Here is a 57,671-nt window from a genome sequence, read left to right on the forward strand (position 1 = left end):
ATATGTCGGACAGATTTCGGGTCAATTCCGAGCCAGTGCATTTTTTCGGCAAGACAGTCGTAATTGTAACCTGCGTCAATCATAATTGTGCTTTCGCCCTTGCGGCAGAAAAAGATGTTTGCCGCCCATTCGCGCACGCAAGCCACATTTTCGTCAATCCAGCCGGTATTGAGCGGTTTGAAAATTTCCTTTCCGCGGTACATTCTGCTCATAGACTTCCGCTGAAATTCAGTCGCTCTCTTTGACATTTTTACCCCTCCGTTTCAAATACAATATGTTTTTATGCCATTATTTTTGATTGGAAATTTGAACTCTGTAATATATTACGCCAACGGTTAGATTATACTAACCAACACCCTTTTTAAAAGCCGTCATACGACAGCCTGTTGTTATTAAAGTTATCATATCACAAAGTGCTGTATTTTTCAATAGCAGAAATGCAAAAAACGGCCGCAACTTTAGCCGCAGCCGTTTTATCAATCCTTATCGCCTTGCGAAATATTCATTTTACGCCATTTTGCGGGCGAAATTCCCATATGCTTTTTAAAGAATTTATAAAAAGTGTCGTAATTGTAAAAACCGCATTTTTCCGAAACGGTTTTCACCTCATCGTCGCTTTCGAGCAGGCATTTTTTAACCATATCAAGACGGTGTTCCTCCACATACTCGGTAAAAGTTCTGCCGGTCCGCGACTTCACAATTTTGTTAACCGTCTTACCCGTTATGCCGAATTTTTCTTCCACGTCCGCCATACAAAAATTGACCTTGTTGAAATTTGCACCGATAAATTCAAGCACCTTGCCGTATTCGTCATACTGGCTCTGGCGTTTGTTTATAAGTTCGCATATCGCGTCGATATCCGCCGCAATCATAAACGCAAGCTCGGACACCTTTATTTTAGGGTCGTATTTTGCAATTTCTCCGTCGTAGCGCACTTTATATGCAATCTCCGAGATAATTCCTATCTGCGAATAGAAAAATCTTTCTATATCGACGTTCGCGGTGCTTTTATCAGCCATAATGTCATACCACTGCCCGTAGACTATCTTTTTCGCCTCAAATGCCTGACCGCACGCGATATATTCCCTTAATTTCTCGCTCTTTGACATATCGAGATTTCTCTCTCCGTCGTTTTCCGCATTGTCCGCAAGCCTGAAAAATCCGCTGTGGTCAATGAGCCTGTTATAATCTTTGAGCCTTACGTACATATAGTAAAAATTCTCAATACCGTTGCACGGCGTTCCCATAACGGCAGTAAAATCCATACCGTTTTTCTTGACGGAAAACACAATATCGTCAAGCTTCTTGTCAAGTTCAGCCATATTCGGCAAATCGGTACAGTCAAAAATCACAACGTTTTCGCCTTTTTTCGGCGAAAGAATTTCGCTGTATTCTATATTATTTTTCGAGAGCAAAAGCTCTAAAATTTTTGCGGTTATGTTTTCGGAAAGAAACAGCACCATAACAAACGACTCAGGAAATGCCGGATATTTTTTCTTTATAAACTCACACTCCGCCTCGTCGAGCGGACGCAGAAACATAGTGAGCAAAAACGCCTTGTCCGACTTTCTTTTGTCGGTTTTCATTCTGCCGATTGCCTTATACATTTCTTCTTCGCTGTGTATGTTTTTATCGCCCATAATCTGCGAAACAAGCCTTACCGTACGGCGAACGGGCTTTTTGGTATACCAGCTTATAAAAAGCTCCATACATATGATAAACGCAAAAAGAATTATTGCATAAAACAAAATAAACCGTTTAAATCCAATCATATATTCGTCAAAATATTTGTCGGAAATTTTCACGTTGAAAATAAGGTCTATATTTTTGCACATAGCGCTTATAACGGGGGTGTTAGACTCCGCACCGCCGTTTGAATACAGCGTTTCGCCGCCGAGCGATACCGAGCAGAAAGCGTCGCGGTAGTTGCTCATACCGACTTTTCCGAAAAGCGACTCAACATTATACACAATCATAAGCACAGTTTCGGGCGGAAGTCCTATGTGCATATCCATAGGGTAAAACACGGCTATTCCCTTTATTTTGTCGCCGTTAATCTCCATATTGTCAAAATATTTCACGGTCACACCCTTGTCCGCGTCGAAAATATAATCTCTGAACCGCTTGTAATCCATATTGTCGATTTTTATGTAATTTTCAAAAAGCGGCTCAATATTGTCAAATGTATTTTGCTTATCCAGCGCAACGTTGTTGTTGCTGAAAAAGATATAAAAATAATCGTTTACCGGCATCATATTTGCCTTTGACGAAAAATCGTCGGCAAAATTTTTTAATATAATATGCTGTGCCGAGGCGTCAAAACCGTTCATATTTTTGAGCATACTGTATGTGGGGTCGTTTCTGTAATTGCCCTTCATCTTATGACACATCATAATTTCCGAGTCTATCATATCGGCAAGAAACGTCACCTGCGATTCGGTTTCTTTGTAAACTCTTGTTTTGATGGAATCGTATGTAATTTTATAAAGCGGAACGATAAGCGTTAAAATTGCCGCCGTAAGTGTTAAAAATAACGTCAGAAATTCTTTTGTCCGCTTGCTTTTCAGTTTTTCGCTTAATAATTTCACAAGCAATTCCCCTTGAAAATTTTATTTGTATATGATTACCGCAATGAGCCAGCCTGAACGCGTGTGAACAAACACGCGCGACGTATCGGCAAAGCTTTTGCTTGCCTCATATGAGGTTATTTCGTCGAAATGTCCCATATAAACCTTATCGGTGCGCCTGTTCTTGTCCACAACGATAAATCGCGTTGTTGAGCTTTGCGACGTGTTGGTCTGATAGGTATTTTCTATCACGTCGGGAGATGGGCCTATTTGAAGCACACTGTTGAGCCCTGTGGTATACGGCGCTATGTAAAGATTGTTTACATAACCGAACGTATAGCGCAGTCCGCCCTTTACATATGTATACTTATCGCCCGTTTCATCCTCCCAGCTTGTTTTGTCCTCACTGTAATCATACACTATTTCGTAAGATTTTGCAAGCCCGTAAATATTGGTTGCAAATCTTATTATGTCACCCTCTCCTATGTCGTTTTTATAGTCGAACTCGGGAATATATGCCGTAACCTCGTTTCCTCTGCAATATCCGTGAACCGCATATGTAGGGTCGCCGTCCGGCCCCGTCTTTTTGGAAATTGACGAAACAACCGTAATTTCGGTTTGATTGGTAAGCGTTGAGCCGTCGGAATTGGGAACGACCAAAACATCCGCATAAGGCGTGTCGTCATTAAATTTATACAATCCGAGAATGTTTTTTGACGCGTCCTGATTATACCAGGTAACGTTTTTAAAACTTTGACAGCCGAAAAGAGCTTTATCGTTTGTGTCGTCGTTTTCTCGCGGCACGCGCATATAATATGTATTGTTCGACAAAACATATTGCCTGCCGAAGGTTTTCATCTGATAATACCACTGATACGTTCCCTTTTCAAGCTGTGTATACAAAACATTGCCGCCGATTTTTGCGTCTTTGCTCTCGTATGCGGTGTCAATCTGCGACACCTTGTTTTCGGAATTAAGCTTAAATTTTATAAGCTGACGTTTGAGCTGACCGCCCGAAAGAGTGCAGAGTGCGGTTTTGACGTCCTCTTTTTTCTCGGGCGTTCCGTTAAACTTAACCTTGTCCGCAAGAACAGTTTCGGTGTGCGTGCGGTTTAATCCGTAAATTTTAACGTTTATGTCACGCCTGTTGTCCGCAGTGTATAAATCGTAAATATACCCTATTTCGTTAACAGCGCTGTTATCCTTGCGGAAAGCGGCAATTCTTCCTTTTGCGTCAAGCACAAATTCACCCTGTGTATCAAGCGTTATGTCCGAATTTTTGAAAAATTCGGGGTCTGTTTTGTATTCGGTGCCGTTGACGGTGATATACGTCTTTCCGTTCTTCTGAAAAATTTCTTCAACCTTGCCGTTTACCGTTTCGGCGCACAAATATCCGCACACAATGCTTTTGTCGTCCGATATTGAAAGGCTTAACAAATCGTCGGGTTCGATTGTGTTTTCGTTAACTTCTTTTCCGTACGGAAGCATTTCTATTTTAACAAAATCCTTGCCGTCGAGCAAAACCGAAACAAAATTCCCGTTTTCGTCTTTTTTATCGGTATAAATTGTCTTTTTGCTCACGTCCACACCCGTAACATTGTAGTTTTCGTATGAGTCGATAATAACAACATTGTATTTGCCGCCGTCGTACGAAACAAGAGTTATTGTGCCGAAATCTCCGTTAAATGCCGATTTGTAATCCGTGCCGACAAGCACGGAATTTTTAATAATTACCGCGTCCGATGTAAGGTGTACCCTCTTTTGCCTGTCGGTGTTTTCGGGAGTATACAAAACCGTGCCGCCGTCGTATTCGTCAAATTCCTCAAGGTCGATTGTCATAACCGTGTTGTCGGTATCCTTAAAGCAATACACGATGTTTCCGCTCTCGGTTGAAACATATGCTATAACCTTGTATCCGAGCATATCCGCAGCGTCGGCGGTTTCGGTTTTGTAGATAACGTTGTCAACGGCAACATAGTCGGCACCGCCTGTCCTCACGCCCGAAAAAGACGCATACGCATTTGCGGTCAAAACACCTTTTATGTATTTAAGCTTAAACACGCTTTCAAGCGGTGTTTCCAGCTTGTCGTCGGTATAATCGTATTCTATCCTGTCCGCGTGCAGAACATTGTAGAGCAAAACCACAAGGTCGCCCATCGAGCTTTTGTCCCTGTTCGATATGCCGTCGAAAAGCTTTATTTTATCCGCCTCGCGCAAATATCTGTCCGTGCTCCAGTTAACGGTCGGCTTATATCCGAGCGCGCGTAAAGCGGCGATTGCCGTTTCTGTGACGGTTATATTCTCTTTCGGCCGGAACGTGCCGTCGCCGAAGCCCGACAAAATATCCGCACTGCCGAGCGAAATTACCGCTTTTTCCTCATCGGTTGCACCGCTTATGTCCGAAAATTTGTTATATCCGTTCGGTGACCAGATATTAAAAAGCCTCGACAGATAAAGCGCGAATTTTTCGCGCGTCACCGTGTTGTTTTTTATAAGTTCATAGCTTTCGCCGTCCTCCAAAATGCCTAAATTTGCCAAAAGCGCATATGCCATATCGGAGGAGTCCGACGCCTCGCCCTTTTCATATGCAAACGCGGGCGTATATCCGAATATAAGGCATACCGAAAGAATAAGGGGTATTATTTTTTTAATCATATTTCATCAATCCTTTCGTCAGCCTCAAACAGAATTTTTGCCGCCTCGGCGCGCGTTATGGAGTTTTTGGGGCAGAATGTGCCGTCGGTATATCCCGATATAATGCCCAAAGCGCGCATATTTTCCACCGCGGATTTTGCATAGTCCGATATATCGGCATCGTCCGCAAATTTTTCGCCCTCGCCGTAGGTTAAATTATAATTTTTGATACATTCGTTTAAAATCACCATAGCGTCCTGACGTGTAACATTTCTGCCGACACCGAACTCATCGGACGAAATTCCGTTTATGATTTTTGCGCCGTAAGCTGTTTTGATGTACGGATAGCACCACATATCCTCTGTTACGTCATTAAACGCATTGTCCGAAATACTGTCCGCCGGGAGCTTAAACAACACAACGCAAAGCTTAACAAATTCCTCACGCGTTATGCTCTCGTTCGGCGCAAACTTATTGTTTCCGCGCCCTGCTATTATCCCCTTTTTAACAAGCGCGTCCACAGACGTTTTCGCCCATTCCGCGCCGTCCATATCGTCAAAATATGTTTCGGTTTTCTCATCTTTACCGCTTGCACTGTTCGACGGTACGGAATTAGACACCGCGCCCGACGGCGTTCCTCCGCCCCCTTTTGAACCGCTTCCCTTTGACGGACTGCTCTCGCCCGCTTGCGGAACGTTTTCCATAGCGGTTTTAAGCGACGCAAGATTTTTATATGAATTTTTCATCACCGCTCTGCAAACGGTGGGATTTAGCAGAGTTTCGGGGAAATTCGGATAAATTTTCGTTATAACCGACGATATATCGTCCGCGCCCGTGGGATAGTTTACAACCGTGAGAATAAGCGCGTCGCAAACTGCCGTGTCAAAATCGTCAAGCGACGCATAAGGCGCGAGCGATGTTATTTTCGCAGCGAAATTTTGTTTAACGGTGTCTGTTATGTATTTTTCAGCATAAACATCTTTGAGCGGAGATTTATTCAACACGTCAATATTGCCGATGTTTTCGTCAACCGACGTAAATTTTCCCTCGGCAAAGCTCTGCGCGAGCATTGCCTTTTTGTAAACATTCGCACACGCGGTTTTGTTGTTTATATCGTACGGCGCGCCCTGAATGATGTATTTTACCGCACTGCCTATTGAAACAAGGCTGTCATAGTCGCTCGAAAATTCAAGTTTTACGCGGTTATTATTTATATATTCGGTAATTTTTGCATTGTCACCGCTTTCGATAACCTCGTTAAGCCCCTGCAAAGCCGTTTTGTTGTCGATAGGTTTTGCATACGGAAAATAACCGTCATATACTTTTTCTCTCTCCTGATAAACCGAAAGTCTGTATTCTCCCGTTTCGTAACCGTTCATATCAACAGGCACGCTGAATGTCAAATCTTTTTCGGGCATAAACTGATTTGCATAGATAACTGCGCCGGGCAGAGCGTTCTCTGCGTCCGACGGCAATTTATCAAGCCCGAAAATACATACGGAAACCTTTTTGTCCGCACAGAGAGCCGTGCCGTTTATATGCGAAATACTGCTGTCGTCAAAAACGTCTATATGCGCGGCGGCAAAAGCCGTTTGCGATATGCCGAAAATGCAAACGGCGCCAAAAATCAGACGTCCGATTTTGTTCATTTCTATTCCTCCCAAAAATAAGCGTCAGGGGCTGTCTTTTTTGTGATAGGCAGCCCCTTTCGGCTTGATATGTTTAAATTATTTTGAAAATTCCTCCGCAAGCGGATAAAGTGTTGTAAAGTCTTCCCAAACGAAAACTTTTTGTGTCTGTGCATTTGTAAGTTCGGGCTTTTTCACCATTGTATATGTTTTGCTTGTGCCCTTGCCAGCGGTGATTTCCTCATAAACCACGCCTGTAAGAAGTCCGTCGGCTTTATATCCCGCGTGGATAATGTAAACCGTTTTGTCGGCGCTTGTGGTGTTCTGAATATACACACTTCCGAAACCGTCCGCCGTAATGCTCGGCTGATTTACGGCGAACACACCGTCGCCTGTTGTGAATGTGCCGTAGTCCGCACCGTTTACTGTAAGAGTATAAGTTTTGTTGCTCTCGAGCGCGTCGGACGAAAAGTCGAACGTATATGCTCCGTTCTCCTCCGATGCCGATTTTCCGCCGAGCGAAACACCGCTTGTAACATAATCTTTTGTAAACTCAAACTTAATTTTCTTTGCGTTGGTCGGAATTTTTCCGTCCGCACCAATTTTCATTTCCTTGTTTTCGCCGCTTAAAACAGTGGTTTTAATAAGACCCTCGCCGCCCGTCTTAAAAAGGCTTGTGTCAATCGCATTTTCCGCGATATCCGAAATTTTTGTTTTGTCGTTTAATTCTATCACATATTCGCCGTCCGACGCAAGATTTCCTATTGTAAATTTTCCGTTTTCGGATGCATATGTGAAATCCGTCACCGCCGTTCCGTTTAAATGAAGCTTATCGGAGGAAGTGTATTTTGTAACGGTAAAGTCGCTTTTTGCCGCGCTGTTTGTATACTGCGGTGCTGCTGCGCTCACGGGCGCGTCCTGCGCAAAGTTAACGCTCGATTTAATTTCTGCCGTTGCGGTACCGCTTGTGAGCGGCAGCACATCATCAGCCGTAATACCGTTTACCGTGGTAACGGTGATGTTATTTATAATCAAACCGCCGTCCTTAAAGAGTCTGCCCTGGAACTTCAAAACGGGGTTTTGACCGAGAACATCTTCGGTAACGTCAACCGAATATGCAGGAATTACACTGCCATCCGTTTTGTATAAACGTCTGTCGTCGGCAAACTGCGTATAGTATATTTTGCCCTCGTCGCTTTTGTATTCAAAAAGTCCGCGCAAGGTAACCTTGTCGCCTTTTTTTACAGTGTTCGCTTTGCCTTTTGCATCGGTTACTTTAACTCGTCCGCCGTCGGCACTTCTGCCGTAAACACCGTAGTGCTGAATACCTGTTATATATCCTATATTTTTACTTCCGAGATACATATTCGGCAAAAACAGCTGGCCTACATCGCCTATCCACGTCATATCCTGATTATACGTAATATCAACCGAAACAAGCATTGCGCCCTTTGTAAAATCGAATGTATCGTTAAATTTATAAGAAACGTTTCCTAAACCCGTCGTTCTGTTGCTTGCATAAAGCAAGCCGTCCGACTGTTTTGTTAATGTAACATTGGCTGCATCACCGTTTGTAAATTTTGCAGTGTCTAAATCCGCACATTCCGCCATTGCAAACTCTCTTGCCGGTTTTTCGCCCGTTGTGATGTATGTTTTTACAACATCGCCGACGGTGATTGTGTATTCCGTGCCTGTTGCAAGGTTGTTTTCACCCAAGTCTATTGTGTAAACGTTGTCAAGTTTTTGAGATGCTATGCTTATTCCGTCACCCTCGATTTTTACACCGTCCGCCCCTATAGTTTCGGCGTCTTTATACGACAGTGTAAATTCAAGTTTCTTGGTTGCGGACGGAAGTTTGCCGTTATCGAGCGTAACATACGCGCCGACCGCGTCATAAAGATGCGTTTCTCTTACGGGAGTTGTCGTTCCGCTGTGCAAAAGTCCGTACGGATTTTCAACAGTTTTGCCCGAAAAGCTTTTTACCGCGTCGGGATTTGTAAGTTTAAAAATAAAGAAATCCGTTGTTGCACTCTGTTCAAGCCAGTTTCTCAATACTATCGAGCCGGGATAGTTTTCTGTGTTCTTTGTTGTAACCGGTTTTCCGTTTAAAAGGAGCTTATCGTCAGCCGTATATCTTGTAAGGGCGTAATCGTCAGCCGTTGTTGTGTTGACCGATTTCTGATATGTAAAAGTTTTGTCGTAATTTGCATCGTCAACAATGTTCAAAGTTGCGGTTTTATTAGAAATATATGCGCCGTTATCAAGCGAAATATTGCCCTCCTGACGTATCATCAAATCGTCGATAGTCGCCGTTTTTCCGCTTCCTACATAAAATCTGAAAGTCATAGATGAACTCATAGCGTCGCCCATACCGCTCGCCCTTTTGAGTTTATACGAAAACTGTGTTCCGTCCGCTTTTAAAAGCGGTTTTGAATCTGCAAACTGGTTAACCGTAAGAATTTGATTTTCGGAGTCGTAATCAAGCAAAACCTGAATAATATGCCAAGTGTTAAGCTTATATGTTGATGTGGACGCTGTTTCTTTTAATCCATTCTCATTGCCGACAACAGTATTCTGTGCCAAATCCGCACTTGCATTGTTTTTTTCAAGACCCATTATTTTATTGCCGTCCCACAATTTCGGCATAACAACCATATCAACATCGGGACTTCCTATATGAAGTGCGCCCCAAGCCTTTGCAGCGGCCGACGCTTTAATTCTATATGAGAGAAGAATAGGTCCTTTTGTGAAATCCACCGTTCCGAGGCTTACATATCCGTATTGACCGCTCGCCGAGGTAGTCACCGTATCGGAACCGTCGGAATTATGTGTCACCGTTGCTTTGCTCGATGCTGTAAGTCCCTGCGACGCAAAATTCTCATACCAAAAGTAATTTCCGCTTGAGTCGCTTTCGCTTTGTATCGCCGCAAAAGATGTAAAAGATACAATCTGCATAATAACAAGACTTACGGACAATACCTTTAACAATAATTTTTTCATCTTTTTTACCCCCAAAATTTAATTTCTTATGTAAAGCCTTTTAAAGAGCGAACTGTTTTTGCTTGAAACAATGCCGTCGCCCAGCGCAAGATAGCCTACCCTGCCGACGCCGTCGTTTTCGTTTACAACCATCGCAAATTTAAGCTCCGTTCCGGGCTCTATGTTCACCTTTTCAACCATAAGACTGCTCCACGGGATTTTAACTTCATAATACGTGTGGAGTCCGTCTACTACAACTGCCGCCTCGCCGCCGTCGATTTTTGTGTAGTCGCCATCTCCCTTAAAGCGCGTTTTATGACGGTACAAAATAACTTCTCCGTCAGCCTCGCCGACTGCAATTTCTTCAAATTCCGAACGTGAAAGCTCGTCTTTCGGGTCGTAAACAACCGCAAACTGTATACTGTCCATCTGCCATATGTTAACGGGTGTAACGCCCGTCGAAAAATGCTTGTTGTCCAAAACGTCGGCATAAAGATAGAAATTCTCGTCGTCCCATTTTACGGCGGTGCGCGCGCTTAAATCGTCCGCGCCCTGATACACACTGCCGAGGCTCAAAAGACTGTGGAACTGGTCGCTTCGGTTAAGGTTTATAAATCCTTCTGTCCACTCGCTTCCGTCGCCGTCAATTTTTACAGGCTCTTTCGCCTTGAGCGCCGCACTGAAGTTATAGTTTCCGCTTCGGTAACTGCCCATTTTGGTTTCCTCATCTGTGACAAAGCCTATTTCTATAACCTTGTCCTCCGAAACGAGCGAAACGGGCAGCGGCAAGTCAACATTTTTTGTTTCGCCTTTTTTAACCGTAACATTTACGTTTTTTATTTTTTCCGTCCACTCTTTGGGCGTCAAAACCGTAAGATAACCGCTTATATCTTTTGTATCCGACAGGTTTGTGAGCGTGCACCTCATCGTCCAGCCGTTTTCCTGCGGTATAAGCGTGGTTGAAAGCTCCGCGTTCTCCTTATACGAAATATAAAGATTTCCGTTAAAGTAAACGTTTTCGTCATCTGACAATACAAGCCGTACGCGTTCACTGCCCTTTAGGGCATCTCCGCCGTTTATCGTCAAAAATCCTTTTTCACCGCTTATTTTATCCTCGGCGATATTAAGTGAGCTTTCTTCATAAGGAATGATTTTTGCACTGACTGTTTTTCCCGTGTAATTTACAATCGGGATTTTTATCTCCTCGCCGTAAACCGCGTTTATCTCGGTGTACGGCGGAAAAACTCCGCCAGTAACACGTGTGAACGATTTAAAATCGCCCTCGATATATTTAATGCGCTTGCTTAAATCAAAACTGTAAATTCCGTTTACACCGCTTATTTCTTCTTTGTTGCCGTAAGCGTCGTAAAGCGTAATTTTATCCGTTCCGAGGTCAAGCGTCACAAGCTCGCCGTTTTTGCGGTTTGAAAACAGCATTGCGGTCTGCTTGCCTGTCGATTTGCTTTTACTGCGGATAATCTTGCCTGTTTCGCCTATGTTTATGCAGTCTGAGAATTCCGCGTCGTGATAAAGCATATTCATATTGCTTATGATAAGGTAACCCGGTTTTGCCGCATATGAAACGGTGTACGGAAGCTCTGTATCAAACTTTCCGCGGACCATACCGAAGTTCGACTCTCTGTCTGCTCTCGGCGCATTGTCCTTATCGAGAAAACAGTAGAAATAAAACCTGTCCGAAAGCTTTTCCTGCATTATCATAGCGTAAGACTGCGCGTTATACATACCCTGGTCAATGTCGGTGTTAACCTCCTCGTAATGCGAGGAATATCCGTATTCCGTTATCCATATCGGAATGTCGCCCATACCGTAATCCTCAAACATCTTTTTTACCTTTTTGAGGTTTACCGTCGTGTTGTAGGTCAAAGGGTTTCCGTACCACTGATACGGATGCACCGACAATACGTCCATATCCGTTGCGCCTGCTTTTAAAACTTCTTCAATCCACGCATACGGCGCGCCCGACGTGTTAAGTCCCACAACGGGAATGTTCGGATTTACCGACTGTATTGCCTTTTTCGACGCAATATACATTTTTGCGTAGTCCGACGCAGGGCGGTTCTCCATATTAAAACTGTGGTTCGGACCAAGATTGTACTCGTTCCAGATTTCAAAACATTCTACCGTATCGCCCAGAAGATTTGCCATCATCGCGCAATAGTCGCTCCAGCGCCGCAGACCGTTCTCGGTATAAGGCGGTGTGCGCTCGATTTCGCTGAAATTATATGCCGCACCCATCCATGACGCCGAATGAAGGTTTGCATCAATGTTAAGTCCTGCGTTTTTGAACGCTCTGAACAGCGACTTATACCCCTCGGCTATCGCGACGTTTGTAATTTCATAATTGACCGCGCTTTTTCGCCAGTTGTAGTAATAGCACATCATTCTGACGTTTGGTATGCCTGCATTTTTGGCAAGGCGCGCAATCTGCGTATCTTTGGGGCTTAACAGTGCAATCTGCACTCCGCTTTTGGGATTTACCGTTTTGCCCTTATCCGAATGAACATACGAAAACTCGCTTGCAAGTCTGCTGTAAATTTTCTTTTCACGGCAGTATGCCTCAACGTCAACCGTGTAAATGCCGAATTTGTCAACGTTAAATGTTTTTGTGTGCCTTTCCTCCTCGGTAAGCGGAGCAAGGGTAAAACTTTCGGTCATTGTGTTTACGGTTTTTCCGTCAATATCCTTTACGGTATATACAACGTCCAAAGGATATGCGCCGTCATACTGATTTTGTATCGGGTAATTTACGTTTGAAAACGTAACGCCGAATTCTATACTTTCGCCGTCATAGAAAATGTTTCCCAAATTCTCGTCCGACGGTGAATTTTTTATTTCTATTCTGCTTGCGGTTTCAAGACGGTACACCCTTATTTCCGAAATAACCGCCTTTGAACCGCGCGAATATTTCATAGTATCGCTGTAAACGCCCACGCGCATATCAAAACCGCCGAGGGTGTCCGCAAAAGTGGGATTATCCAAAAACCAGCAGTATGTCTGCCAGAGTCCCGTTCCGCCGAAAATAAGATATTCTCCCTCTTTTGTTTTTACCTCCTTGTTGAGCGACGGTTGGGCATACTCGCCCGACGCGTCCTGATGATAAAGGGGCTGATAGTCCATTGCGGAATATTCCATAGAAAGGCTTGAAAGTTCGTCATTGTCGAAATAATCAACCTCAACCGCGTAGCTTGTGCCATCCTCGACAAGATATGCCGTATCTTTGTCTACATTTATGTTTATATAGCGTGCGCTCTCTCCCTTGTCGGGGTCGAGCGTCCAGCCCTCTTTTCCGAGCGCTCTTGAAACTTCGATTGATGTATCGTCACCCATTTGTGCCGTCATTTTATACATTTCGCACTTCTCGCCGAATTTTGCATATGCGATTAAAGTGCGCTCTATGCTTTCGTTTTGCCAGCCTCCTTTAAGGCGCGACGTATGCGCATATTCCGTTTCAACGGCATATACAAAACCGCCCGGAAACGCCGAAAAGCAAAGCAAAAGCGCAAGTGTTACCGAAATTAAACGTTTAATGGCATATCACCCCTTTACCGCGCCTATCATAACGCCTTTTACAAAGTGTTTCTGAACAAAAGGATACATAACAAGCACCGGCAGACTGCTTACAACAATAAGCGAATATTTCATCAAATCCGCCAATCCCTGTTTTGATGTCATAGAGTCAAAGTCCGTAACCATAGCGGAATCAATCTGATTTGCTATGAGTATGTTCCGAAGAACAAGCTGGAGCGGATATAGGCGCGAATCGGTGATGTATAAAAATGCGTTAAAATAAGAATTCCAATGCGCCACCGCATAATAAAGCGTTATAACCGCAAGAACGGGTCCCGACAGGGGCAAAAGGAGTTTGAAGAAATATCTGAAATCGTCGCAACCGTCTATTGTTGCCGCCTCAAAAACTTCGTACGGAATACTGCTTTCTATAAATGTGCGCGTGATGATAAGGTTGTAAACCGACAGCGCACCGGGAAGTATCATTGCAAGCGGAGTGTTTAAAATTCCAAGCTCGCTTACTATGATGTATGTGGGTATCATACCTCCCGAAAAAATCATAGTGAACGTGAAAAGGAACATCAGCGCTTTTCTGTGAGGAAGGTCGCGCCGTGACAGCGGATATGCCGCCATCATTGTGAGCGAAATGTTTATAAGCGTTCCCGCAAATGTGTAAAATATTGTGTTTCGGTAGCCTATGAGCACCTCGTTTGTCTTAAATACCGTTTTGTATCCCTCAAGGCTGAAATCGACCGGAAGAAGAAAAACTCTGCCTGCCATAACCGCCTCTTTTGACGAAAAGGACGACGAAACGATAAACACCAACGGCCAAAGCACAATTACAAAAACTATTGCCATTATTATATTTACAACTATGTAAAAAATGCGGTCGTCCGCCGAAAGCTTAACTTTTTTGTTTGTCATTGCCAAAATTCTCCTTTACCATAAACCGCTTTCGTTATACTTTCTCGCAAGCTTGTTAACCGTTACAACAAGCACAAAGTTTATAACGGAGTTGAAAAGTCCTATCGCAGTGGCATAAGAATAGTTTCCGCCTCCCGACGAAATACCCTCTTTGTAAACATAAGTTGAAATAACCTCACTGAACCTTAAGTTGACGTTATTCTGCATAAGGAATATTTTTTCAAATCCCAAATTCATAAGCTGACCTATGTTGAGTATAAGAAGTATAACAACCGTCGGCATAATGGCAGGAATGTCGATACTGAAAACACGTCTTAATCTTGACGCGCCGTCCACCTGCGCCGCCTCGTGCAAATCGGGAGACACACCCGAAAGAGCGGCGATATAGATTATGGAATCCCAGCCCATATTCTGCCATACGCCCGACCAAACGTACATATGAAGAAACGACGCGGGATTTGTCATAATGTCGGGCGCGTTCGCTCCGTTTAATATTTTGTATATGTTTCCGTAAAGTCCCACATACGGGTTGAAAAACTGGTTTAACATACCCACAAGCACGACAACCGATATAAAGTGAGGCATATATATAACCATCTGCGTTGTTTTCTTAAAATACTTGTTCTGCATTACGTTTATGCAGATTGCAAGTATTATCGGCACGGGGAAACGTGCAATCAGAGAATATATCGAAAGCACAAATGTGTTTCGTATAATTCTTAAAAACTGATACGAGTTTATAAACTTTTTAAAATATTTAACCCCTGCCCATGGCGAGCCGAAAATACCCTTTGCAACGTCAAAATCTTTGAATGCAATCTGAAGTCCTGCCATAGGGCCGTACGCAAACACTATTATGTATAAAACGGGAAGCAGTAAAAAAACATATAACTGCCAGTACTTTTTATATTTTAAAGGCGCTTTAATTTTTCTGTTTGTGCAAATATCTGTTTTCACATAAAATCTTCCTTTTGCTATTTATTTGTCCTTTCATACGCTTTTTGAGCGGTTGAAACAAGTCTTTCCACACCGATTGATTTAAGTTCTTTGATATACGAATCCCATTTTGCGTCAACGTCAAGGTCGCCGATTATAAAGCGCGTTATCATATCGTTTTTATACGAATTGATGTTCTGCTGAATTTCGTTAACCTCGTCGGTTTCCTCTTCGGTGTAAATGATTTTTGTTATATATTCTTTCGGTATTTTTTCTTTGTAGCTTTCAAGCTTGTTTGCAATTTCAGTTTCAAAGATGTTGCTTCCGTTTTCAACCGTTGAGAATGAAAGAGCATAACTTCTGTAACCGGGCGCGGCGTTCTGCCAATGTGAATTTTGCGGAGCGCCCCACGCGAGAACGGGATTGATTTTAGCCTCATATCCCATATAGTCAAACATACTTTTCTGACCTGCCGTCGGTTTGAGCCAGTCCGTTCCCTCTTTTCCGAAACGCGACCATATTGTCATTTCCTCGCTCATCATAATGTCTGCCATTCTGAATGCCGCCTCGGGATTTTTGCAGTTTTTCGTTATAAAGAAAGAGTTTACGGGGATGCTCGGCGCATATACCGCATACCCCGTGCCGTTCTCCTGTGTAAGAGGCGGAAGAATTTTATAACCGTTCTGTCTTTCGTCCGATCCGATTAAATATGTCGGCGCCATTGTTGTGAACGTTCCTACCTGTACCGCATTGGGGTTCTGCACCGTCTGACGCGACTGTGCGCCTGCCGACGTAAACGACGACGGCGACAGCAAGCCCTCTTTGCAGAGTTTGCTCATATATTTTATTGCCTCTTTGTATTCGTCCTGAACGTATGCCGCCTTGATTTTTCCGTTTTCAACATAGAGATAATCGCTCTGCGGATTGATGGGCAAAAATGCCGCGCTTAGGTAATCCAAAAACCAGCTTTCACCGCCGTTTGTCGCACCGAGCAGAGGAATTTCGTCCGCAATACCGTTGCCGTTCGGGTCTTTTTCTTTAAACGCTTTTAAAACGTTATAAAAATCGTCTGTGGTTTTGGGTGTTTCAAGTCCGAGTTTTTTAAGCCACGGCTCGTATATCCACATACGGTAGCCGAGCTCGTTCTGCATAATTTTAAGGTATTTCGGAACAACGTATATATTACCGTCAACCATTGTAATCATTTTTTCGAGATTGGGTTCTTCCTCCATAACTTTCTTTATGTAATAGGAGGAATTTTTGTAGTAATTATTGAGCGGAACTATAAATCCCTTTGACGCATAGCGCGAAATTGCACTGTCGCTTAACGGAACGTTTATAATTACGTCGGGCAAATCCGCTCCGCCTGCCGAAATCATAAGCTCAACCTTTTGCTTTGCCTCGTCCGACGACGAAGGAAGATAAGAAAACTCAATGTCGCAGTTCATTTTTTCCTTTATCGCCTGTGTGTAAAGGTTTGTGTCATAATCGGTAACAAGGGGGTCTTTCGGTATTCCGATTTTTAAGGTTATTTTGTTTTTGCAAACGGGAAATTCGCCCGGCGCATTAAGATTGGTATCGGCAACATACTCGCCTGCATTTGAAACGCTTGCATTGTCGGAATTTTTTCCGCACGCCGAAAAAGTTGTCACAATCGCGGTCATAATTGCAAGAGCCTTGTAAATTTTTCTCATAGAAATTTTCCTTTCTTTTTTATTCTTTCTTATAATAAAATTTTATCATTAAGCCGTGTTCCGGTCAATTTGAAAAAGAATACCGCGGTCGTAAAATTATAACCGCAAACCTATCTTACCGCCAGTATTACAGGCTCTCCGAGCGGTTTTAAGCCCGTCATATCCCAAAGATAAAACTTGACATATGCGTTTTGGATGCCTGAATTTATATCAAAATCAAAAGCATAGTTTCCCTCTTTGTCAACCTTTGCTTTTTCAATTTCGGTGTCATTTTCCGCATTTGATATAACCGCAATCAGCATTTCGTTTCCCGAAAGTTTTTTTGTTTTTCCTATGCCGATATATACGCTCGGTTTGACCGTTCCGTTATCATTCTTGATGTCAGCATTGCTCAAAGTTATTCCGTCGGCAAAAGTTATTTCGGTGAGATAATCGGAAAGCGTATAACTGCTTTTTGTCACGGTTTCTCCGCCGATAACGGCATTTTTGCCGATATTCGGCATAATGCCTATCACATTTTCACCTTTTGACACAACACTTCCGCCCTCGCCCGATTTTACAATAAAATTGCAAAACGGCTCGAAAACATCATCATAGCCCGTCACATCGCCGAGATATTTTATTTTTTCGTCATACGAATTTTGAGAAAATATAACAACCGCGGTTTCGCTGTCCTTTTGGTTTGCCGTTCTGCTGCCGCCGAAAATTCCCGCATTGAGCCTGTTTGTGCCTTTCAAGTCGCCGAGTGTTACGATTTTCTCATTTTTGCCGACCGTTACGCACGCCGTACCGCTGACACTGCAATCACCTTTCCAGCTCCCCGTCCAGTCGTTGTAACAACCGCCGTAAATTCTTCTTAAAATTTCGCCGTCCGTAACGCTTACATCGGTGTTTCCGATAAAATCGGCGCAGTACGAACCGCCGAACACCGACTCTGCCGTGCCTCCCTCGATGCTTATATGCGAGTTGCCTTTGTGAACGGTCTTTTCGTCGGCGCTTCCGCCGTAGATGTTCATAATGCGTCCGCCCTTTTGCGTTATGTGCGTATCACCCAGAACCTCCGCGCCTATTCCGACGCCCGAAACAACCGCGCACACACCGCCGTAAAATTCGATATACGAACCTCCGCCGACAGTTGCACCGCTGTTTTTTCCTCCGCCCGAAATCCAGCTTTTGTAATAGTTTGAATTGTCATCATTTGCGGAAAATTTTTCGTTCATTCCGTAAATCTTAATGTGCGTATCGCCCGTTACCGCCGACTGCTCGCCTCCGCCGTATATTCTTCTGTATATACCGCTTTTAACGGTTACATCGGTACTTTCTACGGTGTGGTTTATCGAATGTCCGCCGAACACGTCAATCGGGTTGTCCATTGTTAAATTCTCGCCGAACACAATTTTGTTTCCGCAGGCAAAAATTTTGTTAACTTTCGCATTGTAGTCCGAAAGGTCGGACGCAAGCGTGTTAAACGTCATATTTTCAAACGTAACCGAAAAATTAAAGTGCACCCCGACGGCTTTTGTAAAATCAAGCCCGCCGTCAATTTCGCCGTTTTCGGGATTTTTTCCGCTTATTGTGACATTTTCGGCATCGCAGTTATACCACGCACCGTTCGGAACAGACACAATATCAGAAAGAACAATCATTGCATTGTCCCCGCATACCGAAAGCGCCTTTAAAAGCGTTTTGTACGGCGCGGTTTTGCTTCCGTCCGCGCTGTCGTTTCCGTTTTGCGAAACATATATCACACGGCGCAGATTTTCGTTTGAAAAAAGCTTGTATCCGCTGTCAAACTGCGAAATCGGTATGCCAATCGCATAATTTCCGTTTTCGTCCGCGGTTGTTTGATTTATATATCCTATATCATCAAAATCGGGCAGACTGTAATTTCCATTATCTTTCACCGTCATAACGGTTATCATTTTGCCGAAATCTGTTTTTCCCGAAAATGTTATCATTCCCTCGGCATAAGCCGACGGACACAAAAGCGTCAATATAACAACCAAAGCACAAAACTTTTTCATATTTATACTCCTATTTCACTTCGTCAAAAACACGTACGTGGTCAACCACAAATTCGTCGGGCAAAACGGCATGCAAAAGCTCGTCAACGGGCTTTCCTGCCCACACGTTTCCGTGTCCGTCGTCACCGCAGTTTTCGCCGAAAGCCCTGTGATAACCGTGGCACTCGGTGCTGACGAGGATAAATTCCTCGGTGTTGCTGACGGGCATATCGGGCGCGCCCTGAAAACCGACCTTTTCGCCGTCCATATAAAACGTATATCCGTCCTTGTTCCAGTCAACGCCGTAATAGTGCCAGCCGTCCGCGGTTTCCTTAAACGGGTGCTTAAAATGTCCGGGCCATACCGAATTTTTTCCGTATCCGCCGTAGCCGTTTCCGCAAAGCATAATATTATCGGTGTGCTGTCGGTAATTTTCCATAATATCGGTTTCCACACCGCACGCCGACGCGTCGGGCGACGAACCTATTCCGGGCGCCTGAAGCCAAAACGCTGCGTGCCAGCCGGGATTTTTCGGCAGACGGCATCTTATTTCATAATAGCCGTATTTATGCATAAACTTTGCCCCTTCAAACTTGCCGAAAGGCCAGAAACCGTCGCTGTCTTTCGGTATATCGTATGTAAGCGAGCCTGTTTGAAGGTGTCCCGAAAAATAATTTCCGTCTTTTTCGATAAGCTTTATATGCAAGTTGCTCTTGCCGTCAACCTCCACGCCTTCTTTTGTGAATGTGGGCGACTTTTTGCCCCAAAAATACAGTCTGTAATTCCATTTGCTCTCGTCAAGTTTGTCGCCGTCAAATTCGTCGCTCCATACAAGAGTCCAGTTTTTCTCTTTCGGAAGATAACTCGGCGCGTGATTTTCTACTTTGTAACTTTTCATTTTTCTTCCTCCCAGTCTGCAAATTTACCGAATGCAATAATAAGCGGTGTATCCTTTACCGGCATATTTGTAAGCGTATACATACCGTTTTTGTCGCGTTTTAATATTTCATCGGGGATTTTATAAACGCTTCCGTCCATAACGTCGATAACATAAATATCGTCGTATTCCGAATAGATTTCCATAGAAACCGTGCTTTCAAACGATGTCGTCATAATATCGGACGGATACCAGTATACAAACGCTTTTCCGCCGTTCTTTTTAAATCCGCCCGTCACGCACTTGTTACGCTCAATGTCATATTTAAAAATGCGCTCCGATTTTTGCGGAACAAACATCGCGGGAATATCGCAAAGCTCGTAATCATCGGCAAAGACCGACGCGATATTTTGCAATGTGTAATACGACTTTTTCGGCGCATACTCGCCTATCGACCTGCCGTTTTCGTCAAATTCCGCGCCGAGAACACCGAAATATCCGTAATCGAGATACGAATTTACGTCGCCCACTTTTCCGCCGAGCGCCTCAATCATATCCATACACGAAAAATACGACGTGAAATGCACGTTTGTGATAAGGTCGGCTATTGTGTGGCGCGCAAGCTGTTTCGCCTGTTTTTCGGGCGTCCAACAGCCGCGCCAGAGCGCACCGTGACCGCCGCCGCGCGACTGCGAACCCGACTCGCCCTGAATAATGTCAATGTTCGGATTGTAGCTTTGCGCGAGCGCTTTAAGCGCCTTAACACGTTCAAACACCAAAGTTTCGTCCGCCGTGTATTCGTGGAACGAAATAAAATCGAGATACTCTCCCATTCCCGTTGCAAAAGCGTCGTTTATAAAGGTTATCGGGCGCAGACAAAGCGCACCGCCGATAGTTTTGGCGTTTGGATTTGCGCTTTTTATGGTTTTTGCGGTTTCGCGCGTGAAAACGCCGAGTTCCGTTCCGCTTACTCCGTGTTTCCAGCACCATTCGCCGTCAGGCTCGTTCCATATTTCAAAATACGAAACACGTCCCTCATAGTGCTTTACAACTGCACTTACGTAATTTTTCCAAGCCTGTTTTTGCTCATCGGTGAAAATCGGCGGACAACCCACCGCACCGAATATTTCCTTTGCCATACCGCCGTAAAGAGCATTGCCGTAGCATAAACAAATCCACGGCGTAAGACCGAGGTTTATAAGGCTGTCCACAACCTTGTCGAGCCACTTAAAATTATATACTCCCTTTTCGGTTTCCGTCCTCTGCCAGCCCGACTGTATGCGAACCCATTTAACGCCGAGCTTTCCGAGTTTGTCGTAAGCCTTTTCGGGGTCGAACACGTCGCGGTCGAGTTTTTCAAAGCCGATGCCTATTTTTGAGCTTTTCACCTCGAGTGACGTTTTTGGTTTTATTTTTCCTGTCTTAATAAGTCTGTCCATTTGCAAAACCTCCGTTTTTATAGGTTAATTCTAACATTCACAGTCATTTTGCGTCAATCCGAAAAATATAACCATAATAGGAAATTTATAACCGCAGACGTTCAAAAAACTCCCGTATAACGCCTCATTCCAACCGCTGCCTGCGGGGACAGTCTGGACTGGAAAGATTTAGCGCCCGAAACGATCATCGACCGTGTGACGACAAAAGTTAAGCCCGGCTCAATCGTTCTTTTCCACAACGCGGCGAAAAACACGCCTGCGGCACTGCCGAAAATTTTGGAAAAGCTTATAGCGGACGGCTACAAAATCGTTCCCGTATCCGAAATCATCTACAAAGAAAATTTCTCGGTAGACGTGAGCGGAAAACAAATTCCGAACACCGTCAGCACGGGCAGTATAGATTAAAATTTCAACTTGCGGTCACTCAAAACAATTCCGAAAAATGTTGACATTATTGTCAAACGGTGTTATAATCTGTTGTATAAAGTTGGATTTAGTTGGAGTTGATTGCAAATGTTTGCAGATGTACGAAGAAAAGAAATATGCAATATTTTAAAAGAAAAATCTGCGGTAAAAGTTACATATCTTTCCGAAAAATTCGGTGTTTCGATAGAAACAATCCGCAAAGATTTACTGTTTCTTGAAAAAAACAACGAGCTTTCGCGAGTCCACGGCGGTGCTGTACTAAAACCGTCGGCAGACCGATATATTGATTTTCCGTCGCGTATTGAAGAAAAAAAACCGCAGAAAAACGAAATTTCGCGCATTGCGTCAAAATTTGTGCAAAACGGCGACATTATCGCTATGGACTGCGGAAGCACGGCGCTTGAACTTATCGAAGTTTTAAAGGAAAAGCTGGACTCTCTCACTGTTGTCACCCACTCTCTCGACGTATTTTTGCGCGCGTGCAACTACAAAAATTTCAACGTCATTTTGTGCGGAGGATTTTTCGACCGCGCCGAAAATGCGTTCTACGGCGACTTTGCGTTAAAAATGCTCGGCGAAATAAGGGTTTCAAAAGCGTTCATATTCCCGAGCAGTATATCTCTCGGCAACGGAATTTTTGAGCATCTTCCCTACCTCTCGCAAATGCAGAGGGAAATAATAAATTCGTCCGACGAGGTTTATATACTCGCCGACAGCAGTAAATTCGGCAAAAGCTCGCTTGTTAAAACGTGCGATATAAACGAAAAATTTACATATATCAGTGATTCTTCGCTGTCGAATGAAATAAAAGAAATCTACAAATCCAACAATATCCAAATAATTACAAGCGAGGAATTTTAAAATGGAAAAAATCACGGACAAAAAACAAGTTTTGAGTGCGTCGCTTCTTTTTATGTTTCTCTACCTCATAAGCTACGTTACGCGCATTAACTACGGCGCGGTAATATCCGAAATATGCGCCGCGGAAAATATGCAGAAATCGCTCGTGTCGCTCGCGCTTACAATGAGCGCGGTAACATACGGAACCGGTCAGCTCATAAGCGGATTTTTAGGCGACAGATTAAACCCCAAAAGGCTTATTTTCGGCGGACTTTTGCTCACTGCCGCGACAAATCTTATAATACCCGTTTGCACATCGCCGTATCAAATGGCGGCAGTTTGGGCGGTAAACGGCTTTGCGCAGGCGTTTATGTGGCCTCCGCTGGTTAAAATTATGGCGACGCTTTTCACGTCGGAGGACTACAAAAAAGCGTGCGTAATCGTCACCTGGGGAAGTTCGTTCGGCACAATCGCGGTTTACGCATTGTCACCGGTCTGCATATCACTTTTCGGCTGGAGAGGCGTGTTTGTTGTGTCGGCATTTTTCGCCGTTCTTATGTCGGTTATATGGATGAAAAAGTGCCGTTTTGAAAACGGCAGCACACATTTTGTCACAAATAAAATTACCGAAACAAACGAAAAATTCGGTGTAAAATACCTTGTGCTTATGGGACTTATTATGCTTGCAATCGTGCTTCAGGGTATACTGCGCGACGGCGTGACAACTTGGATGCCGTCGTACATATCGGAAACGTTTAACCTCGACCGCCGTGCCGCAATTTTAACGGGCGTGATACTTCCGGTTTTCAGTATCGGTGCAATTCAGTTAACGTCAGTGATATACCGAAAATTTATAAAAAGCGAGCTTATGCTTGCATCGGTTGTATTTTTCGCAGGATTTATTTCCGCGCTTTTGCTCTTTTCGGTAAACGGAAAAAGTGCACCGTTTTCAATTCTGTTCTCCGCGGTTTTAACCGCTTGTATGTACGGTGTAAACATTGTTATGACGTGTATGGTACCGCCGTATTTTGCAAAATACGGCAACATATCGTTTATGTCGGGTCTTTTAAATTTTTGCACGTATATCGGCAGTGCGGCATCTGGCGCGGGACTTGCGCTTTTCTCCGAAAAATTCGGCTGGAGCGCAACCATCGTTTTGTGGGCGGTAATCGCACTTGCGGGCGGTTTAATCTGCCTTGCGGTGACAAAACCGTGGAATAAATTTAAAGAAAATTAAACATAAAAAGAGAAAACTAAGCTGATAAAAAGGACTTTGCAATGCAAAGTCCTTTTTTAAATAAATTTTAATGATTATTGCAACATATCTCTTATTTTCATTGCCGAACGGGCAAGGTCTTTCATTCCGTCGAAAACGTTGTCTTTATTATAATCTTTAAGATACTGATCCGCTTCAAGTGTGAGGTACCCGTTATACCCTATTTCTTTCAGTGCGCGCGCAGCCGCGTCAAAATCAATCTGCATAGAAAACGGAATTTGATGCGAGTCGTGACGCTTGTCGTTGTCGTGGATATGAAGTGCGCAAAGCCTTTTTCCGAGCGCTTTTATCATTTCGGGCGCACTTGTGTTAGCGCCGAGCATTTCAGCGTGACCTATATCAAGGCACGCAACGAAAAACTCGTCGTTTACCGCGTCAAGATGCGCATTAAAGCTTTCGGGAGTCATACAAGCCGCAAATTTAACACAGTCTTTTTCAGCGTCCCAGTTCCACATATTTTCCGTTGCAATTTTAACACCGCACTGCTTTGCAAACGGCAAAAGCTCGTTGAACATTTCGGTGTTTTCCTCCACCGACGCTTTGTTCATCGGGTGGATTATGCAGATTTTTCCGCCTGCCTCGGCAGTGCACTCAATCGAGCGTTTTAAATACGAACGCATTTCGGGTATATGCGTCGGAAACGGCGCGTGCGACTGGTTGCACTCTATCCCGTTGTCCTCGCCTATTTTCTTAAGCCTTCTCGCAAACGCAAGATAATTTTCACCGCACAAGGGGTGATTTGTTTTAATTATGCTCTTTCTGTCACTGCTTACGTGCACCATGTCAAACATAGAAAAATCCCACGCGTCAAAGCCTGCCTTTGCATAATATTCCACCGCTTTTTCCTCGCCGATTATCTTTGCCGCAGAGTCTATTTCGGTTGAAATTTTAAGCATCTTAAACATCTCCTTTTATCCTCAATGTTTTTAAATATTCCTTTGTTTCGGGCGAAATTCTGAAACTTTCGACTGCTTTTTGTATGGTTTTGTTGTGAACCCACCTCGGAAGTCTTTTCTCCGTTAAATATTTTATCACAAAATCATACTGCTTTGCAAGCGCAGTTGCAAAATACCACGCAGTCATCATATTTATATAATACTCGTCCGAGCGGATTTGCGAAACGGTTTTGGCATACTCCTCTTTAAAATTTTCATCGAGATAATACGACATCAAAAGCCCTGTTCCGTACCGCACAGTATATGTTTTACCGCTTTTTATCCATTCGTCAATTTTGCCGATAAGCTTATCGGTATTTTTTGCAAAAACTTTCGGTTTAAACACATCGCAGGTCGCCCAGTTGTCGATATACGGCAAAAATTCTTCGGTTTTTGCAAGCGCAGTTGCAAAATCTTTCTCGTCCATAAGCAAAAATGCGTGAAGATTGTTTTCTTCATAATATTTATGCGGAAGCGAATTTAAAAACTTTTCCGCGCCGTCCTCCTTTGCGAAATCTTTTGCAAACTTTCGCAAAACGGGTGTTCTTATGCCGATTACACAGTCGGGATTTACCGTCGGCATAAGCTTTTGATGAAATTCTTTATACTCTTTATCCTGCAAATCAAAAAGCCGTTTTTGTAAATCTGTCATTCTTACCGCCTCAATATACAAACATCAGTGCGCCGTCGTCTATATCGGGCAAATCAACATAACCGTCCGTTATTTCAAGCTCTTTTTCTTCAAACGGCGTCATAAATTTCGCCGTTTTTCCGCCGAAATTAAGCTTTATTTTGTGCGATTTTATCGTCTTTTGCGTCGGGTGATTGCTCACAAATGCAACGATTTTGTATTCTTCACATTCTATAACGTCGGCAAACAAGTTTTTGTCAAACGTTTCTACAAACGGAATAAGTCCGGTCATTTCAACGGTATCGTCAATTTCCATACCGCCCCTGAAATCATCCACGGCGCGGTTTTTGGGCGGATTTGTCCAATCCCAAAACCCGTCAGCGCACATAGCCTCAAACGTGCCGGTAATATCGTGGAAAAATACTTTTGCTCCGTTTTTTGCAAAAGCGTCTATTTTTTCGGTTTCCACATCGGACAGCATATATTTTATCGGTACATAAAGCGCCTTAACGTCCAAAACATTTTTGTCCAAGTCGGACGCGCGCACAAAGTCAACGTTAAATCCGAGCTGATAAAGCTTTTTGCATATGCTCACCGTAATATACTGCCAAATGTTCACACCGCCCATAAGGTTGTCGGTCAGTGCGTCTGCATAAGCATAGCCGTAATCGGAATGAAGCACCGCGATATGCGTTCTTTTTTTCTCGCATTTAACAATTTTATCGGAAAAACCGTTAAGATATTTCAAAAGCTTAATGTCGCGGTCAAAAGCGTCGGTTTTTGTGCCGTCGGTATGCAGAAGTCCGCACACGTCGCCCTCGAGAACACCGTCGCGCGGACAGTCGCCTCTCCACTGATAATAGCAAATTCCCTTGTGTCCCGCGCCGATTATGGCATATGTAGACTGATAAAACTTTCTCGACGGCATTTTTGTTCTCGCGTCAAGCTCTGCCGCCCACGCGTGTTTTCCGCACAGTGCCGCCGCAGACTCCGAGAGATTTATTGTATGCTTTGCGCTGAAATAATCCACACCGTCAAAGTTTGTGTAAAGCGTTATGGATATTGAATCCATACCCTCGCACACCTCAAAAAAGCTTTCACCGCGGTCAGCGTTGTTATTTCCGCTCGAACTTACCGTCATACAGGTAAACGTTTCAATATCCTTTGCGCCGTCCTTTGACGCATCGGACGATTTTATGAGAAAATCGGAAAGCGCGCGCATCGAAAACAGCCTCCAGCGCACCCATTCTTCAATTTTTTCTTTATTCTGCGGACGTTTTTTAGGCGGATAATAATTTTTCGCCTCGTCTTTTGTCAAAACACCCGTTTTGACAAGGTGTTTTCTGTATGCATCAACCGCAAGAGGGTGATAATCAAACACACCGTTTGCAGGATAATGCGGTTCGTTGTATATCTGATAAGAAATGAGTGACTTAAACTTTAAATAATGCTCCGCAAGCGCCTTTGTGCAGTCGTAATTATCCTTTAAAATACCGTCGTGAAAAAACGTCGAGTGCATAAACGACGCCCAATCCTTGCACATTTCCTCGCCGTCGTTGTTAATCATAAGATAATCTTTGTTTCCGCGGATATTCATAACGTATCCCTGAAGCCTTATGCTAATGCCAAGGTCGTTTTTTTCAGCCTCGCGCGCCATATCATCAATAAACGGCGACGAAATTTCAACATTGCCGTCTTTGCCGAGCGAAATATCCGAAAGCGCCGCCGCACGCAGAAAATGAAAGCCCGACTCGTGCATAAGGCGCAAATCTTTTTTCATTTCGCCGGTTCTGTCAGCAGTCGGCGGAACAGGATATTTTGTAGGATAAAACGACGGATAATACGACACTCCGAATCCCATAATTGCCCTTCCGTCTTTATGGAGAATACCGTTTTTAAATTCGTAAGCCACAAAAATCATTCCTTATATTATAGGATATTTATAAAGCCATGCAGTATTTTACCATACAAATTAGTAAATGTAAACCGAAATATTGACAAATAATTGAATTATTTTGACCTGTGTGATAAAATATCTATCAATAAGAGGAGTGGAAATTATGAACATAAGAACCGCAAAGATTGAAGATTTGAAAGAAATTTTGGACATTTATAATTATGAAGTTGAAAACGGCATTTCAACGCTCGATTTGCACAAAAAAACATATGACGAGCAGAAAATCTGGTTTGACGCACACAATAAGGAAAATCACCCGTTAATAGTCGCCGAGGACAACGGGATAATTTTGGGATATGCCTCGCTCTCGCCCTACCGTGACAAGGAAGCATACAAAACAACCGTCGAACTTTCGGTTTATGTTTCGCCGAACTACAGAAAAATGGGTGTTGCAACCGCGCTGATGAGCGAAATTATAAGATACGCAAAAAAAGATGACGCCACACACACCGTTGTTTCGGTGATAACATCGGGAAACGAAGCAAGCTGTGCTCTGCACGAAAAATTCGGTTTCACATTCTGCGGAACGGTCAGACGCGCGGGAAAAAAATTCGGCAGATTTTTGGATATTGACAACTACTATCTTTTTACGGACGGTGAAAAACAATGATAGGACTCGGAACCTTGCTCAATTCCGCCGCAATAGTTATCGGCGGTATAATGGGCACGCTGGGCGGAAAATTCATATCCGAACGGTACAGAGATATACTTATTAAAGCAAACGCACTGTGCATTATGTTTATAGGCATAAGCGGTGCGCTGTCAAAAATGATGACGGTAAACGGCACGTCGCTTTCAACAAACGGCACGGCAATGATGATTGTAAGCCTTGTTTTAGGCTCGCTTATCGGCGAATTTTTCGACTTTGACGGGAAAATCAGCACGTTCGGTGAATTTTTGAAAAGAAAAACAAACAGCACCGGCGACAATATGTTTGTAAACGGCTTTGTCACCTCGTCCGTTACCGTGTGCGTCGGCGCAATGGCGGTTGTCGGCGCGGTTAACGACGGCATTTCGGGCGATATTTCGGTTCTCGCCGCAAAGTCACTGCTCGATTTTATCATTATATTCATTCTTTCGGCGGCGCTCGGAAAAGGATGTATTTTTTCGGCAATCCCCGTTGCAATTTTTCAAGGCTCTGTGACGGTTTTTGCGCATTTTATAGCGCCGTACCTCACAGATACGGCGCTAAACAACCTTTCGCTCACCGGCTCAATGCTGATTTTTTGCATAGGCGCAAATTTCGTGCTCGAGAAAAAATTTAAGGCGGCAAACATGCTCCCGACAATAGTTATAGCCGTGATATGGGCATTTATTTTTTGACGGGATAATACGTATACCCTGCTTTTTCAACGGTAGATTTGATAAGATTTTCATTAAGACTGCACTTTGAAAGAATATGTGCGGTCTTATTTTTCAAATCCGCGCGCGCGTAAACGCCGTCCATACCGTTAAAAGCATTTTCGACGCGCATTTTGCAGTGCGCGCAGGTCATTCCGTCAACACCGGCATAATATTCATAAGGATAGTTTTTTGCATTTGTGTCTTTCGGCTTTATTTTTATTTCACCGCCTCCGCTTCCGCAGCAGCCGCTGCTTATTTTTTTTCGGTAGCTTATTATTGAATAAACACAAATTGCCGCAAGTACAAGACAAATAATAACGGTAGACATATAAACCTCTCCTTTTCGTTAGCTTTAACTAACCAGATTATACCCCTGTTTTATGCCCGTGTCAAGCCGGTTGGAAGATGATTTTAAAAATTTTTTATTTTTTTATCAAAAAACTATTGACAAATTAAAAATTTGCGGTATAATAATATTAGTAATCGTTATCAATAATAATTTTTAAAAATTTTAAAGGAGATGTTTTTTATGAAAAAATTTGTATGTCCCGTTTGCGGTTATGTTCACGAGGGTGACAATCCCCCGGCTAAATGTCCTCAGTGCGGTGTTGACGGCTCGAAATTCACAGTTATGGAAGAGGGCAAATTGAGTTTTGCGTGCGAGCACGTTATCGGCGTGGGCGCAAAAGATAAAATCGACGCTGAAGTTTATGAAGGTCTTAAAGCTAATTTTGAAGGCGAGTGCACCGAAGTCGGTATGTATATCGCAATGAGCAGACAGGCTGTAAGAGAGGGCTATCCCGAAGTCGGCGAGTTTTATATGAGAGCCGCTTTGGAAGAGGCAGAACACGCAGCAAAATTCGCAGAACTTCTCGGCGAGGTTGTTACACCTTCGACAAAGAAAAACCTCGAACTCCGTTCCGAAGCTGAGTGCGGTGCAACCGCAGGCAAATTCGAGCTTGCAAAAAAAGCAAAAGAGCTCGGCTATGACGCTATCCACGATACCGTTCACGAAATGGCTAAGGACGAGGCAAGACACGGAAAAGGCTTTGAGGGTATGCTGAAAAGATATTTTGGTTAAGGAGGAAAAGCTATATGAAAAAATATGTATGTCCCTGCGGATATGTTTATGATCCGGAAATCGGAGACCCGGACAGCGGCATAGCTCCCGGCACGGCTTGGGAGGACGTACCCGAGGATTGGGTTTGCCCGACCTGCGGTTTGGGAAAAGACATGTTTGAGGAAGAATAAATTTCGGGAGATAGAGCAAAAATTTGCTCTATCTCTTTTTTCGTGTTTCATGCGGTTTTTTAGCCTTTAATTGTACTTTTTCTTGTACTGTTCCGATTTTAAGTAACTTTTTCACAAAAAACAAATTATATGTAAATTATATATATCAGGTATATTGACAAAGTATATCAGCAGTGATATATTACTATGTGGGTGTGAAATATATCTGATAACTGCAGGCACATACAGAAAGGAAGCACAAAATGAAAATAGCTATTTGCGATGACGATATGAATTGCATCAATAAGATCGAAAATTATATTGAGAAAATTGACAGGAATAATGCGGAATGTGATGCGTACCAAAACGGTGAAAGGTTGGTTCAGGCCTTCAAGACGGGCGCAGAGCAGTATGATGTAATCTTTCTCGATATGGAAATGGAAAAATTAAACGGAATTGAAACGGCAAATCTCATCAGAGAAGTTGATGAACACGTGATAATCGTCTTTGTCACAAGCCACACGGAATATATGCGCGAAAGCTTTAAATGCGCACCGTTCAGATTTTTAGTCAAACCCGTTGACCCCGCGGAATTTGAAACGGTGTTTTATGACATAGGCAAAAAGTTATCCAAACAGAGAAAGGTTTTTGCATTTACGGAAAACAAAACCAAAGTACGTTTGTACTGCGACGACATAATATACTGCGAAAGTCAGGACCATTGGATTTGGCTCCACACAAAAGACAGCATATATAAAATATGCAAACCTTTGTCGGAAATTTTTGAGTTGCTTGATAAAGATTTGTTCTGCAGAGTGCACAAATCGTTTATCATTAACTTTTTATACATAAAAACCATAAAGGAAAACAACGCAGAGCTGTATCATTGCGATAGAATGATTGCCGTAAGCCGTTCTTACAAAAAGGAAGTGCTTGAAAAATATACCAATTTTCTTGAAAGGGATTTCAGAGTATGACAATTTTTAACCTTGCCGATATACTTACGGGAGTTATTGAGGCAGTTATTCTGTTTAAAATGTATGAAGCTTTTTGCGAAAAGAACAAAAAATTTTCTCCTTGGTTATATGTCATCAGTATAATTATTGTTGCGGTAATGATAAACATAAGCAACGCCTTTTTTAACTATGGTATTATTAACATAGCCGTAATGGTAATATCATTCTTGTTCCCGTTATTCCTGTTTAACGGAAAATTATCAATTAAAATAATTGTTCCGTTTATTACTATTCTATTACTTGGTCTTGTTGAGATAATGGTTCTGTTCGGAATTACTTTAGCTTTTAAAATAACAGTTTCGAACGTAGTCAACACCCCTCAATACAGACTGTTGGGAATAATAGTTTCTAAAATGCTGGCCCTTTTTATTGTAAATATTATTTATATAAAATTTAGAAAAAAGAACTTTTATACGGGAACTTCATATTGGTTATTGTTTCTGCTGATGTTTACTACCTCCACGATTGCAATCTTTCTCATTTTTAAATTATCATTTAATGTCAACAAAACTTACTTGCACAACCTCGCAATATTATGTTCGTTTGGTTTGCTTTTCAGCACATTTTCTGCACTGTATTTGTACGAGCATCTTGCAGAGCAGGCAGAAACAATACGAAACCAGGAACAGTATGAACAGCATTTAAAGACACAGTTAAAACATCTTGATGAAATATTGATTACCCAAAAACAAATAAAGAAATTTAAGCACGATTACAAAAATTTTCTGATAGGACTGCAAGCGTATTTCGATAACAACGATATAACCGGCGCAAGTAACTATATGAAAAAATTAGGGGAAAAGAAAATCGGAAACAGCAGTGTTATCGAAACGGGAAACATAGCACTTGATGCGATTTTAAGTACCAAAATAGCTATCGCAGAGAGCAAGAAAATTACCGTAAATACAAAAATTCAAATTCCCGAAGATATGCCGATTGACCCGACAGATATATGTGTAATATTCGGCAACGCTCTTGATAATGCGATAGAGGCGTGCGGCCGAATGGACACGGCAAATAAAAGAATTGACATAACAATCATCTGCAGGGACAAGGCAATTTTGTGCAAAATCGTTAATACTGCGCCGAAGTGTAAAAAATGTACTTTCGGCACATCAAAGAGCGACAAGCAAAATCACGGTTTCGGACTTGGAAATATTAAAACCGCGCTTTCAAAGTATAATGCTGAACCGACTATCGAAAGAACTGATACGGAATTTATACTGAAATTCGTAATATTTACTAAAGAACAATAATACTAAAAAAGGGCCCGAATGTAAAAATTCGGGTTTTTTTCTTTTTTTATGCAAATTTCGTCGATTAGATTGCATTTTGCGAAAAATCGACAATTTTCACTTAATATTGTGCTATAATCACAGCATCGAAAGGAGGTGCGATATGAAAAGTATATCCGGCACTATTGCTAACGCTTTGTGGAACCAAGGCATAATTCAGAAAGATGATATTGAAGCCTGTCAATATGGATTAGCCATATTTTTGTCGTCGGTGATTGAAATTGCAAGTATTTTGATTATATCTGTCTTTGTGGGTAACTTTTCCGAAACAGTATTGTTTTTTACTGCTTTTATACCATTGAGAATATATGCCGGCGGATACCACGCTGATACGAGAATAAGATGCTATTTAATATCCCTTGCGGTTTACGGCATTTTTACACTGGTAATGAACGTATTTCCTAAAAATATATACGCAATACTGATTGTGTTGTGCACAATATGTTCATTGATTGTGGTTTTAGTCAAAGCGCCTGTTATACATAAAAATAAATCCGTAAGTGAGTTTGAAGTAAAGCACTACCGAAAATTCAGTATTATGGTGTGTTCGATTGAAACATCGGTTATTTTGTTGTTAACAGCCGTTTTTCCCGACAGTCCGTATGTCGTTTCATTAGCGATTGGACAAGCTGCCGTAGTGATTTCTATGATTATGGCAGTAATTAAAGAAAAACTGGGTGTTAAAAAATATTAGATTTTATTTAAAAATCCGAAAGGAGGTGTGGTAAATGAAAAAATTCAGTGAAATTGCAAAAAAGGTAATCGTAAAGTACGGTGCAACTATCGCAGCTTGTGCTTTTGCTTTCGCGACTATCGCGGCAAACTCGTCTTGTGTAATGCCGTTTTACGAGCCGGAAGAGCCGAAGGGTTTGGAAAAATTCAAAAAATTTAACCGATAGTAAATGATGATATTACATATCACTACCGAAGGTTAAAAAATGCCAAAATTTAAAATTCCAACACTGCACAGGTACAATCAAAATACCGAAAATTCATCGCAGTGATGATATCGCACAAAAGCAAATTTGCATATTTGTACGGAAATTATTCGGAAGCAATGATTGTCTTGTAAGGTAAAATAATCTTATTACTTATTTTCAAAATGTAATAAGATTATTTTATATCAAAAAAAGAGAAACCACGCAAAAGGCTATAAGCAACCTGACAGCAACTTATCAATTTGTCGATGGAATCTCTCATACATAAGTATAATCAAAACGTACTTGCTTGTCAATACCCATTTTTAACTTTTTATTACAAATTTTTCTATCGAGGAGAATTATATTATGGTTGTAAAAAAACTTTTTTCCGGCTTTTGGTGCGCCGTGATGATATTGTCTCACTTTACATTTGCGTATGCGGCTGAAGAAACCGCATTATCGGTCACCCGGAATTATAATCTTGTAAGCGAAGATACCCAAGACTTGTACGCTGATTTCCCAATGGTTATAAGCAGTTCAATCGGAATGGATATGAGTCTTTCAATACAATTCAGGTATTTGAAAAACATATTCCCGGCGGACTATGCAGATATAACAATCACCGATTTATCAACCAATTCTGTGATAGAAAGCTATCACTTAACTTCAGACAATGATTTTATTGCATGGGGCGATGTTGAAAACGAAAAACATTTTCTGGTAACAATTACACAATCCATAGGAAACATTAAAAATATTTACACCGGATATATTGAAACAAAATTTGTTCCGGCAGACTTTCCCGTAAACATTAAATTAGGCAGTAAGGAATATTATTTTAATAAAGGTGAAGAATTTTCCTATATTGCAATGAAAAAGGTCGGTGTTAATACAGGCTGTTATCACGCCGAAGACGAAGACTGTGTTTCAACGTATAAAACTTCGGGCGTTATTGATTTGCTGGATAATGACGGCCTTATCACATTCTATTCGTATTAAGAGGGGAATTATAGTCAGTTTTCACAGCGATTAAATCTGTTTTTATGAGGGATAGGGAAATTTTTTCTCTATCCCTCATTTTAATACAAAAAACACACAAAAAGCCGTTCCTCGATAAGACAGCATTTCCTTAAAAACATATTTTTTGCGCCTTTCTGCGTTAAAAAAACTCGCAATCCGTCAGGATTACTCGCTTTTTTGCCTTGAAATCCATCAAAAAATCTTGTTTTTAAGGTGCAGGGCAGTTTTGAATATCGGATTTTACAATTCAGACAAGAAATAAACCTGCCATTATGCCCGACGCATATGGCAGGTTTTTGACGCGGTATGAATTTAAAATACGGCTTCAAAACCAGTGCTCTCTTATTGAGGAGCGGCTAAATTCAATATTTTTTTCAAAATCTATTCAAATATGCTATACTATTATCGGAATATGTGATAGAATATAGCAAAGAGGGGTTTTATATGTGGCTGGCATTTGCGGTTTTATCCGCATTTTTTGCAGGAATAACCGCGGTTTTATCAAAGGTTGTAATAAAAAACGTAAATTCAAACTTGGGAACGGCAATAAGAACGGTAATCGTATTTATTTTTTCGTGGATTATGGTTTTTGTTGCCGGCGCGCAAAACGGAGTATTCACAATGGGCACTAAAACGCCGGTGTTTTTAATTCTTTCGGGATTTGCAACCGGCGCGTCGTGGCTGTGCTATTACAAAGCTCTGCAGGACGGCCCGGCAAGCGTTGTGGTGCCGATTGACAAATTGAGCATTTTGGCGACGGTAAGTTTTTCTTATGTTGTGCTGAAAGAAAAACTTACAAAAAAATCTTTCACCGGACTTATTCTGCTGATATGCGGAACTCTTTTACTGCTTGTTTAGGCATCTTTTGGCTAGGCTAAATTTAAAATCGGGAGAAATTAAAATTGTATAAAAAAATAAAAAACTTTGCAATGCGGTTTTTAGACCGAAAACTCGATTTCAGAACACGGCTTTTCAATGTGCTTGCGCTCGCCGGTGTAGGCATAAGCGCGGCGACGCTTGCGCTGAACATTTTTACCGGTATGCGGACAAGCGCATATTTAAGCATACTGCTTGCCGTGCTGTCGGCAGGACTGCTGATATTTACATATAAAACTGAAAAATATCAAATTGGCTCGCTCATAACCATAGTGTCGATTTTTATGATATTCTTCCCTATGCAGTTTTTCGCGTCGGGCGGATACAAAGGCGGTATGCCGTCGCTCTTTGTTTTTGCGGTTTTGTTTACCGTGCTTATGTTAAAGGGCAAACCGGCGCTTTTTGTATCGCTTGCCGAAATTGCTGAATACATCGGAATTTCGATTTTTGCATATTTCAATCCCGAACGCATATCGTGGTTTCAAAGCGAGAGAGAAATTCTTGCCGACGTGCTTTTTTCCGCCGTTGCGGTGAGCATTTCGTGCGGAATTGTCATATTCATTCACTTGCGCGAATATGAGGAACAGAAAAAACAGCTCGCCTCGCAAAACGAGCAGTTAAAACGCCACGACGAGGCAAAATCTGCGTTTTTGACAACCGTTGCGCACGAAATTAAAAATCCGCTCAACGCTATAAGCCTTCACGCGCGCGACACATTTGAACTTCTGGACGAGAAAAATCCTGACACCGAAATTTTGAAAGAAAACCAGCAAACAATAGAAAAAATGGTTATGCGCATAAACCGAATTGTGACAGAGCTTACCGACACCGCAGCCATTGAGCAGGGACGGCTCGCGCTTGAGCTTACTCCCGTTCATCTTGCACCGCTGATGCGCGAATCTGCGGAATGTTACTTCGGCAAAAGCGACACAAACGGCAACGAGCTTATATTTAATCTTGAAGAAAATCTTCCGCCCGTTTGCGCCGACTGCGCAAGAATTATGCAGGTTATGACAAATCTTTTGTCAAACAGTCTGCGCCACACAAAAAACGGCAAAATCACCATAAGTCTTAAAAACGGCAAAAACTGTCAGATTGTGTCGGTTTCGGACAATGGCGAGGGAATGTGCGATAACATAAAATCAAAGGCGCTCAAGGGATATGTTTCGGTAAGCAAGGAATACTGGCGCCACGGCATAGGACTTTTTGTGTGCGGCAAAATTGTTGAAGCGCACGGCGGGAAAATAAAAATAGAGAGCAAGCTCGGCGAAGGAACAACCGTTTCTTTCACCGTACCGAACACGGAGGACAAATAAATGGATGAAAGAAAGGCAGAAATACTCATAGTTGAGGACGAACCTGAAATTTTAAGCATCAACGAAAGGCTCCTTTCACGGCGCGGATACAGCGTCACGACGGCGAAATCGTATGCAGAGAGCATACAAAAACTTTCGGAATTTACGCCCGATATGCTGATACTTGACATTATGCTTCCCGACGGAAGCGGTATGGATATTTGCAGAAATTTCAGAAAATCGAGCGACAATCCCGTGATATTTTTAACGGGGAAAAGCGAAGTTTCGGACAAGGTTGAGGGACTCGGAAACGGCGGTGATTACTACCTTACAAAGCCGTACAGTTTTGACGAGCTTATCGCGGTGGTGAGCCGTCTTTTGACGCGTCACACAAAGGCGGAGAAAAAGCAGGTTATAATCACAAAAGGTCCGATTACTCTTGACATTTCCAAAAACAAGGCGCTTGTAAACGGCAAAGACGCGCACCTTACCGCAAAAGAATTTGCCCTCTTGCTGGTTTTAATCGAAAACGAAAACAAAATCTTTTCGCCCGAAGAGCTTTATGAATTTGTGTGGGGCGCTCCGTCTGCCGACGACACGCGCACAATACGCTTTCACATAGGCAATTTAAAGCGCAAAATCGACACAAAAAACGCCGAGGATTACGACATAGTTTCGGTGTACGGAAAAGGCTATCTTTTCACGTCAAATTAAATTGTGAGTTTTTCCTAATATTTCAAAAAAAACGGTTTTTTCTGATATAATTTATATATCGTTAAAACCATTGCTCCGATTGGTTTTAATCGGAGCTTTATTTTTTGGGAGGGGATTTTTTTGAAAAGGAGATTTACGGCGCTTATCATTACGGCAGGTATGCTTGCAAACCAAATTATCTGCTCAAACCTTACCGCATTTGCGCAAAACGGGCAGAATGCGTACGGTCACACCGTGACGTATAAACCCGTAACAACGCTTTACACCGACGGAAAGCCCGTGAAATTTTTTGACGCGGGCGTTACCGAATGGGGAAAGGTTGACACAAAAACCGCGCGCGACGAGGCAGGCTCCATAAAATGGCTCAACGAAAACGGATACCTTTTGAACCGTTTCGGCAGAAAAATGTACGACACGCCTATGTCAGGCTGTTTTTCGTCAAAGGGCGAATGGCTCACACAGCTTAAAGGCCCGAGAAACAGATGGAACTGGACGGAGGCGGTGAGTTTTGACGCGCTTAATTCAAAGGAAAACCGAGCAAACGGAAACGTGTCAAATTTGTATTCCAAAGGCGACATTCAATACTTTTTCTCGTGGAAAGTTAAAACCGTGCAGACAAGGTGGGGACTTACGGGAAAAAGCAACGACACGGGAAGAACATATGCCCTCGGCGAAGTGACCGACTCAAAAGGCGGCGGCTGGAAAAAATACAACGCGGTTGCCGACGGCCCGAATTTGGGCAATTTCAACGCGTGGAAAGACTCAAAAACTTTCGGGGTTATTTCCTTTACGGCAAGAAGCGACCGCGACGCACAGGTTGACTCGTATTTGTCGGGCGCAATGCTTGTCGGAAGAGATATACAGGGTCCGAAAATTTCTTCCGTAACCGTCACTGCGGACGCGGACGGAAAAGAGAAAATAGCAAACAACACAATAACGCTTGACACGGTGAAAAACTTAAAAGACCGCACCGTGTATTTCCGCGTTGAATGGGACGAACCGGTTTTTTTTAAAAACATTTCGGAAAGTTCGGTTAAAGACCTCACGCTTAAAATTGACACAATCGGCGAGGACTCAACAAGCGGAATGATTGCGGAGGCGCCGTTTTTGAAGTTTGCACCGTCAAAAACCGACGGAAAACCCGTTATGATTTTTGAATACAAAATTTCCGACCCTTACACCGACACCGACAAGGTGACGCAGGAACGCGGATTTTTCTATAAATTCACAAACGTTACGGTGTCGCCGAAGCAAAACGAGATGTTCTGGAACAATATTTACGATATTTCGGGAAACAAATTTGCATCGGACATAAACGGCAATCAGCCTGCCGTTAAAGTTACCGCGCCCGTCGGCGGAGGCTCGGCGGTCGATTTGATACCTTTTGGAATTGAAAGCATAAAAATATCAAAAAAATCCGGCGAAAATTCGCGATTTATTCTTACCGACGACCTTGTGGAGATAAACTTAAACTTAAACAAGGCGCTCACAGGATACATAAGAAGCGAATATTTGCCGTCTATGACGCTCAACGTTAAAAATTCCGACGGCGAATATGTGACAATAACACCCGGCAATAACGGCGTTGACAGAAAAATGTTTATAAACGGGCAGTGGGTCAAATATTCGTATTTTTACAATAACCGCGGATTTGTCGACCCCGTTATGTTAAGCGACGACAAAAAAACCATCACGTTTTATACGGCATTTTATCCCGAATGTGAGGTTGACGGCGACAGTGTTAAAATAACATCTGTTTCGTATGACAACGAAAAATTGAAAGACAATTCGGGATATTCGCTTATGAATTATAAAATAAATCAGGACGGCGAACTGTCCCCTACCGACCTTCCGGTTGGCGACAAAACAGTTATTTCAAAATACACCGTTTCGCCCGACAAGCAGTATAAAATCGACTATACCGCACCGACTGCGGATATATCCGCGAAAAACATTTCGGACGATATAATTTTGATTACCGCGGACATAACCGACAAATCGGTACAGGGCTGTGACGCGTCGTTTACGGTAAAGCTCAACGGAAGTATCGAAAACGAAAGCATAGGCTACCAGGCGTCTGCGTCCGAAAGCTATACAGACGCGTGGCAAAACGGCACAAACGGCGCAATGTCGGTATCGTTCAGCACGCCGATTGTCACATCGGCAAACGGTGCAAAAGCATACGGCTTTGTAAAACTTCCGCAAAACTGCGAGGCAGATAAAATCGACATAAACGTGTCGCTCTCCGACGATGCGGGCAATACCGCGTCGGCGCAAAAAAGCATATCCGCGCCCGAATGGCTCGGATATGACACACTGGCACCGTCAGTTTCGGCAACCGTGACGCACGAAAATATCAACGTTACCGTCACCGATATGGACAGTGACGTGAAATATAAATACGGTTTTTCGGATAACGATACCGATGAGCCGTCATACACCGAAGCGGACGGAAAAAGCGGAATTATCACCCCTCCCGATAATCTTTCCGACGGTGAAATTCACGAAAAAACAATTTGGATAACGGCATCGGACAGCAAGGGCAACACAAGCGAAATTAAAAAAATTCCTATGAAATACGACAGGTCGGTTACTTCACTCACTCTCTCCGAATATACCGATAAGTTGTATACAAACGGCGAATACCCCGTTGCGGACTACCATATTCAAAACGCATATCTTTTCTGGTTTATGTGGATTGAAAAGCCTGCAAATGTTGACGATTTATCGGCATATATCACAGGCGACGTTCTGGCGGAATTAAAAAACCGCGCGGAAAACTACGGCAGTGTTTTCCGCTGCACCGACAGCGACAAATCGACAGAGCAGTATAACAACGATTTTTCCGACACTGTACAGCTTTACAACAGCACAGACGTTGTAAGCATAGTGCCGAATACCGACGGTTACGGCGAGATGCTCGGCGAAAATATTCCCGCAAGCGAAACAGACCGTCCGCTCGTGCTTGTAATGGCTGTTGAAAAGAGCGAAAACGGCGAAACACTTATACGCACCGCGGAATTTAACACTTTATACAACGCTCCCGATATAAATATACGTCAGGTGAGATTTTCCACAAACGGCGGTGACGGAAAGAGAATTGATTACATACGGAACGACGAAAAGGCAAATCTTTTCTGGTGCGACGACGAAGAAGGCTTCAGCTATCCCCTCAACACACCGAATTTGTTCGGTTTTGCACAGGCGGAATTTTATCTTGCCGGCGACCCCGTAACCGACCTTGACCGCATTGACAAAGAAAACAGCTATATTGCGCTTGAAAAAGTTGAATACGAAGGAAAGCACAACAAAGAGGGCGACGAAACCGCCGGCAAGCGCGTGCGGATAAACGAGTGGAAATTCAGCGAGCTCGGATTTTCAAAGCTTTCCGGAGGAACACAGAGCGAATATAACCTTAATCTCGGCAAAATCAACGGCGAGGTTATAGGCAAAACGTGCAGTCCCGTTTATACCGCGTCAGTTGACATTGACCCTCAAACGCTCGAAACCGAATTTTACCGTATCGGCGAATACGATTACAGCGTGGGTGTCCGCTATGAATTTGTGTACTCTGTAAAGTGCATAAACGGCACCGAAACGGACAAAAAGCCGATAACGTATTTTGCATTTGACAACTCGCCTCAGGGTTATATCAGCGCGGTATATTACGAGCGCAACGGTTATCCGGAATATCTTGCCGGCATCAGAGATGCGAACCAAAACACCGAGGCGGTGTTTGACGCAAAAGGCAACGATGTTACGCCCGATATTCCCGTATATACGTTTAACACCGTATACGACGACCGCACCGATATTTATGTAAACTTCACCGCGCCGTTTATAAACGACTGCGACAGTGCCATTGCATATTTCGGCGCACCGGCGCAAAATTCAACCGATATGAAATATGCAATGCGCATAGGTGTAAGCCCCGACAGTTTATCCGTGCTTATACCGTTTGAAGTTAATGAGGCAAATGTTACGTCAAATCTTTATTACCTCGGCGATTACTTCAAAAAAGATGCGGACGACATTGCAGAAGTTACCCTGTACTATAAATTTGAATATCCCGAACGCGGACTTTCATCGCCTGTTTATGTGCTCACTCTCCGCCGTGACAACTTTGAACCTGTATTCGACATCAGTGTTTCGGAAACCGAGTGCATAACAAACGAAGTGCTTGTTAAAATCAACTCAATAACCGACACCCAAACGGGCAAGGACGGAAGAACGGTTATCGACACTCCCGAATCGGTGCTGCGGGAAAGAGCAATGCACAGCGGCGGCATTAACTCCCTTTTGCTCGCGGACGCGGACGGAAGCGAAGGCCAAAACAGCACGCCAAACTATTATCTTGACGCTTGGCGCATTGCCTGCGAAAATGACGATTTGAGCAAATATGAAGATTATGAAATCCGCGAAGATTACGACTACGAAACGGGCGAAACCTCATATTACATCAGAGTTCTCCCCGACATTAACGGATTTTATCACTTTACAAGCAACGGTTATATGTTTACTTCAACATATGACAATGCAAACAATGCAAGCTGGACGGCGCTTATAAACGGCGAACTTGTTAATCTCCGCGTTAATGACTATGCCGATTTTGCACAGCTTTGCATAGACAACGTAAATCCGACACCGCCGAAATTTATTGAAAATCCCGTATTTACGCCCAACGTATCGGACGGAAGCTTCACTGTTTCAGCAAAGGCTGAAAACACGGTAAAAAGAGCGTATTTAAAGTTTAATGACGAATACTCGTCTGAAATTTTCGACGGCTATAACAAAGACGATATATGCGCCGTTGAAAACGTACCGGGATATTTCAGCGGAGGATTGAACACCGAAAACGGCGAAATAAACGCGAAGATATACGTAAAATATCTTCCCGACACTCCCCTTTCCTCGGTGTCGCTCGTAATTGAGGACAATGCAGGAAACAAAAGCGAATACACACACACGTTTGACACCGCTATTTTCGGCAAAAAGGCAGAGGTCACAAACACGGCAAACGAGGACGGTATCCCCGTTTACACCTACAGCGGTGCGCTTAACTTCAGCGTTCCCGTAAAGCTTGACGGATTTGAAAACGAATACAGCGCGTCGCACGAAAATCTTCCCGTTTACAGTGACGGAATTGTGCAAATCGGATTTACCGACCTTTTCGGAGAAACCGCAAACGCGGACGTTTATGCCGACATTTTCGGCACGGCGTTCAGCCACAGCCTTAAATTTTTCGCAGACGGCAAGGAAATTTTGCCCGACGAAAAGGTAAATTCCGACATAACTGTGAAAATTGACACAAACGGAAACGAAAATATTTCGGTTGACGGCAAGGACGAATTTACATTCACCGAAAACGGAAAGCTTACATATTCCGTTACAAACAAGGAAATCGGACAGAGCAGAACATTTGAACTTCCGATATTGAACATTGACAAAACGCCTCCCGAGGCGATTGTTAATGTCGGCATTGACAGCGAAACAGACGCGGAAACGAACATACAGTATATTTATTCTGTGACATATTCGGTTGAGGGCTTCAGCGAGGACGGCGCATATCTTATCCCGTCGTCAAACGGTGCATCGCCCTCGTCGGTGACATTTGACAAAAATTCAGCCGAGAAAACATATACTTTCAAATTCCGCGACGAGGCTGGAAACGAAAACACCTACACTGCGGACGCATCCGACATAAGCTTTGCCGACAGGAGCGACAATAAAATTGCGTCATACCGTTTAACATACCTTTGCGCCGACAAAAACGGCTTTACCGCGCTTGAAAGCACAGGCTCCGAAAACGCGGTAAACAGTGCGGTATCGGTAAAAATCGAGGCGCTTAACAAAGACGGCGAAACCGTTTCGGCAGCCGTTTCAAAAGACGGCAGTTTGCCAAGCGGTACGGCATTGTATGAAAAAGAAAAGCTTGTCACATTCACGGGCGAAAGCGCCGAGGACAGAACGGTTAACGTAATTTTAAGCGGTATCGGAACGGGAAATTCGATAAAAGTACCCGTTACGCTCCCTGCAAATTCAATCGACCTTACCGCACCGTACGGCACAGTGCGCTATGACGGAAACAACGATAATATAAAAGCATATCTTGTCACCTCGGCAACCGATTTGGCGGAGGACGGCGTATATGTGACGGGAACGCAGATAAACGGCAAAAAACTGGAATTAAAGAAAGACGAAAACGGATTTTACACCGAATTTGCGGTAAACGGAACAGGTAAGTTTGTTATGACCGACAAAGCCGGAAACATCGGCACGGTTGCTGTTGCGGTTCTCACCATAGACAAAGACGCACCGCAGATTGTAACCGAGGGCTGGCAAAGCGTTATTGACGCAGACACCGCAAGTGCGGTTGATAAGCTTCTCAAAACACCGACAAACAATTCGATAAAGCTTTTCATAACCTTTAACGAGCAGATTTCCGCAACCGAAGTTAAGGCATACGAGAACAAAGAAACGTTAAAGGAACTCACCCCTACCGACGAATATGTGAGCGCGGTATCGGGCGGACGCGCACTCACGGTGGAATTTAAGAGAAACTGTCAGGCATACCTTAAAGTGAGCGACGTGAGCGGTAACTCGGTTACGCTGTGGCGTCCCGAGGATGGCGGTATCACCGTTATCGACAAGGATATTCCCGTCATTGAAACGGGATACCCGATAATCAAAACCGAAAACAACACCGTAACGTACGAATACGTTTTTGCAAACGGCGAGGAGGTTATGCTCCTGCAAGACCAAAAAGAGGGTCAGAACGCCGATGAAATGTATAAAAACCGCCATATTGTGACATTTGACGAAAACGGTCAGAAGATATTGAGTTTTGCCGACAGAGCAGGCAATGTGTTGAGTGTTTACCCCGTTATTTCGCAGATTGACAATTTAGGTCCCAAAATGACGGTAAGCGTTGATTACGTGGGTGACGGCAAAACACTCACGGCAGAAGAAAGCTACAAGGCAGGCAATATATACACAAGCAAAAATGTGCGTATTCTTTTAAATGTTTCCGATGCTTCGGGCATAAAAGAAATCACGGCAACGACAAAATCGGGAAACAAACTTGATGTTAAAAATGAAAAAGTTACATTAAACCAAGGCACGGCGGACGAAAAAACATATAATTACTATTTTGTTGTCAGCGAAAACGGTTCGTACAACATCACCGCAGCCGACATTTACGGCAACGAAAACTTTGCACAGGCAAGTGTGTCGGTTATCGACAGAACCGCTCCGCTCCTGCTTATTAAAAACAGTCAAAACATTGTGATAAAAGAAGGCACAAGCCAAGACGACGCACAAAAACTTATTCTTGACAATGTTACCGCAACCGATTTGCAGTCGGGCGCAAACTCACCCGTCGGAAACGCATTGAAAGACGTTAACGACGGCGTGAAAATAAGTGTTGATTTAAAAAATGTAAACCTTAACAAAGAGGGAATTTACACCGCAAAAATCACGGCGTCCGACAGACTCGGCAACACCGCCGAGAAAGAGTGCTCGGTTAAAATTTCAAAGGATATTTACAGTTTTAAAATCGGTTCGGCAAAGCTTTATGCAAACGACACCTACACCGCGCAGAAAGGCACAATACGTCTTGACAACCCGTCGGACGGCGCAAAATACTACTATGCAAAGGGTCACAAAACCGCGGGACAGATGAAATATGCAAAATCATTTGACGCAAAATTGGGATTTGAAGCGTCGGAAAAAGGTTACTACACAATTCTCGCACACGAAAGCAATAAAAAAATGTATTTGCTTTACGTGTATGTATATTAAGGAACGGGGGTGTAAAAATGTTTAAACGTTTTATATCGGCAATACTCACAATAACGCTTATGCTCACTCTTGTTCCGCCGGCGCTTGTTTCGGCAGACCAGGATGACATACTTGAAATTTCAAACCAATACATAAAGGTTATTGTAAACAGTAAAAACGGCGGTTACGTCATTTCAACGCTTGAGGGCGACATTCTCAAAAAGAGCGACAACAACGCATTTATCACGCATCGGGGCGAAAATTTCGACACATCATTCACATCGTTTAAAATCGGCAGTGACGAATATGTGTTCGGAAACAAATACGGAATTTTCGGAAACGGCACGTCCGATGTTGTCACCGAAAAATCGCCCGACGGCGAGGCAATCGTCAGCAAATGGAGCGCGGACGGCATTGCAATCGAGCAGAAAATTTCACTCGTTAACAACGGCACATCGGAACAGCTCGGCACAGCTATGATTACGTATAATGTCAAAAACAATTCGGGCAGTGCAAAGGAGATAAAAAGCCGTATTCTCATAGACAACAGGCTCGGCGAAAAGGATTACGGATATTACGAAGTTCCCAGGCAAAAGCTTGGCGCAGGATATGAATATTTTGAATTTGAAAAGACTTGGGATTCGTCGGCAGACCCGTCGGTGACAATGCCCTCCGACTATTTTGTGAGGGATAATCCGTATTCGTCAAACATTGTGGCATACGGAGTTAACAGCGTGTTCACCGAGCAAAAGCCGTACAAAATGACTTTTGCGCACTGGGCAAACCTTGCGTCAACGGTGTTTGACTACACTCCCGACACAACGCTTAACTTCACAAATTCTGCTAATGACAAAAAAATCGCAGACAGTGCATCGGCGCTTTATTACGATTTGAAAACGCTTGCACCTAATGAGGAAAAGTCGTTTTCCACGTATTACGGCGTTACGGCGAACCTTAAAAACAAGGAAAACAAAATTATCATCAATTCAACTGCACCGTCGAAGCTTGAATTTAAGGACGGCACAAACACGGTTTATCAAGGCTCGGACGGCATTGACAACGTTGTAAGAATTAACGTAAACCTTACAAATCCGAGCTTTAACGGAAAAGATTACAAGCATATTGCGGTTGTTGCATATGCGCTCGGATTTGAAACACAGCGTCAGACGGACGGCGGAAACTGGATTGTTTACGACAATGCCGACCCCGTTTACAGCGACGTTTTAGACTTTAAATCGGGCGAAAACAGAGTTACGTATTTCGACTTTAAATTTGAGCCGAAAAACCGCGCCCAGCTCGGAAGTTTTGTTATAAAAATTTTCGATATGGACGAGGGCGTTAACGAGCTTGGCTCATATGCCGAGGAATACTGCCTCGGTTCTTCCGAAAACCACATAATTCTCCCCGGGCGCGACGCAAGTATTCCTGCAATCACGCTCGGAAATATCGCACCCGAAATCATCTATAACAACGACACGCGCTACATCACAGTAACGGGAAACGGCATAAGCTTTTTTAAAACAGGACTTCTAAACAAAATAGAACTCCGCGGTGACAACGGCATAAACTACCCTGTTCCGATTGAAAATATCACCTTTGAGCAGGGAGCGGACCCGAAAAGTATGAGCATTATGCTCGAAGGCTATATGGAACCGGGACGCTATCAGCTCCATTTTATATGGAACACAAACACGGGCGAGGAGGCGTTAAACGGCGTTCCGGCCGATTTTACGTCGGACGGTATGTATGTTTTGCTGTCAAGCGACATTAAGTATTCAAACGCGTATTACGGCGTTGTGACCGTTCAGCGCGGAGATAACAACAAATATAATGTTATTGCATACAAAAACGAGGCGGAATTTGAGCGTGCGGACATATCCGAAGAAAAACTTTTGTTTGCACTCCGCGGTGACATTCAAAAAGACCGCACCGCCGAGAATTTTTACCGTCTTACGGGAAAAGACAAAGATGTAAACATAAATCACATCTTAAACTATCACGGCAGTGACTTTACCGTTGAGGAAAAAAGCAATGGCACGGTTGAAATTCTTATGGACGGCAAAATTACCACCGTCGGCGCAAACACAACGGTGAGAAACGGCACGGCGGTATTCCGATTAAACGGCGGTACGGAATACATCATTCCCGAATACGACACCGACGGAAACGTTGTGAAAAACGGTGCAATAGAAAAGTCTAACCAGGATTTTATAGAGCTTAAATGGGATAACGCTTTTGATGTTCTTACAACGGTCGGCGGATTTTTGATTGATATGAAATACGGCGTTCTCGGAAAAATTCTTGATGACGAGGACGGCAATAAAAAGTCGGACATCATATCTTTCGGCGGAAGTCTTGACCTCGGGTTTATGACACCCGGCGGTGCGGCGGCAATGCGTCAAAACACCGCGTCAGGCGCAAGATGGACGACCGAACCCGTTGAAATTCAATATGACGACAACGACGACGGCTACACCTTCGGTCTTACATTTGACGAGGAAAACGGCGAATTTAAGTCACAGGTCAAAGAAAAGGACGTTGAGCCTGCAAACAGCGACATAAACCGTGCCGAAATAGGTGCGGAAATTCACGATGTGCTCTACGGCGGTAAAAATCCGGGGTATCTCGGCATAAATATGAATGCACACGTCACACTTCCGCAGATTGTGAAATTTTTGCCCGACAACATCGAGGGCGAATTAAGCGTTAACACAATCGGCAAAAAATACGTGGTCGGCGTGGACGCATCGGTTGAAACGGCGGCGGTTAAAATGGCGCTGTCACTGGTTGTAAGATCGTCGCCGTCGGGCGCGCCGATACCCGACAAGATGTACTTTTCCATCGGCGGATTTGAGCCGGGATTAAATATCGACAACCTCGGCGTTGTGTGGATAACGGGCGGAGGCGGCGGCTTTGACAAGCTTTACGAAACGATATACGGCAAAGACGGCATCCCTCCCCTAACCCTGCTTATGCACGTTGAATTTGACATCACGAAAATTTTGACGGGCAATGCCGACCTTGAGCTTTCGCTCCGTTCACTCAAGGTTTCGTTTGACGATTTAAGCCTTAAAATGTATAAACGCGCGAAATTTATAGACGGCGGGGAAATCGCGGTCGGCTGGTATCCGAACTTTAACCTCAACCTTTCCGCGGGTGTAAATTTCTTGGACATTATGAGCGGAAGATTTACAATCACCGCGGCGGCAGGCGGTGACGACGGCGACTTTGTGGAATTTGTGTTAAGCGTCGCTTTGGGACTTCCGAAATATATCCCCATTGTCGGCGGTATGGAACTTGCCTCGGCAGAGCTTGGCGGCGGAAGTAAAAAGGTTTGGGGTTCGGTTGAGCTTTTGAGCCTTATAAAAGTGGGATTTACCTATTACTGGGGCGGAAGCATTGAGTTTACGCACGGAAATCCGAGCGGAAGCCAAAACTTTGCAACCCTCTCCGCACTTGACGGCGAGAGTGTAAAAAGAACAAAGGCGCTCTTTAACGAAAGCATAAAACCCGTTAAAATCGGCACAGACCCAAGCACCGGCGAGGAGCAGTTTGCCTCGGTCGGCGGAAATCTTTCCTACTGTGCAGGCAGTGTTGCCGTTTTGGATTTTGACGAACGGCTCAAAAACATAAACAATACGGGTATCCGTCTTTCAAGTCTTGAAAACGGAAAAACCGAAATTATCACAAACGCGGAAAGAAACAAACATATTGTAAGTTTCGGCGAAAGAAGCGACTACATACTTTCGGTGAGCCGTACCGACGGAAAAGACATAGTTCAGAACGATATTAAAAAGTCGCTTACGGTAACAAAGAACGGTGAAAACTATGATTTAAGATATTACACCGCACCGCCTCACAACGCGGACGACAGCACAAAGACAGTGGCTCTCAAAAACGCCAATGTTAACGTTTCGGGCAATGTGCTTTATATTGCAGTCCCCAAAGCGGATGTATCGGATAACTTTGTCTTAAGCTTTTCGGACAACACCGCTTATGACACGGCGGCGATAAAGGTAAGCCCCGTATCAAGCCTTAATGCGCACACCGCAAGCCTTAACGGAAACGTTTTAAACGTTTCGTGGGACGGCGAAAACATCGGCGAAAATGCGAAAATCATAGTTTCGGCAACCGACGGAACCGACGAAAACAGTATCGTTTTAAACACGTCTGAAATCTTTGCAAAAGACAAAAATGCAAGCATCACTCTCCCCGGCAAAATGCCGAGCGGAAATTACAAAGTTAAAATCACGTTGAGCGACGAGGATATATGCTATGACACGTACGACGCGGGAAACATCTCGGTTACGAACGCAAATGCACCGACTGCACCGAAGAGCGTTTCTATGGAAAACTGCGGTGATGACAAACTGAAAATCACAGTCGATACCGAAGATGACAATTTTGACGGTTACCTTGTTGAAATATTTGAAAACGGCAAACTTTATAACACAGGGCTTTATTTTGACAAGAACGACGAAATTATTGTCGGCGGAAGATACAGCGTCCCCGTTATCGGCGAGGACAAAAAACCGACGGGCGAAAGCGTTGACGCCGGTTATACTCCGGGCAACACATACACCGCAAAGGTGCGTCTTTGCAAAATTTACGACCCCGACAAAAACAGCGACGGCGACGAAATTTACCATTCGAGCGCCTATGTAAATTCGCAAAGCGTGGAATTAAGAAAGTCCACACCGCCAAGAATCAGCCTTAAATACATCGGCGGTAATATCAGAATTTCGTCGGACGTTCCCGTGAGCGGTGAGCTTTACATCAACTCCGAAAAAATTGACGGAATAGACTTTGACACCGAAAAGTCGGCTGTTCATACAATAGCAGCTGCACTCCCCGACGGCGAATACACTGCGGAATTTCACGCGGTTGACTCTGACGGCGACCACGCTGTTTTGAAAGATACAATAAATATAGACACCGAACCGCCGAAAATTTTGCTTGCATCACCTCAAAACGGCAGTACGTTTGACGGCAATACCGACGCGGTGACCGTTACGGCAACGGCAGACGCAGACGCGGTTTACACGTTTAAAATCAATGATGAAGAAGTTTCACCGCGCGAAAGCAATATTTTTGAAAACGGACTTTTAAAATGCACACTCCCGATAAAGAACGCAAAAAACCTTGCAAAAATAAACATTGAAATCACGGCAACCGATTTGTCGGGCAACAAAACGGTGAAAAACATTGATTTGACGAATAAAAACATTTCGTCCGTGCGTTCGGTGAAAATCGAAAGCGACACTCCGATTGAAAACGGCAGAATTTCGCTCGGCGAAAACGAGAGCGCAAATCTCAAAATTTTCGGCATTTTGCCCGACGGCGGAAAAATTGATATTACAAATCTTATGCAGACAACGCTTGACATTGCGAGCGGAACCTCCGCCGAGCTTGCCGACGCGAAAATCACTGCAAAATCGGCAGGTCAAGCGCTTATCCGCGCGAAATTCGACCTTGGCGGAAACGAATTTTTATACGACGGCGTTGTTGCGGACGTCACCGACAAGGCGCTGATTTACACCGCGCTTGACGAGCTTATAAAAACCGCAGAAGAAACGCAGAACGACGTATACACTCAAAGCAGTTGGGACGATTTGCAAAAGGCGCTTACAAGCGCAAAACAGGTCCGTGAAACACAGGGAATTACACAGACCGACATTGACAGCGCCTCGACCGCACTTTCAAACGCGCTTGCAAATCTCAAAAAACCGTCCGGCGCATCAAACGGCGACGGCGTCCCCTATTACACAGTTTCGTTCAACTCAAACGGCGGAAGCAGTGTTTCGGGCAGAAAAGTAAAACGCGGTTTAACCGTTAACGCACCCGAAAATCCGGCAAAGGACGGATTTACGTTTGACGGCTGGTACAGCGACAAAAACCTCACCGTACCGTACAATTTTAACGAGAGCGTGACAAAGAGCTTTACACTTTATGCAAAATGGATTGAAAACGGCGGTAAAACGGAGGATTGGAACAATCCGTTCACCGACGTAAGCGAAAATGACTGGTTCTTTAAAAACGTTGAATACGCGTTTAAAAACGGTTTGTTCAACGGCACAACAGACACAACATTCGAGCCGAACAGCGACCTCACACGCGCAATGCTCGTTACTGTTTTGTGGCGCGCGGACGGAAAACCTAAGACGGATTTTGACATTCCGTTTACAGACATTGACAACAAAGAATACTATGCCGAGGCACTGCGCTGGGCGGTAAGCAAAGGCATTGTAAAGGGAATTTCGGATAATCTTTTTGCACCGAACGACAGTATCACGCGCGAGCAGACGGCGGCAATTTTGTTCAGATACGCACAGTACAAGGGCACTGCACCGAGCGGTGCGTGGGCGATAAGGCTCGATTATGCGGACACCGATAAAATTTCGGATTACGCTGTTGAGGCGGTTATGTACTGCAAACTTAAAGGCATTATGATGGGTGATGAGAATAATTTCTTCTCACCGCAGAACAACACAACAAGAGCGGAAACCTCGGCAGTTTTGCAGAGGTATCTCGAAACAAAATAGAATAAATATTAAAACCTGCATCATAATTTGATGCAGGTTTTCTTTATGGAACCTTTTTAAGATTGAAATTTTTTTAATATTTTTTATACATTCGCAAGCGCCTGTTTTATATCGTCCAAAATATCGTCGATATTTTCAAGACCGACCGAAAATCTTATCATACCGGGGTTTATACCTGCCGAAACAAGCTGTTCATCGGTGAGCTGACGGTGCGTTGCACTCGCAGGGTGAAGCACACAGGTGCGGATATCCGCAACGTGAACCTCGTTCGACGCAAGACGCAGACTGTCCATAAATTTCACCGCGTTGTCCTTACCGCCATTTATAACAAGCGTCACAACACCGCTTGCTCCCTTTAGGTATTTTTTGCAAAGCGCGTGATTTTTGTCGCTTTCAAGTCCCGGATATGTAACCGACTCGATTTTTTCGCTTTCTTCAAAGAATTTTGCAACTCTCATTGCGTTTTCGCAGTAACGCTCCATTCTCACCGCGAGCGTTTCAAGACCGATATTGAGCAAAAATGCTGAATTTGCCGCCGGATATGCACCGAAATCGCGCATAAGCTGCATTCTCGCTTTTGTGATATACGCCGACTCTTTGTAGTTTTCAACATAGCTTATGCCGTGATACGACTCGTCAGGCTCAACGAGCGACGGGAATTTGCCGTTTGTCCAGTCAAATTTACCGCCGTCAACAATAACACCGCCCACCTGCAATGCGTGGCCGTCCATATATTTCGACGTGGAATGAATGACAATATCCGCGCCGTATTCAAACGGTTTGCACAAAATCGGCGTTGCAAACGTGTTGTCCACAATAAGCGGAACACCGTGCGAATGTGCAGCGCGCGCAAATTTTTCAATGTCCAGAACACTCAAAGCCGGATTTGCTATCGTTTCGCCGAAAACCGCCTTTGTGTTGTCTTTAAACGCTTTGTTAAGCGTTTCTTCGTCCGCGTCCTCGTCCACAAAAATGCACTCAATGCCGTATTTTTTAAGCGTAACGGCAAAAAGATTGATTGTACCGCCGTAAATTTTGGACGAGCTTACAATGCTGTCACCCGCACCGCAGATGTTAAGCACCGCCATAAGCGACGCCGCCTGTCCCGACGAGGTGCACATAGCGCCCACACCGCCTTCAAGGTCGGCAATTTTCGCCTCAACCGCCATAACGGTGGGGTTTGCAAAACGCGAATATATAAGCGCTTTTGTAGGCTCGTCAAAAACGTCGCCTATCTCTTTTGTGGAATCAAAAACGTATGTTGTGCTCTGATAAATCGGCACAACTCTCGGCTCGGAATTTTTGGGTGTATATCCCGAATGTAAACACTTTGTTTCATCTCTCATTTTAAAACTCTCCTTTTTTTGCATAGGTAATAAAAAAACTCCGAAATTTCGGAGTTTTTAAAATTTTTGATTTTAAAGCTTATTTTATGATAAGCGACAAAACAAACGAAATGACAATGAAAAGAATTGCCAAAACGGTTGTGAGTCTTGATAACATTCCGTCTATTGTTCTTGCTTTGTTTTTACCGAAAAATGTTTCCGCACCGCCTGCGATAGAACCCGAAAGACCGGCTTCTTTACCCGACTGCATAAGCACAACGGTTGTAAGAACGAGCGAAACAATAATCTGAACAACAATCAATACATTTTTTAAAATAGCCATTACATTTCCACCTTTTTATCAATAAAGTTAAATTTTAAATTTAATACTGTAATATTATACCACACGTTTTTTAAAAATGCAATAGCAAAATTAAATTTTTAATAAAATTTCTAAACCGCACTTTTTTCGGGTTCTTCCTCTCCAATAAAATCACTTACCGCGTCGGCAAGACAAACGGGTGTAACCGTGTTTCGCGCAAGTTTTTCGGCAAAAGCGTATATCTCGTTTTCGCTCTGCGTTATGTCATATGCCCTGTCCTCCTGAATAACGTTGTTTTCAAAATAGTCGGTGTACCGCTTTACCGCCTCAATTCCGAAACTTTTTATATATCCGTGTCTTTCGGTGCTTTTCTGCGTTTCGAGAATGTAGTAATCAACAAAAAAGCATCTGTCAAGATAAGTTATGTCGTTTTTTTCAACCTTTACCGTTTTGTAAAATTTCTTTTTCACCTTACAAACAACCCCCTCGAAAATTAAATACATTATTGATTATACAATATTTACAGTTGTTTGTATATCGGAAATTATCGCAAAAAACGCCTTTATAAAGGGAAAAACTCCATTTTGTACCACAGTATTTGCCGTACATTGGAATATAATTCAATAAAATGTCAGATACTGCGATATTTTCTTTTTTCGTCATTAAATTCCTTTATAATTATCGCAAAAACGGGCGCGAGTATCATTCCCAAAATTCCTGCAAGCTTAAATCCGGCAAACATTGCAAAAAGCGTCACAAGCGGATCTGTTCCAAGTCTGCTCCCCACAATTTTGGGTTCGGAAAGCTGGCGGATAATCATAACGATAAGATATATTCCGAAAAGATACACGGCTTTTAAACAGTCGCCCGACAAAAGATTTACCGCCGCCCACGGGATAAGCACCGTGCCCGAACCGAAAATCGGCAGAGCGTCCACAAATGCGGTGAGCGCCGCCATCAAAAACGCATATTTTATGCGCAAAATCAAAAATGCGGCAAAAAGCACCGCAAAGGTTATGCACATAAGAATAAGCTGTGCGTTTACATATCCGCCGAGCGCTTTTTTAAGACATCTTTTAAGCATCTTTATATACGGCTTTGCTTTTTTTGGTATAACGCCGAAAATTGCCCGTTCAAGCTCTTTTCGCTTAACGCATATGAAATATGTCGCCAAAAGAAGTACGGCTGTGAAAATGAAGATTTTGGGCACTGCAACGGCAATGCCTTTTGCCGTGTCAAACGTCACCGCCGCCGCGCTTTTCACAATGTCCGACACGTTGTCTTTTATATTGATAAGAATGTCGTCTATAAAAATCTGTTTCGACGTCGGGAGCGACTGATAAAATTTATATAACCCTTTTGCACGGCTCGGAATTTCTCCGTCAAAAAACAGAGACAGCATTTGCGAAAATGACTGTACCGCAAATGCCGCCTGATAGATAAAATTAAAAATCAGCAAAATAATCAGCGAGATGAACAAAAGCATCAGAATGACGATTGCGATACGTTTCGGAACACGGCAGCGTTCATAGAGAACGTCGGACAGCGGCGTAATCATAAACGATATAAAATACGCCAGAACAAACGGCAGAACAATTTTAAGTATTATCGGCGCGAGAAATATGCAAACGCCCAAAAACGCGAAAACATAAACCGACACGATAATAAAATTCACCGCTTTTTCTTTTTCCAATACGCATCACACCCGGCAATTATTTTTTCAAAAATACATTCAAAAGCTTGTAACCCTTGTCGTAGTAAATTCCGCTTTCTTTAGCGTTAGCCTCGGTGTATGATGACACTTTGTTATCTTTAGGAGATGTCGAATCGTACAAAACAAAAGGTACTGCGTCCCTCGTGTGCGTGCGCAGAGCAAGCGGTGTGGGGTGGTCGGGCAGTATCAGCATTCTGTACTCCTCTCCTATTTTATTCAGATTATCGCAAATATATCCAACAATTTTTTCGTCGATAAGCTCAATGGAGCGAACCTTGTTTTCGATTTCCGCACGGTGACCGCACTCGTCGGGCGCCTCAAGGTGAATGTAAACAAAGTCTGCGCCGTCTTTGAACGCGTCAAGAGCGGCGTCCGCCTTGCCCTTGAAATTCGTGTTGACATTTCCTGTTGCACCGTCAACGTCTATCGACTTAAGACCTGCACAGATTGCAATGCCTTTTATAAGGTCAACCGCGGAGATAACCGCGCCGTCAAGACCGTAAAGCTTTTTGAAGCTTTCAAGCCTCGGCTTTCTGCCCTCGCCCCAAATCCAGATTGAGTTTGCGGGATTTAATCCGCGCTTTATTCTGTCAACGTTTACGGGGTGGTCTTTTAAAATATCATAGCTTTTCTTCATCATATCGTAGATTATATCCGCGCCGTCACCTTTGGGGATATAATCGCCTATTCTGCGCTCCAAAATATCGTGGGGCGGAACAAGCTCAACGTTTGTCGAACCGTTTGCCCACACCATAGCGTGACGGTAGCTTACACCGGGGTAAAACGTTAAAAAATCATTTTTAAAAGCGTCGTTAACCGCCTTTATAAGCTCGCGCGCCTCGTCGGTTGTGATTTCGTCCGCGCTGTGGTCGATAATTTTTTTGTCCTCATATCTTTCCTCATCGGTAACGGTTACAACATTGCATCTGAACACAACGTCGGTGTCCTTGATGTCAACGCCCATACTTACCGCCTCAAGGGGCGAACGTCCCGAATAGTAAATTTGAGGGTCGTATCCCATTGCGGAAAGGTTTGCAACGTCACTGCCGGGTTTTAGATTGTCGGGAACGTTTGAAACAAGCCCCGTAACGCCCTTTTTGCAAAGCGAGTCGATATACGGCTTTTTTGCATATTCAAGCGGTGTTTTTTTGCCGAGCGCGTCGACGGGATAATCCGCCATACCGTCGCCGAGTACAACAATATATTTCATATGCTTCTCCTTAAAATGTTATCAGTCAACAAATGTAATCCATCCGAGTTTGTCCTCTTTCGTACCGCCCTGAATACCTGTGATTTCGTCGTATATTCTTGCCGATACGGGGCCTATTTCGCCGCCGCTTATAACCATAACGTCATCTTTGTAGCGGAGTTTTCCTACAGGCGAAATAACCGCCGCAGTGCCTGTGCCGAAGCACTCTTCGAGTTTTCCGCTCTTTTGCGCCTCAAGAAGTTCGTCTACCGAAACTTTTCTTTCTTCAACCTCGTAGCCCCACTCTTTGCAAAGCGTGATAACCGAATTTCTTGTAATACCCGGCAAAATACTGCCGTTGAGCATAGGTGTTACGATTTTGCCGTCGATTTTGAAGAAGATGTTCATAGCGCCGACTTCTTCAATGTATTTTCTTTCAACGCCGTCAAGCCACAAAACCTGCGAATAGCCGTCGTCGTGCGCCTTAACCTGTGCGATAAGGCTTGCCGCGTAGTTACCGCCTGTTTTTGCAAAGCCCATACCGCCTCTTACGGCTCTTACGTATTCATCCTCAATCCAGATGCCGACAGGTGCAAGACCGCTTTCGTAATAAGCACCGCTCGGCGAAAGGATAATTATAAACATATATGTTTTCGACGGTGCAACGCCCAAAAATGCGTCTGTTGCGATGATGAACGGACGTATGTAGAGCGATGTGCCTTTTTCGGTAGGAATCCAGTCTTTATCAACGCTTACAACCGTTCTGACCGCTTCAACAAAATCCTCTTCGGGAATTTTGGGTATGCACAGTCTTTCGTTAGATGCATTTGTTCTTTTTGCATTCATTTCGGGTCTGAAAAGTCTTGCCCTGCCGTCCTCGCCTTTATACGCTTTAAGACCTTCAAACATTTCCTGTCCGTAGTGGAAAACCATAGCGGCAGGCGAAAGGCTCAAATTTTCAAACGGAACGACTCTCGCATCGTGCCAGCCTTTTCCCTCGGTATAGTTCATAACAAACATATGGTCGGTAAAAATGTGTCCGAAACCGAGATTTTTCTGGTCCGGTTTAGCCTTCGGGTTCTTTGTTCTTTCAATTTTGATTTCCATTAAAAATTCCTCCCTGCCATAATAATTATAAAATCAACATTTTCTTATATTATGCAACAAAACAAAAAAAAAATCTACCCTTTTTTTAAATTTTTAGTTATTTTTTATAAATTCGCGTTTTAATATTTACTTTATCGGAAAAATATGATAAAATTATATAAAAACAATAATATTTAACGAGGTGTTCTTAATGATACTTGTAACAGGCGGTGCGGGATTTATCGGCAGTCATACCTGCGTTGAGCTTTTAAACGCGGGATATGAAGTTGTTATTCTCGATAATTTCTGCAATTCAAAACCCGAGGCAGTTAAAAGAATTGAAAAAATCACAGGCAAGAGCGTTAAGCTTTACGAAGCGGATATGCTCGACAAAGACGCGGTTGAAAAGGTTTTTGACGAAAACAAAATCGATGCGGTTATTCACTTTGCGGGACTTAAAGCAGTAGGCGAATCGGTTTCAATTCCGCTTACATATTATCACAACAACATAACGGGTACTCTTATTCTCTGCGAGGTTATGGCAAAACACAACGTCAAAAAAATTGTGTTCTCGTCGTCGGCTACCGTTTACGGAAGCCCCAAAACCGTGCCGATTAAAGAGGATTTTCCGCTTTCGACAACCAACCCTTACGGCAGTACAAAACTTATGATTGAAAACATTCTCCGCGACCTTTATGTTTCGGACAATGAATGGTCAATCGCACTTTTG

At 43.5% G+C, this 57,671-nt stretch carries 40 protein-coding genes (2 of these 40 cut by a window edge); 18 read left to right on the forward strand and 22 right to left on the reverse strand.

What is annotated here, in order from left to right:
- From H8706_RS06595 to H8706_RS06650, 12 genes are all read right to left on the reverse strand, one after another.
- Positions 1 to 248: the 5' portion of an MBL fold metallo-hydrolase gene (locus H8706_RS06595; RefSeq protein WP_262431996.1), read on the reverse strand. 622 nt of this gene lie to the left of the window's left edge; only the first 248 of its 870 coding nucleotides appear in the window; the start codon lies at positions 246 to 248; the stop codon falls past the left edge of the window.
- 228 nt (positions 249 to 476) lie between these two features.
- On the reverse strand, positions 477 to 2,588 hold the full coding sequence (locus H8706_RS06600) for a helix-turn-helix domain-containing protein (protein WP_262431997.1): 2,112 nt from the start codon (positions 2,586 to 2,588) through the stop codon (positions 477 to 479).
- 21 nt (positions 2,589 to 2,609) lie between these two features.
- Positions 2,610 to 5,222 (reverse strand): S-layer homology domain-containing protein, encoded by a 2,613-nt coding sequence (locus H8706_RS06605; RefSeq protein ID WP_262431998.1) that lies wholly within the window; start codon positions 5,220 to 5,222, stop codon positions 2,610 to 2,612.
- A complete protein-coding gene (locus H8706_RS06610; RefSeq protein WP_262431999.1) occupies positions 5,219 to 6,850 on the reverse strand; it encodes an S-layer homology domain-containing protein in 1,632 nt (543 codons plus the stop codon). The genes H8706_RS06605 and H8706_RS06610 overlap by 4 nt, the downstream gene beginning before the upstream one ends.
- A gap of 78 nt (positions 6,851 to 6,928) precedes the next feature.
- Complete coding sequence (locus H8706_RS06615) at positions 6,929 to 9,829, reverse strand: hypothetical protein (protein WP_262432000.1); 2,901 nt, start codon at positions 9,827 to 9,829, stop codon at positions 6,929 to 6,931.
- Between the two features lie 18 nt (positions 9,830 to 9,847).
- Positions 9,848 to 13,324: a GH39 family glycosyl hydrolase gene (locus H8706_RS06620; RefSeq protein WP_262432001.1), complete on the reverse strand. Its 3,477-nt coding sequence runs from the start codon at positions 13,322 to 13,324 to the stop codon at positions 9,848 to 9,850.
- 39 nt (positions 13,325 to 13,363) lie between these two features.
- Positions 13,364 to 14,260 carry a carbohydrate ABC transporter permease gene (locus H8706_RS06625; RefSeq protein WP_178347891.1) on the reverse strand — a complete coding sequence of 299 codons (897 nt, stop codon included), beginning with the start codon at positions 14,258 to 14,260 and terminating at the stop codon, positions 13,364 to 13,366.
- A 15-nt stretch (positions 14,261 to 14,275) separates the two neighbouring features.
- Positions 14,276 to 15,217 (reverse strand): ABC transporter permease, encoded by a 942-nt coding sequence (locus H8706_RS06630; protein WP_262432002.1) that lies wholly within the window; start codon positions 15,215 to 15,217, stop codon positions 14,276 to 14,278.
- Positions 15,218 to 15,234: 17 nt separating this feature from the next.
- Positions 15,235 to 16,890: an extracellular solute-binding protein gene (locus H8706_RS06635; protein ID WP_262432003.1), complete on the reverse strand. Its 1,656-nt coding sequence runs from the start codon at positions 16,888 to 16,890 to the stop codon at positions 15,235 to 15,237.
- Positions 16,891 to 17,000: 110 nt separating this feature from the next.
- Entirely contained in the window at positions 17,001 to 18,914 is a 1,914-nt protein-coding gene (locus tag H8706_RS06640) for a hypothetical protein (RefSeq protein ID WP_262432004.1), read from the reverse strand.
- Positions 18,915 to 18,924: 10 nt separating this feature from the next.
- Positions 18,925 to 19,791 (reverse strand): glycoside hydrolase family 16 protein, encoded by an 867-nt coding sequence (locus tag H8706_RS06645; RefSeq protein WP_262432005.1) that lies wholly within the window; start codon positions 19,789 to 19,791, stop codon positions 18,925 to 18,927.
- Entirely contained in the window at positions 19,788 to 21,209 is a 1,422-nt protein-coding gene (locus H8706_RS06650) for a GH39 family glycosyl hydrolase (protein WP_262432006.1), read from the reverse strand. Before H8706_RS06650 ends, H8706_RS06645 begins: the two co-directional genes overlap by 4 nt.
- Positions 21,210 to 21,404: 195 nt before the next feature.
- Here H8706_RS06650 and H8706_RS06655 point away from each other — a divergent pair, with 195 nt between their 5' ends.
- The 3 genes from H8706_RS06655 (at position 21,405) to H8706_RS06665 (ending at position 23,712) form a co-directional block, all read left to right on the forward strand.
- Entirely contained in the window at positions 21,405 to 21,614 is a 210-nt protein-coding gene (locus tag H8706_RS06655) for a polysaccharide deacetylase family protein (protein ID WP_178347896.1), read from the forward strand.
- A gap of 108 nt (positions 21,615 to 21,722) precedes the next feature.
- Complete coding sequence (locus H8706_RS06660) at positions 21,723 to 22,496, forward strand: DeoR/GlpR family DNA-binding transcription regulator (RefSeq protein WP_262432007.1); 774 nt, start codon at positions 21,723 to 21,725, stop codon at positions 22,494 to 22,496.
- Between the two features lies 1 nt (position 22,497).
- A complete protein-coding gene (locus H8706_RS06665; RefSeq protein ID WP_262432008.1) occupies positions 22,498 to 23,712 on the forward strand; it encodes an MFS transporter in 1,215 nt (404 codons plus the stop codon).
- A 74-nt stretch (positions 23,713 to 23,786) separates the two neighbouring features.
- Here the strand turns inward: H8706_RS06665 and H8706_RS06670 are convergent, their stop codons facing one another.
- From H8706_RS06670 to H8706_RS06680, 3 genes are read right to left on the reverse strand one after another with little or no spacing between them, the layout of a single operon-like run.
- A complete protein-coding gene (locus tag H8706_RS06670) occupies positions 23,787 to 24,647 on the reverse strand; it encodes a sugar phosphate isomerase/epimerase family protein (protein WP_262432009.1) in 861 nt (286 codons plus the stop codon).
- Position 24,648: 1 nt separating this feature from the next.
- A complete protein-coding gene (locus H8706_RS06675) occupies positions 24,649 to 25,338 on the reverse strand; it encodes a DNA alkylation repair protein (protein WP_262432010.1) in 690 nt (229 codons plus the stop codon).
- A 10-nt stretch (positions 25,339 to 25,348) separates the two neighbouring features.
- Positions 25,349 to 27,229, reverse strand: coding sequence for a type 1 glutamine amidotransferase family protein (locus H8706_RS06680; protein ID WP_262432011.1), 1,881 nt, complete (start codon positions 27,227 to 27,229; stop codon positions 25,349 to 25,351).
- 148 nt (positions 27,230 to 27,377) lie between these two features.
- Here H8706_RS06680 and H8706_RS06685 point away from each other — a divergent pair, with 148 nt between their 5' ends.
- Both H8706_RS06685 and H8706_RS06690 read left to right on the forward strand, forming a co-directional pair.
- Positions 27,378 to 27,884: a GNAT family N-acetyltransferase gene (locus H8706_RS06685; protein WP_262432012.1), complete on the forward strand. Its 507-nt coding sequence runs from the start codon at positions 27,378 to 27,380 to the stop codon at positions 27,882 to 27,884.
- Entirely contained in the window at positions 27,881 to 28,597 is a 717-nt protein-coding gene (locus tag H8706_RS06690) for a DUF554 domain-containing protein (protein ID WP_262432013.1), read from the forward strand. Before H8706_RS06685 ends, H8706_RS06690 begins: the two co-directional genes overlap by 4 nt.
- On the opposite strand, the gene H8706_RS06695 is transcribed toward H8706_RS06690, so the two are convergent.
- A complete protein-coding gene (locus H8706_RS06695) occupies positions 28,587 to 28,946 on the reverse strand; it encodes a heavy-metal-associated domain-containing protein (protein WP_262432014.1) in 360 nt (119 codons plus the stop codon). The genes H8706_RS06690 and H8706_RS06695 overlap by 11 nt on opposite strands.
- Positions 28,947 to 29,147: 201 nt before the next feature.
- Between H8706_RS06695 and H8706_RS06700 the strand changes: the two genes are divergently transcribed.
- The 12 genes from H8706_RS06700 (at position 29,148) to H8706_RS06755 (ending at position 51,305) form a co-directional block, all read left to right on the forward strand.
- Entirely contained in the window at positions 29,148 to 29,699 is a 552-nt protein-coding gene (locus tag H8706_RS06700) for an NADH peroxidase (RefSeq protein WP_262432015.1), read from the forward strand.
- Between the two features lie 14 nt (positions 29,700 to 29,713).
- Complete coding sequence (gene rd / locus H8706_RS06705; protein ID WP_262432016.1) at positions 29,714 to 29,869, forward strand: rubredoxin; 156 nt, start codon at positions 29,714 to 29,716, stop codon at positions 29,867 to 29,869.
- A gap of 242 nt (positions 29,870 to 30,111) precedes the next feature.
- Positions 30,112 to 30,825 (forward strand): LytR/AlgR family response regulator transcription factor, encoded by a 714-nt coding sequence (locus H8706_RS06710; protein ID WP_262432017.1) that lies wholly within the window; start codon positions 30,112 to 30,114, stop codon positions 30,823 to 30,825.
- Positions 30,826 to 31,646: 821 nt separating this feature from the next.
- A complete protein-coding gene (locus H8706_RS06715) occupies positions 31,647 to 32,120 on the forward strand; it encodes an ATP-binding protein (protein ID WP_262432018.1) in 474 nt (157 codons plus the stop codon).
- A 142-nt stretch (positions 32,121 to 32,262) separates the two neighbouring features.
- Positions 32,263 to 32,853 (forward strand): accessory gene regulator ArgB-like protein, encoded by a 591-nt coding sequence (locus H8706_RS06720; protein WP_262432019.1) that lies wholly within the window; start codon positions 32,263 to 32,265, stop codon positions 32,851 to 32,853.
- Positions 32,854 to 32,887: 34 nt separating this feature from the next.
- A complete protein-coding gene (locus tag H8706_RS06725; RefSeq protein ID WP_262432020.1) occupies positions 32,888 to 33,058 on the forward strand; it encodes a cyclic lactone autoinducer peptide in 171 nt (56 codons plus the stop codon).
- A 387-nt stretch (positions 33,059 to 33,445) separates the two neighbouring features.
- Positions 33,446 to 34,078, forward strand: a complete 633-nt coding sequence (locus H8706_RS06730) for a hypothetical protein (protein ID WP_262432021.1) — start codon at positions 33,446 to 33,448, stop codon at positions 34,076 to 34,078.
- 465 nt (positions 34,079 to 34,543) lie between these two features.
- Positions 34,544 to 34,957 (forward strand): EamA family transporter, encoded by a 414-nt coding sequence (locus H8706_RS06735; RefSeq protein ID WP_394354539.1) that lies wholly within the window; start codon positions 34,544 to 34,546, stop codon positions 34,955 to 34,957.
- Between the two features lie 44 nt (positions 34,958 to 35,001).
- On the forward strand, positions 35,002 to 36,291 hold the full coding sequence (locus tag H8706_RS06740) for a sensor histidine kinase (RefSeq protein ID WP_262432022.1): 1,290 nt from the start codon (positions 35,002 to 35,004) through the stop codon (positions 36,289 to 36,291).
- Complete coding sequence (locus H8706_RS06745) at positions 36,292 to 36,984, forward strand: response regulator transcription factor (protein WP_262432023.1); 693 nt, start codon at positions 36,292 to 36,294, stop codon at positions 36,982 to 36,984.
- 120 nt (positions 36,985 to 37,104) lie between these two features.
- Positions 37,105 to 44,784: a hypothetical protein gene (locus tag H8706_RS06750; protein WP_262432024.1), complete on the forward strand. Its 7,680-nt coding sequence runs from the start codon at positions 37,105 to 37,107 to the stop codon at positions 44,782 to 44,784.
- A gap of 17 nt (positions 44,785 to 44,801) precedes the next feature.
- Positions 44,802 to 51,305 carry an S-layer homology domain-containing protein gene (locus H8706_RS06755; protein WP_262432025.1) on the forward strand — a complete coding sequence of 2,168 codons (6,504 nt, stop codon included), beginning with the start codon at positions 44,802 to 44,804 and terminating at the stop codon, positions 51,303 to 51,305.
- 83 nt (positions 51,306 to 51,388) lie between these two features.
- Here the strand turns inward: H8706_RS06755 and H8706_RS06760 are convergent, their stop codons facing one another.
- The 6 genes from H8706_RS06760 to H8706_RS06785 all read right to left on the reverse strand — a co-directional run bounded on the left by H8706_RS06760 (position 51,389) and on the right by H8706_RS06785 (position 56,962).
- Positions 51,389 to 52,651: an O-acetylhomoserine aminocarboxypropyltransferase/cysteine synthase family protein gene (locus H8706_RS06760; protein WP_262432026.1), complete on the reverse strand. Its 1,263-nt coding sequence runs from the start codon at positions 52,649 to 52,651 to the stop codon at positions 51,389 to 51,391.
- Between the two features lie 79 nt (positions 52,652 to 52,730).
- Positions 52,731 to 52,973: a preprotein translocase subunit SecG gene (gene secG, locus H8706_RS06765; protein WP_262432027.1), complete on the reverse strand. Its 243-nt coding sequence runs from the start codon at positions 52,971 to 52,973 to the stop codon at positions 52,731 to 52,733.
- 110 nt (positions 52,974 to 53,083) lie between these two features.
- The gene (locus H8706_RS06770; protein WP_262432028.1) at positions 53,084 to 53,422 is read right to left on the reverse strand and encodes a DUF6514 family protein; all 339 of its coding nucleotides are present in this window, start codon (positions 53,420 to 53,422) and stop codon (positions 53,084 to 53,086) included.
- Positions 53,423 to 53,583: 161 nt separating this feature from the next.
- Positions 53,584 to 54,645 carry a sporulation integral membrane protein YtvI gene (ytvI, locus tag H8706_RS06775; RefSeq protein WP_262432029.1) on the reverse strand — a complete coding sequence of 354 codons (1,062 nt, stop codon included), beginning with the start codon at positions 54,643 to 54,645 and terminating at the stop codon, positions 53,584 to 53,586.
- A 19-nt stretch (positions 54,646 to 54,664) separates the two neighbouring features.
- Positions 54,665 to 55,876 (reverse strand): cofactor-independent phosphoglycerate mutase, encoded by a 1,212-nt coding sequence (locus H8706_RS06780; RefSeq protein WP_262432030.1) that lies wholly within the window; start codon positions 55,874 to 55,876, stop codon positions 54,665 to 54,667.
- 21 nt (positions 55,877 to 55,897) lie between these two features.
- The gene (locus H8706_RS06785; protein ID WP_178348395.1) at positions 55,898 to 56,962 is read right to left on the reverse strand and encodes a branched-chain amino acid aminotransferase; all 1,065 of its coding nucleotides are present in this window, start codon (positions 56,960 to 56,962) and stop codon (positions 55,898 to 55,900) included.
- Between the two features lie 190 nt (positions 56,963 to 57,152).
- Between H8706_RS06785 and galE the strand changes: the two genes are divergently transcribed.
- Positions 57,153 to 57,671 carry the 5' portion of a UDP-glucose 4-epimerase GalE gene (gene galE / locus H8706_RS06790; RefSeq protein WP_262432031.1) on the forward strand. Its footprint extends 486 nt past the window's final position, so only the first 519 of its 1,005 coding nucleotides appear in the window; it begins with the start codon at positions 57,153 to 57,155; its stop codon lies off the right edge, out of view.

This window comes from Qingrenia yutianensis (genome assembly GCF_014385105.1).
GTDB classification, from domain to species: domain Bacteria; phylum Bacillota; class Clostridia; order UMGS1810; family UMGS1810; genus Qingrenia; species Qingrenia yutianensis.

What these genes read in the sequence shown, in the direction of transcription:
- H8706_RS06605 (WP_262431998.1), bottom strand. Translation starts at nt 5,222, where the DNA reads ATGATTAAAAAAATAATACCCCTTATTCTTTCGGTATGCCTTATATTC.
- H8706_RS06610 (WP_262431999.1), bottom strand. Translation starts at nt 6,850, where the DNA reads ATGAACAAAATCGGACGTCTGATTTTTGGCGCCGTTTGCATTTTCGGC.
- H8706_RS06615 (WP_262432000.1), bottom strand. Translation starts at nt 9,829, where the DNA reads ATGAAAAAATTATTGTTAAAGGTATTGTCCGTAAGTCTTGTTATTATG.
- H8706_RS06625 (WP_178347891.1), bottom strand. Translation starts at nt 14,260, where the DNA reads ATGACAAACAAAAAAGTTAAGCTTTCGGCGGACGACCGCATTTTTTAC.
- H8706_RS06635 (WP_262432003.1), bottom strand. Translation starts at nt 16,890, where the DNA reads ATGAGAAAAATTTACAAGGCTCTTGCAATTATGACCGCGATTGTGACA.
- H8706_RS06640 (WP_262432004.1), bottom strand. Translation starts at nt 18,914, where the DNA reads ATGAAAAAGTTTTGTGCTTTGGTTGTTATATTGACGCTTTTGTGTCCG.
- H8706_RS06645 (WP_262432005.1), bottom strand. Translation starts at nt 19,791, where the DNA reads ATGAAAAGTTACAAAGTAGAAAATCACGCGCCGAGTTATCTTCCGAAA.
- H8706_RS06650 (WP_262432006.1), bottom strand. Translation starts at nt 21,209, where the DNA reads ATGGACAGACTTATTAAGACAGGAAAAATAAAACCAAAAACGTCACTC.
- H8706_RS06660 (WP_262432007.1), top strand. Translation starts at nt 21,723, where the DNA reads ATGTTTGCAGATGTACGAAGAAAAGAAATATGCAATATTTTAAAAGAA.
- H8706_RS06665 (WP_262432008.1), top strand. Translation starts at nt 22,498, where the DNA reads ATGGAAAAAATCACGGACAAAAAACAAGTTTTGAGTGCGTCGCTTCTT.
- H8706_RS06670 (WP_262432009.1), bottom strand. Translation starts at nt 24,647, where the DNA reads ATGCTTAAAATTTCAACCGAAATAGACTCTGCGGCAAAGATAATCGGC.
- H8706_RS06675 (WP_262432010.1), bottom strand. Translation starts at nt 25,338, where the DNA reads ATGACAGATTTACAAAAACGGCTTTTTGATTTGCAGGATAAAGAGTAT.
- H8706_RS06685 (WP_262432012.1), top strand. Translation starts at nt 27,378, where the DNA reads ATGAACATAAGAACCGCAAAGATTGAAGATTTGAAAGAAATTTTGGAC.
- H8706_RS06690 (WP_262432013.1), top strand. Translation starts at nt 27,881, where the DNA reads ATGATAGGACTCGGAACCTTGCTCAATTCCGCCGCAATAGTTATCGGC.
- H8706_RS06695 (WP_262432014.1), bottom strand. Translation starts at nt 28,946, where the DNA reads ATGTCTACCGTTATTATTTGTCTTGTACTTGCGGCAATTTGTGTTTAT.
- H8706_RS06700 (WP_262432015.1), top strand. Translation starts at nt 29,148, where the DNA reads ATGAAAAAATTTGTATGTCCCGTTTGCGGTTATGTTCACGAGGGTGAC.
- rd (WP_262432016.1), top strand. Translation starts at nt 29,714, where the DNA reads ATGAAAAAATATGTATGTCCCTGCGGATATGTTTATGATCCGGAAATC.
- H8706_RS06710 (WP_262432017.1), top strand. Translation starts at nt 30,112, where the DNA reads ATGAAAATAGCTATTTGCGATGACGATATGAATTGCATCAATAAGATC.
- H8706_RS06715 (WP_262432018.1), top strand. Translation starts at nt 31,647, where the DNA reads ATGAAAAAATTAGGGGAAAAGAAAATCGGAAACAGCAGTGTTATCGAA.
- H8706_RS06720 (WP_262432019.1), top strand. Translation starts at nt 32,263, where the DNA reads ATGAAAAGTATATCCGGCACTATTGCTAACGCTTTGTGGAACCAAGGC.
- H8706_RS06725 (WP_262432020.1), top strand. Translation starts at nt 32,888, where the DNA reads ATGAAAAAATTCAGTGAAATTGCAAAAAAGGTAATCGTAAAGTACGGT.
- H8706_RS06730 (WP_262432021.1), top strand. Translation starts at nt 33,446, where the DNA reads ATGGTTGTAAAAAAACTTTTTTCCGGCTTTTGGTGCGCCGTGATGATA.
- H8706_RS06735 (WP_394354539.1), top strand. Translation starts at nt 34,544, where the DNA reads ATGTGGCTGGCATTTGCGGTTTTATCCGCATTTTTTGCAGGAATAACC.
- H8706_RS06745 (WP_262432023.1), top strand. Translation starts at nt 36,292, where the DNA reads ATGGATGAAAGAAAGGCAGAAATACTCATAGTTGAGGACGAACCTGAA.
- H8706_RS06755 (WP_262432025.1), top strand. Translation starts at nt 44,802, where the DNA reads ATGTTTAAACGTTTTATATCGGCAATACTCACAATAACGCTTATGCTC.
- H8706_RS06760 (WP_262432026.1), bottom strand. Translation starts at nt 52,651, where the DNA reads ATGAGAGATGAAACAAAGTGTTTACATTCGGGATATACACCCAAAAAT.
- secG (WP_262432027.1), bottom strand. Translation starts at nt 52,973, where the DNA reads ATGGCTATTTTAAAAAATGTATTGATTGTTGTTCAGATTATTGTTTCG.
- H8706_RS06780 (WP_262432030.1), bottom strand. Translation starts at nt 55,876, where the DNA reads ATGAAATATATTGTTGTACTCGGCGACGGTATGGCGGATTATCCCGTC.
- H8706_RS06785 (WP_178348395.1), bottom strand. Translation starts at nt 56,962, where the DNA reads ATGGAAATCAAAATTGAAAGAACAAAGAACCCGAAGGCTAAACCGGAC.